The 54,934-nt window shown below is 67.5% G+C and carries 55 protein-coding genes (1 of these 55 cut by a window edge); 34 read left to right on the top strand and 21 right to left on the bottom strand.

The features are described from left to right. Window positions 1-611, bottom strand: the 5' portion of a protein-coding gene (gene lptG / locus Q8K49_RS04775; RefSeq protein ID WP_305304463.1) for an LPS export ABC transporter permease LptG. It extends 520 nt beyond the left edge of the window; only the first 611 of its 1,131 coding nucleotides appear in the window; the start codon lies at window positions 609-611; its stop codon lies off the left edge, out of view. Next, the gene (locus Q8K49_RS04770) at window positions 608-1,741 is read right to left on the bottom strand and encodes an LptF/LptG family permease (protein ID WP_305304462.1); all 1,134 of its coding nucleotides are present in this window, start codon (window positions 1,739-1,741) and stop codon (window positions 608-610) included. The genes lptG and Q8K49_RS04770 overlap by 4 nt, the downstream gene beginning before the upstream one ends. A 134-nt stretch (window positions 1,742-1,875) precedes the next feature. Between Q8K49_RS04770 and Q8K49_RS04765 the strand changes: the two genes are divergently transcribed. From Q8K49_RS04765 to Q8K49_RS04740, 6 genes are all read left to right on the top strand, one after another. Further along, on the top strand, window positions 1,876-3,351 hold the full coding sequence (locus tag Q8K49_RS04765; RefSeq protein ID WP_305304460.1) for a leucyl aminopeptidase: 1,476 nt from the start codon (window positions 1,876-1,878) through the stop codon (window positions 3,349-3,351). Window positions 3,352-3,373: 22 nt separating this feature from the next. Next, complete coding sequence (locus Q8K49_RS04760) at window positions 3,374-3,835, top strand: DNA polymerase III subunit chi (RefSeq protein WP_305304458.1); 462 nt, start codon at window positions 3,374-3,376, stop codon at window positions 3,833-3,835. Window positions 3,836-3,840: 5 nt separating this feature from the next. Then, window positions 3,841-4,146: a hypothetical protein gene (locus Q8K49_RS04755; RefSeq protein ID WP_305304456.1), complete on the top strand. Its 306-nt coding sequence runs from the start codon at window positions 3,841-3,843 to the stop codon at window positions 4,144-4,146. Window positions 4,147-4,170: 24 nt separating this feature from the next. After that, on the top strand, window positions 4,171-4,530 hold the full coding sequence (locus Q8K49_RS04750; protein ID WP_305304454.1) for a peptidase inhibitor I78: 360 nt from the start codon (window positions 4,171-4,173) through the stop codon (window positions 4,528-4,530). Continuing rightward, complete coding sequence (locus tag Q8K49_RS04745) at window positions 4,527-4,799, top strand: hypothetical protein (protein WP_305304452.1); 273 nt, start codon at window positions 4,527-4,529, stop codon at window positions 4,797-4,799. The genes Q8K49_RS04750 and Q8K49_RS04745 overlap by 4 nt, the downstream gene beginning before the upstream one ends. Window positions 4,800-4,976: 177 nt before the next feature. Beyond that, window positions 4,977-6,674, top strand: a complete 1,698-nt coding sequence (locus tag Q8K49_RS04740) for a hypothetical protein (RefSeq protein ID WP_305304450.1) — start codon at window positions 4,977-4,979, stop codon at window positions 6,672-6,674. A 7-nt stretch (window positions 6,675-6,681) separates the two neighbouring features. Here the strand turns inward: Q8K49_RS04740 and panC are convergent, their stop codons facing one another. Further along, window positions 6,682-7,554: a pantoate--beta-alanine ligase gene (panC, locus tag Q8K49_RS04735; protein WP_305304448.1), complete on the bottom strand. Its 873-nt coding sequence runs from the start codon at window positions 7,552-7,554 to the stop codon at window positions 6,682-6,684. Window positions 7,555-7,629: 75 nt separating this feature from the next. Between panC and Q8K49_RS04730 the strand changes: the two genes are divergently transcribed. The 3 genes from Q8K49_RS04730 to Q8K49_RS04720 all read left to right on the top strand — a co-directional run bounded on the left by Q8K49_RS04730 (window position 7,630) and on the right by Q8K49_RS04720 (window position 9,658). After that, complete coding sequence (locus Q8K49_RS04730; RefSeq protein ID WP_305304447.1) at window positions 7,630-8,280, top strand: SPOR domain-containing protein; 651 nt, start codon at window positions 7,630-7,632, stop codon at window positions 8,278-8,280. A 114-nt stretch (window positions 8,281-8,394) separates the two neighbouring features. Further along, window positions 8,395-9,234: a division plane positioning ATPase MipZ gene (locus Q8K49_RS04725; protein ID WP_305304445.1), complete on the top strand. Its 840-nt coding sequence runs from the start codon at window positions 8,395-8,397 to the stop codon at window positions 9,232-9,234. Window positions 9,235-9,238: 4 nt separating this feature from the next. After that, entirely contained in the window at window positions 9,239-9,658 is a 420-nt protein-coding gene (locus tag Q8K49_RS04720; RefSeq protein WP_305304444.1) for a molecular chaperone DnaJ, read from the top strand. A 29-nt stretch (window positions 9,659-9,687) separates the two neighbouring features. Here Q8K49_RS04720 and topA read toward each other — a convergent pair whose 3' ends face one another. The 7 genes from topA to ruvX form a co-directional block, all read right to left on the bottom strand. Beyond that, window positions 9,688-12,285, bottom strand: a complete 2,598-nt coding sequence (topA, locus tag Q8K49_RS04715) for a type I DNA topoisomerase (protein WP_305304442.1) — start codon at window positions 12,283-12,285, stop codon at window positions 9,688-9,690. An 81-nt stretch (window positions 12,286-12,366) separates the two neighbouring features. Beyond that, window positions 12,367-13,458, bottom strand: a complete 1,092-nt coding sequence (dprA, locus tag Q8K49_RS04710; RefSeq protein ID WP_305304441.1) for a DNA-processing protein DprA — start codon at window positions 13,456-13,458, stop codon at window positions 12,367-12,369. Then, on the bottom strand, window positions 13,455-14,096 hold the full coding sequence (gene plsY, locus Q8K49_RS04705; protein ID WP_305304440.1) for a glycerol-3-phosphate 1-O-acyltransferase PlsY: 642 nt from the start codon (window positions 14,094-14,096) through the stop codon (window positions 13,455-13,457). Before plsY ends, dprA begins: the two co-directional genes overlap by 4 nt. A 15-nt stretch (window positions 14,097-14,111) precedes the next feature. Beyond that, on the bottom strand, window positions 14,112-15,413 hold the full coding sequence (gene pyrC, locus Q8K49_RS04700) for a dihydroorotase (RefSeq protein ID WP_305304439.1): 1,302 nt from the start codon (window positions 15,411-15,413) through the stop codon (window positions 14,112-14,114). Beyond that, entirely contained in the window at window positions 15,410-16,393 is a 984-nt protein-coding gene (locus Q8K49_RS04695; RefSeq protein ID WP_305304438.1) for an aspartate carbamoyltransferase catalytic subunit, read from the bottom strand. Before Q8K49_RS04695 ends, pyrC begins: the two co-directional genes overlap by 4 nt. 62 nt (window positions 16,394-16,455) lie before the next feature. Further along, the gene (locus Q8K49_RS04690) at window positions 16,456-17,376 is read right to left on the bottom strand and encodes an AEC family transporter (protein ID WP_305304437.1); all 921 of its coding nucleotides are present in this window, start codon (window positions 17,374-17,376) and stop codon (window positions 16,456-16,458) included. After that, complete coding sequence (gene ruvX / locus Q8K49_RS04685) at window positions 17,373-17,837, bottom strand: Holliday junction resolvase RuvX (RefSeq protein WP_305304435.1); 465 nt, start codon at window positions 17,835-17,837, stop codon at window positions 17,373-17,375. The genes Q8K49_RS04690 and ruvX overlap by 4 nt, the downstream gene beginning before the upstream one ends. Before the next feature lie 73 nt (window positions 17,838-17,910). Between ruvX and Q8K49_RS04680 the strand changes: the two genes are divergently transcribed. The 5 genes from Q8K49_RS04680 (at window position 17,911) to gatB (ending at window position 22,533) form a co-directional block, all read left to right on the top strand. Beyond that, a complete protein-coding gene (locus Q8K49_RS04680) occupies window positions 17,911-18,426 on the top strand; it encodes a hypothetical protein (protein ID WP_305304433.1) in 516 nt (171 codons plus the stop codon). An 81-nt stretch (window positions 18,427-18,507) separates the two neighbouring features. Further along, window positions 18,508-18,795 carry an Asp-tRNA(Asn)/Glu-tRNA(Gln) amidotransferase subunit GatC gene (gatC, locus tag Q8K49_RS04675; RefSeq protein WP_305304431.1) on the top strand — a complete coding sequence of 96 codons (288 nt, stop codon included), beginning with the start codon at window positions 18,508-18,510 and terminating at the stop codon, window positions 18,793-18,795. Between the two features lies 1 nt (window position 18,796). After that, a complete protein-coding gene (gene gatA / locus Q8K49_RS04670; protein WP_305304429.1) occupies window positions 18,797-20,275 on the top strand; it encodes an Asp-tRNA(Asn)/Glu-tRNA(Gln) amidotransferase subunit GatA in 1,479 nt (492 codons plus the stop codon). A 324-nt stretch (window positions 20,276-20,599) separates the two neighbouring features. Next, the gene (locus Q8K49_RS04665) at window positions 20,600-20,986 is read left to right on the top strand and encodes an endonuclease domain-containing protein (RefSeq protein WP_305304428.1); all 387 of its coding nucleotides are present in this window, start codon (window positions 20,600-20,602) and stop codon (window positions 20,984-20,986) included. A gap of 44 nt (window positions 20,987-21,030) precedes the next feature. Further along, a complete protein-coding gene (gene gatB / locus Q8K49_RS04660) occupies window positions 21,031-22,533 on the top strand; it encodes an Asp-tRNA(Asn)/Glu-tRNA(Gln) amidotransferase subunit GatB (RefSeq protein WP_305304427.1) in 1,503 nt (500 codons plus the stop codon). Between the two features lie 142 nt (window positions 22,534-22,675). Here the strand turns inward: gatB and Q8K49_RS04655 are convergent, their stop codons facing one another. Next, on the bottom strand, window positions 22,676-23,359 hold the full coding sequence (locus Q8K49_RS04655) for a chromosomal replication initiator DnaA (RefSeq protein ID WP_305304426.1): 684 nt from the start codon (window positions 23,357-23,359) through the stop codon (window positions 22,676-22,678). A 389-nt stretch (window positions 23,360-23,748) separates the two neighbouring features. On the opposite strand from Q8K49_RS04655, the gene aspS reads away from it, so the two are divergent. Then, entirely contained in the window at window positions 23,749-25,530 is a 1,782-nt protein-coding gene (aspS, locus tag Q8K49_RS04650; protein ID WP_305304424.1) for an aspartate--tRNA ligase, read from the top strand. 9 nt (window positions 25,531-25,539) lie between these two features. Here the strand turns inward: aspS and Q8K49_RS04645 are convergent, their stop codons facing one another. The 3 genes from Q8K49_RS04645 to Q8K49_RS04635 form a co-directional block, all read right to left on the bottom strand. Beyond that, complete coding sequence (locus Q8K49_RS04645; protein ID WP_305304423.1) at window positions 25,540-26,457, bottom strand: pentapeptide repeat-containing protein; 918 nt, start codon at window positions 26,455-26,457, stop codon at window positions 25,540-25,542. 63 nt (window positions 26,458-26,520) lie between these two features. Beyond that, the gene (locus Q8K49_RS04640) at window positions 26,521-27,012 is read right to left on the bottom strand and encodes a pentapeptide repeat-containing protein (RefSeq protein WP_305304422.1); all 492 of its coding nucleotides are present in this window, start codon (window positions 27,010-27,012) and stop codon (window positions 26,521-26,523) included. A 64-nt stretch (window positions 27,013-27,076) separates the two neighbouring features. Then, on the bottom strand, window positions 27,077-29,482 hold the full coding sequence (locus tag Q8K49_RS04635) for a TSCPD domain-containing protein (RefSeq protein ID WP_305304420.1): 2,406 nt from the start codon (window positions 29,480-29,482) through the stop codon (window positions 27,077-27,079). Window positions 29,483-29,687: 205 nt separating this feature from the next. On the opposite strand from Q8K49_RS04635, the gene Q8K49_RS04630 reads away from it, so the two are divergent. Both Q8K49_RS04630 and Q8K49_RS04625 read left to right on the top strand, forming a co-directional pair. Further along, entirely contained in the window at window positions 29,688-30,080 is a 393-nt protein-coding gene (locus Q8K49_RS04630) for an NADH:ubiquinone oxidoreductase subunit NDUFA12 (RefSeq protein WP_305304614.1), read from the top strand. Then, window positions 30,077-30,727, top strand: a complete 651-nt coding sequence (locus tag Q8K49_RS04625) for a DUF2155 domain-containing protein (protein WP_305304419.1) — start codon at window positions 30,077-30,079, stop codon at window positions 30,725-30,727. Before Q8K49_RS04630 ends, Q8K49_RS04625 begins: the two co-directional genes overlap by 4 nt. Here the strand turns inward: Q8K49_RS04625 and aat are convergent. From aat to Q8K49_RS04605, 4 genes are read right to left on the bottom strand one after another with little or no spacing between them, the layout of a single operon-like run. Then, on the bottom strand, window positions 30,694-31,389 hold the full coding sequence (gene aat, locus Q8K49_RS04620) for a leucyl/phenylalanyl-tRNA--protein transferase (RefSeq protein ID WP_305304613.1): 696 nt from the start codon (window positions 31,387-31,389) through the stop codon (window positions 30,694-30,696). The two genes, Q8K49_RS04625 and aat, sit on opposite strands and share 34 nt — an antisense overlap. Then, window positions 31,386-32,738: an acetyl-CoA carboxylase biotin carboxylase subunit gene (gene accC, locus Q8K49_RS04615; RefSeq protein ID WP_305304418.1), complete on the bottom strand. Its 1,353-nt coding sequence runs from the start codon at window positions 32,736-32,738 to the stop codon at window positions 31,386-31,388. The genes aat and accC overlap by 4 nt, the downstream gene beginning before the upstream one ends. 3 nt (window positions 32,739-32,741) lie before the next feature. Next, window positions 32,742-33,251: an acetyl-CoA carboxylase biotin carboxyl carrier protein gene (gene accB / locus Q8K49_RS04610; RefSeq protein WP_305304417.1), complete on the bottom strand. Its 510-nt coding sequence runs from the start codon at window positions 33,249-33,251 to the stop codon at window positions 32,742-32,744. A gap of 5 nt (window positions 33,252-33,256) precedes the next feature. Beyond that, window positions 33,257-33,745, bottom strand: coding sequence for a type II 3-dehydroquinate dehydratase (locus Q8K49_RS04605; RefSeq protein ID WP_305304416.1), 489 nt, complete (start codon window positions 33,743-33,745; stop codon window positions 33,257-33,259). A gap of 100 nt (window positions 33,746-33,845) precedes the next feature. Here Q8K49_RS04605 and thiS point away from each other — a divergent pair, with 100 nt between their 5' ends. The 14 genes from thiS to Q8K49_RS04535 all read left to right on the top strand — a co-directional run bounded on the left by thiS (window position 33,846) and on the right by Q8K49_RS04535 (window position 46,492). After that, window positions 33,846-34,043, top strand: coding sequence for a sulfur carrier protein ThiS (thiS, locus tag Q8K49_RS04600; RefSeq protein WP_305304415.1), 198 nt, complete (start codon window positions 33,846-33,848; stop codon window positions 34,041-34,043). A gap of 59 nt (window positions 34,044-34,102) precedes the next feature. Further along, a complete protein-coding gene (locus Q8K49_RS04595; RefSeq protein ID WP_305304414.1) occupies window positions 34,103-34,324 on the top strand; it encodes a hypothetical protein in 222 nt (73 codons plus the stop codon). Between the two features lie 32 nt (window positions 34,325-34,356). Beyond that, window positions 34,357-35,394: an SPFH domain-containing protein gene (locus Q8K49_RS04590; protein WP_305304413.1), complete on the top strand. Its 1,038-nt coding sequence runs from the start codon at window positions 34,357-34,359 to the stop codon at window positions 35,392-35,394. A 48-nt stretch (window positions 35,395-35,442) separates the two neighbouring features. Further along, window positions 35,443-36,222, top strand: a complete 780-nt coding sequence (locus Q8K49_RS04585; protein WP_305304412.1) for a thiazole synthase — start codon at window positions 35,443-35,445, stop codon at window positions 36,220-36,222. Window positions 36,223-36,715: 493 nt separating this feature from the next. After that, entirely contained in the window at window positions 36,716-38,227 is a 1,512-nt protein-coding gene (gene serS / locus Q8K49_RS04580) for a serine--tRNA ligase (RefSeq protein WP_305304411.1), read from the top strand. Between the two features lie 168 nt (window positions 38,228-38,395). Next, window positions 38,396-39,184: a 5'/3'-nucleotidase SurE gene (gene surE, locus Q8K49_RS04575; RefSeq protein WP_305304409.1), complete on the top strand. Its 789-nt coding sequence runs from the start codon at window positions 38,396-38,398 to the stop codon at window positions 39,182-39,184. A gap of 121 nt (window positions 39,185-39,305) precedes the next feature. Further along, window positions 39,306-39,950 carry a protein-L-isoaspartate(D-aspartate) O-methyltransferase gene (locus Q8K49_RS04570; protein ID WP_305304612.1) on the top strand — a complete coding sequence of 215 codons (645 nt, stop codon included), beginning with the start codon at window positions 39,306-39,308 and terminating at the stop codon, window positions 39,948-39,950. A gap of 249 nt (window positions 39,951-40,199) precedes the next feature. After that, the gene (locus tag Q8K49_RS04565) at window positions 40,200-41,276 is read left to right on the top strand and encodes a peptidoglycan DD-metalloendopeptidase family protein (RefSeq protein WP_305304407.1); all 1,077 of its coding nucleotides are present in this window, start codon (window positions 40,200-40,202) and stop codon (window positions 41,274-41,276) included. A gap of 258 nt (window positions 41,277-41,534) precedes the next feature. After that, window positions 41,535-41,840, top strand: coding sequence for a preprotein translocase subunit YajC (gene yajC, locus Q8K49_RS04560; RefSeq protein WP_305304611.1), 306 nt, complete (start codon window positions 41,535-41,537; stop codon window positions 41,838-41,840). Window positions 41,841-41,870: 30 nt separating this feature from the next. Beyond that, entirely contained in the window at window positions 41,871-43,469 is a 1,599-nt protein-coding gene (secD, locus tag Q8K49_RS04555; protein ID WP_305304405.1) for a protein translocase subunit SecD, read from the top strand. Continuing rightward, on the top strand, window positions 43,469-44,440 hold the full coding sequence (gene secF, locus Q8K49_RS04550) for a protein translocase subunit SecF (protein WP_305304404.1): 972 nt from the start codon (window positions 43,469-43,471) through the stop codon (window positions 44,438-44,440). Before secD ends, secF begins: the two co-directional genes overlap by 1 nt. A 199-nt stretch (window positions 44,441-44,639) precedes the next feature. Then, complete coding sequence (locus Q8K49_RS04545) at window positions 44,640-45,260, top strand: hypothetical protein (RefSeq protein ID WP_305304403.1); 621 nt, start codon at window positions 44,640-44,642, stop codon at window positions 45,258-45,260. Further along, window positions 45,253-45,903: a squalene/phytoene synthase family protein gene (locus Q8K49_RS04540; protein WP_305304402.1), complete on the top strand. Its 651-nt coding sequence runs from the start codon at window positions 45,253-45,255 to the stop codon at window positions 45,901-45,903. Before Q8K49_RS04545 ends, Q8K49_RS04540 begins: the two co-directional genes overlap by 8 nt. Before the next feature lie 76 nt (window positions 45,904-45,979). Beyond that, a complete protein-coding gene (locus Q8K49_RS04535) occupies window positions 45,980-46,492 on the top strand; it encodes a nuclear transport factor 2 family protein (protein ID WP_305304400.1) in 513 nt (170 codons plus the stop codon). A 3-nt stretch (window positions 46,493-46,495) separates the two neighbouring features. On the opposite strand, the gene Q8K49_RS04530 is transcribed toward Q8K49_RS04535, so the two are convergent. Together Q8K49_RS04530 and trmFO are read right to left on the bottom strand one after the other, a co-directional pair. After that, complete coding sequence (locus Q8K49_RS04530; protein ID WP_305304399.1) at window positions 46,496-47,374, bottom strand: oxygenase MpaB family protein; 879 nt, start codon at window positions 47,372-47,374, stop codon at window positions 46,496-46,498. Then, window positions 47,371-48,786, bottom strand: a complete 1,416-nt coding sequence (trmFO, locus tag Q8K49_RS04525) for a methylenetetrahydrofolate--tRNA-(uracil(54)-C(5))-methyltransferase (FADH(2)-oxidizing) TrmFO (RefSeq protein WP_305304397.1) — start codon at window positions 48,784-48,786, stop codon at window positions 47,371-47,373. The genes Q8K49_RS04530 and trmFO overlap by 4 nt, the downstream gene beginning before the upstream one ends. A 63-nt stretch (window positions 48,787-48,849) precedes the next feature. Here trmFO and Q8K49_RS04520 point away from each other — a divergent pair, with 63 nt between their 5' ends. The 3 genes from Q8K49_RS04520 to Q8K49_RS04510 all read left to right on the top strand — a co-directional run bounded on the left by Q8K49_RS04520 (window position 48,850) and on the right by Q8K49_RS04510 (window position 51,885). After that, a complete protein-coding gene (locus Q8K49_RS04520) occupies window positions 48,850-49,812 on the top strand; it encodes a hypothetical protein (protein ID WP_305304395.1) in 963 nt (320 codons plus the stop codon). Window positions 49,813-49,844: 32 nt separating this feature from the next. Beyond that, the gene (locus Q8K49_RS04515; protein WP_305304393.1) at window positions 49,845-50,777 is read left to right on the top strand and encodes a hypothetical protein; all 933 of its coding nucleotides are present in this window, start codon (window positions 49,845-49,847) and stop codon (window positions 50,775-50,777) included. A gap of 169 nt (window positions 50,778-50,946) precedes the next feature. After that, on the top strand, window positions 50,947-51,885 hold the full coding sequence (locus Q8K49_RS04510; RefSeq protein WP_305304391.1) for a CPBP family intramembrane glutamic endopeptidase: 939 nt from the start codon (window positions 50,947-50,949) through the stop codon (window positions 51,883-51,885). A 4-nt stretch (window positions 51,886-51,889) separates the two neighbouring features. Here Q8K49_RS04510 and uvrA read toward each other — a convergent pair whose 3' ends face one another. After that, entirely contained in the window at window positions 51,890-54,787 is a 2,898-nt protein-coding gene (uvrA, locus tag Q8K49_RS04505) for an excinuclease ABC subunit UvrA (RefSeq protein ID WP_305304389.1), read from the bottom strand. Between the last annotated feature and the right edge of the window lie 147 nt (window positions 54,788-54,934).

Genomic DNA, 54,934 nt, shown 5'->3' with positions numbered 1-54,934 from the left:
CGCATGCCGTCGGCGTTGTTGGTGTAGATAAAGAAGGTGACGTCGAGCAGCCGCGCGCTCGAGCGGTCCTGCCGCTCGGCGCGGACCACCATCTGGCGCGTGTCGTCGCCTTCGCGGATCCACACCGTCGGGCTGGCCTCGGCTCCGGCCGCCGATCCCGACAGGCGCGCGCGCTCGCGCTGGAACAGGCCGTCCGCCGAAGCCGCCATCGGTCCCAGGGCGGCGACGGTGACGACGCCGAACATCAGGGCCGCGCCCGCGGCCGGCAGCACGAACCGCCAGGCCGAGACGCCCGCCGCCCGCATGGCGATCAGCTCACTGCGGCGGTTCAGGCCCACAAACGCCGCCAGGGTTCCGAACAGGAAGACGAACGGCAGCAGCTGGATGATCACCTGCGGCGACTTCAGCAGCATCAGGCCGAGAATGCGCACGCCGGACAGATCGACGTCGGAGCCGACCCCCCGGGACACCTCCACGAAGTCGATCAGCATAATCAGGGCGGCGATGACGCCGAGGGCAATCCCCAACGACCGCGCCTGCTGGACCAGCACATAGCGTTCGATTCGGCCGAGCCTCAGCCACGGCACGGGCAAGGAGGTGCGACTGATCATGCGAAGCGCGCCTTGAGCCGCTCAAAGCTGGGCCAGACTGGACGTCGGCGGGGTTTCAGCGCCCGGAACAGTAGCCTCAGGGCGACGGCGGTCGCCACGATCGGCAGCAGATACTGGAACATGTTCAGCCAGCCATTCCAGGCGCTGGCCGAGATCACGCCATAGCCGGCGATGCGGACGATCAGGAACAGGCCCGCGGCCTTGGCGATTCGCAGGCTGTAGCCGGTCCGGCTGAACTGCCCACCCATGATCGCTGTCAGCGCCATAGCCATGGCCATCAGCGCATAGAGGGGCGCCGACAGCCGCGAGTGGCCCTCGGCCCTCAGCTCACCCGCCGACCCGACCCGCTCGAGGTCCTGCGGCGACGGATTGAACAGCTGCGTCAGATACAGGTCCGACGGCTTGTAGCGCACCCGCTCGGTCACCTCGGAATACTGGCCGAGGGCGACGTCCTGGCGACCGAACGACAGATACTCCAGCACCCCACGCGACGAGTATCGCTGCCACGACCCGTTGATCAGCGTCAGAACGGGCTGCCCGTCGACCCGGCTGAACCGGGCTTCGGCGGCGTCCCAAGTGGTGACCTTGTCGCCTTCTTCCAGATAGACGAACAGGTTCTTCAACAGGCCGTTCTGCTCGATCTGCTGGACGTAGACGGTCAAACCGTTTGCTCCCTCTACGAACTGTCCCTCCTCGACCAGCAGGGCCGCCAGGTCGGTGCGGACAGCGAAGGCCTCGGCCCGCGCCTGCCGCTGCGCCCAGGGCTGGCCGACGGTGGTGACCATCAGCGTCAGCAGGGCCGCGATAGCGGCAACCCTCACGGCCGGGCGAATCGCCGACCAGCGCGTGACGCCCGAGGCGAACACCGCCGTCAGCTCCTGTTCGCGCTGCAGCCGCGTCAAGGCGATCAGGGCGCCGACGAACAGACCGATTGGAATGATTACGGCGAGGAGTTGCGGCACGGCCAGCAGCGTCAGCTTGACCATGACCCAGACGCTCTGGCCGCGCTCGACGATGACTTCCAGTTGGTCGAGGCTCTGGCTCAGAATGCCGATTCCGGCCAAGGCGGCGCACGCGCCCACGACAGGGCGGGCGATTTGCCGGAAAAGATAGCCTTGGATCAGGGTCATATGCGGCAGAAAATCGCCGGTTGCAGGCGGCGGGGAGGGAGAGCATCTAATACACACACGAACGCGTCGGTGGAACCGCGCGCGCTTGCACCATCGACACAGAGCCGGGGCGTATCGCCCGGCGGGAGTAGTAAATGAAGATCGAGTTCGTCACGTCCGCGGGCGCTGCTGAGGTTCTGGCCGTTCTGGTCCACGAAGGCCGGGTTCTCTACGGCATGGGTCCCCAACTCGACACGGCGACTTCCGGCGCCCTGACGAAGGCGATGAGCGCCAGTCGTTTCACCGGTGGCTCCAACAGTACCCTGGTCGTCGCCGCCCCGGCCGGGGTCGACGCCGGGATTATCCTGCTCAGCGGCGCGGGCGACGCGGGCAAGTTCGACGACCTGGCGCTGGAGGCCGCCGCCGGCGCCGCCTATCACGCCGTCAAGCTGTCGGGCGCGGCGGCCCTGACCATAGACGCCCAGGCGCTGACCGCCGACCAGGCCGCGCGCGCCGCCTTCGCCGCCCGTCTGGCCGCCTACCGTTTCCTCAAATACCGCACCACGCTGAAGCCCGAGAAGACGCCGTCGATCGAGACCATCCGCGTGGTTGCCGCCGATGTTAAGGCTGCCGACGCCGCCTACGCGGCCTATTCCGCGGTGGCCACGGCGGTCGAGTTCGCGCGCGACCTCGTCGCCGAACCGGCCAACGTCCTCTACCCGGAAGAGTACGCGAAGCGGGTGAAGGCCCTCGAGAAGCTGGGCCTCGAGGTTGAGGTTCTGGGCGAGAAGGAGCTCGAGAAGCTCGGCTTCCGCACCCTTCTGGCCGTCGGTCAGGGCAGCGTCCGCGACAGCCAGGTCGTCATCATGAAGTGGAACGGCGGCAAGAAGGGGGACCAGCCCATCGCGTTCGTCGGCAAGGGCGTGACCTTCGACACCGGCGGCATCTCGATCAAGCCCGCCGACGGCATGGAAGACATGAAGTGGGACATGGGCGGCTCGGCCGCCGTGGTCGGCCTGATGCACGCGCTCGCCGGCCGCAAGGCCAAGGTCAATGTGATCGGCGTCATAGGCCTTGTCGAAAACATGCCCGACGGCGCGGCCCAGCGTCCCGGCGATGTGGTCATGTCGCTGTCTGGCCAGTCGGTCGAAATTTTGAACACCGATGCCGAAGGTCGCCTCGTCCTGGCCGATTGCCTTTGGTACACCCAGGAGCGGTTCAAGCCGAAATTCATGCTCGACCTGGCTACCCTGACGGGCGCCATGATCGTGGCGCTCGGGCTTGAGTACGCCGGGGTGTTCTCGAACTCTGACGAACTGGCGAACAACTTCCTCGCGGCCGGTCCAAAGGTCGGGGAGAACGCCTGGCGGATGCCGATCCCGGCCTTCTACGAACGCCACATCGACACCCCGATCGCCGATGTGAAGAACACCGGCAACGGCCGCGCCGGCGGCTCGATCACCGCCGCCCTGTTCCTGCAGCGCTTCACCAACGGCACGCCCTGGGCCCACATCGACATCGCCCCGACCGCCTGGGTCAAGGACAGTCGCAATCCGACCGTTCCTGACGGCGCCGTCGGCTGGGGCGTGCGCACGCTCGATCGGATGGTGGCTGATAACTACGAGTCGTAAGTCTCTGAGAAGGCAGGGTCGGGTGTCTGACGCCAAACCGGAAATCTGGTTCTACCATCTCGAGCGGTCGACCCTGGAACAGGTGCTGCCCGGCCTGATGGAGAAGACGCGCGAGCGCGGGTGGCGGGCGCTGGTGCGCGCGTCCGACGCCCGTTTGCTCGACGATATCGACGAGCGGCTGTGGACGTATCGCGATGACAGCTTCCTGGCGCATGGTCGCGCGACCGGTCCGGGTGCCGCTCGCCAGCCCATCCTGCTGACAGAATCACATGAGAACCCGAACGCGGCTCAGGCGCTGTTCATTGTGGACGGCTCTGAACTGGGCGACACGAAAGGCTTTGAACGATGCTTCATCATCTTCGACGGACGGGACGAGGCGGCGTTGACGGGTGCGCGGGTCCGGTGGAAGGCGCTCAAGGACGAGGGCGCGGCGCTGGCCTATTGGAAACAGTCTCCAGAAGGGGGCTGGGAAAAGGCGGCCTGATCGTAGTGCTGGCCTTGGCCGCCTGTGCGACGCCCGCATCGGATGCCTCTGCCCCGCGGGCGATCGAGGAAGCACAGATCAATCAGCCGACCGGTTCGCGCCCCTCCAATCCCACCGCCGATATGTGCCGGGCGGGCGAGCTTCAATGGCTCGTCGGGAAACCGAAAACGGACATCCCCGTTCCGGTCGATGTCGTGAACCGGCGCGTCACCTGCACGACCTGTCCGATCACCGAGGAATATTCACCCCACCGTCTGAACATCTTTTTCGACGAACAGACCGAAATAGTCGAACAGGTCCGCTGCGGCTGAAGCCATTGAAGGGAGACCCCGCCGATGAAGACCCTGATCCTCGCCTTCGCCGCCGCCGGCCTGATGACCGCCTGCGCGCCTGCGCCTGTGGAGGAAAACGCGTCTCCGCGGACGACCCCGAGCCGCAATCCGACGACGCCTGCGGTCAGCCGCGATAACGCCCCCCGGGCAGCTCCTCCGCTGGACGGACCTGAGCAGTGCAGGGCTGACCAATTCCAGCGCTATATCGGCCGCAACCGCTCTGAACTGCCGCCCAGACCGACCAATGAGATTTGGCGCGTGACCTGCACCACCTGTCCGGTGACGATGGACTACAGCCCCTCGCGGCTGAACATCCTGTTCGACGAAACCACCGGTGTGATCCGCGAGGTCAAATGCGGATGAAGGCGATCACTTTGCTCTCCGGTCTGGCGCTGGCTGCTTGCGCGCCGGTCGATCCGGCGCCGGACCAGACGCCGGTCCCGCAGCAGTGCAGCGCTGGGGCCGCCCGATCGCTGATCGGCAGCCATGTCGGCGCCGTGTCCTTTCCGCAGGGCGCCAATGTCCGCATCGTCTGCACCACCTGTCCGACCACCAAGGATCTGCGGCCTGACCGTCTGAACGTGCGGTTCAATGAGGCCACCGGGATCATCGAGAGCGTGGACTGCGGCTGATCCCGCCTTGGCGAACGTCGGCTTTCGCGACAAGGTGGCGGCTGGATCATTTTTGCTTCAGGTCGACTCGACCTGAATCCAAAAAATGGTCCAGCATCATACTGGAGCGAAATCTGCGCCTTGGCGGACTGCGTCCACCAAGACCGATTTCGCTCCGGGGCAGGGGAGGCCCCGACCATGCGCACCTTTCTGATGGCCGGGGTCGCCTTGACCGTTTCGCTGATCGGACCCGTGGCCGTCGCCGACGCGACCGCCGAGCGCGCCGCTCTGGACCGGATCGAACGGCCCCAGGTCTGCGGCCCCGCGGTCTCGGCCAATACGGGTACGCCCGTCGCCGACATGGTCATGGTCGAGGGTTTCGGAACCGGCGGCTTCACTGTCGATACGGCTGTCCCCGAAGCCCAGGCCTGGTTCAACCACGGCGTCCGGCTGCGCTGGGCGTTCGAGCACAAGGAATCGGTGCGGGCCTTCCGCAAGGCGCGGCTGCTCGACCCGACCTGCGGCATGTGCGCCTGGGGCGAGGCCTGGGCCCTGGGCCCCAATCTGAACGGCGGCGGCAATGACGACGACAGCCAGTCCGCCGCCCTGAAGGCCGCGCGCGCGGCCCGCCGGCTGGCGCGCCGGGCCACACCGATGCAGCGCCAGATGATCGACGCCCTGGTCCAGCGGTATTCGGGCTTAAAGGGATCGCGCGATCGGCGCTTCGCACTGGCCATGGACCGGATCGCACGCGGCAATCCGTCGGACATCACCGTCGCCGCCATCACCGCCGACGCCTGGATGCTGAAGGCCGATGAATGGTGGGATGATGACGGCAAGGCCAAGGACCCCGGCATCACCCGCGCCATGGGAATTCTGGAACAGGCGCTGGCGGCGGCGCCCGACGATCCGGGGACCATCCATCTCTACATCCACCTGACGGAATGGTCTGACGATCCGCACAAGGCCATCCCCTACGGCGAACGGCTGGCGTCGCTGGCCCCCGGGGCCAGCCATCTCGTGCACATGCCGTCGCACACCTTCTATCGCGTCGGCCGCTATCGGGACGCCATGATGTCCAACGTCAACGCCGTGGCGCTGGACCGGCAATACGACAGCCTCGCGCGGCCGCCGGGCGGCGTGCCCGGCATGCCGTTGCACGGTCACAACATCCATTTCGGCATGGGCGGCGCCCTGATGGCGGGCGGGGCCGAGGAGGGGCTGAAGCTCGCCGAATGGTTCCTGGCCACATATCCGGACATTCCCGCTGACAACATGTGGCGCCAGATGGTCGCCAACAACGCCTATGCCAACTACGGCCGGTTCGGTTCGACGGAACAGGTCGCGGGTCTGCGGGAGCCGGCCGCCACCCATCCGATGCTGCGCGTCAGCTGGCGTTACGCGCGGGGCGAGGCGGCGGCGCGCGCGGGAGACGCTGCGGGCGTGCGCGCCGAAGCTGAAGCCATCAAAACGCTCCGCACAGATCCGTCCTTCGCCTCGGGGCCGATGGCCGGCGAGCGGCGTGATTTCACCGAACTGTCCCAGCGCGTCCTCGAAGGCCGCGCGGCGATGATCGCGGGCGACGCAGACGCGGCGATCGCCGCCTTCACGCGCGCGGCGGCGATTCAGGGTCAGGGCGAGGAGGGGGGCGATCCGCCGATCGTCTGGTATCCCACCCGCCGCAGCCTCGCCGCCGCCCTGCTGCTCAAGGGCGACGCCGCCGGCGCCCGGGCCAAGGTTCTGGAGCTGATCGAGGACTGGCCGAACGATCCGTACAGCTATTTCGTGCTGGCCGAGGCTGAGGCCGCCCTGGGCGACGTCGCCGCCGCCGCCGAGGCCCGGCGCCGGTCACGCATCGAATGGATCGGCGGCGCCATGGACCTGAAACTGGCCTGATGCTGCATCAGGACGGCTTGGCGACCGCCATATTGTCGATCAGCCGCGTGCGCCCCAGCCAGGCCGCCGCCAAAATACGCGCCGGCGCCTCGGCTACTTCGGCCGGGAAGACGGCCAGATCGTCTGCCCGACGGACGGCGACATAGTCGACGTGGCTGAAGCCCGCCCGCAGCAGGGCCTCGCAGGCGTCCCGCTCGACAGTATCCAGCGAAGCCCCGGATGCCGCCGCCGCTCCCGCCTCGGCCAGAACGCCGTTCAGCTGCCGGGCGATTTCAAGCTCCGCCGCTGTCAGGTAGGCGTTGCGCGAGGACAGGGCCAGGCCGTGACCGTCCCGCATCGTCGGTGACCCAATGATCTCGGTCGGAATGTCGAGGTCGCGGACCAACCGGCGCACGACCATCAACTGCTGCCAATCCTTCTCGCCAAACACCGCCACATCCGCCCGGACCTGGTTCAGCAGCTTGGCGACCACGAGGGCGACGCCGCCGAACATCTGCGGCCGGAAGTCACCTTCCAGTCCCCCGGCCAGCCCGCCGACGTTGATCGTGGTCGTCGCGCCCGCCGGATACATTTCCTCAACCGACGGCGCGAACAGCAGGTTGCAGCCGGCCTCCGCCAGCAGTTCGGCGTCCCGCGCCTCCTGTCGGGGATAGGTTCCGAGATCTTCGTGGGCGGCGAACTGGGTCGGATTGACGAAGACGCTCGCTATGACCCGGTCCGCCCTTTGGCCAGCTTCCCGCACCAGCGTCAGATGGCCTTCGTGCAGCGCGCCCATGGTCGGCACGAAGCCGACGGTGAACCCTTGCCGCCGCCAACCGCTTACGGTGTCTCGCAGCGCCGCGACGCTGCGGACCACGGGAAGGGGGTCAGTCTCGGCCATGATGAACGGATTAACCCTTCGCCTTAAGCGTGCTTGTGAACCGGGCGGCAAATCCTGCCGTGCCAGTGTGGGCTTATGACGCCCAGCCGCATCCTTCGTCCAGTCGTTGTGCTCGTCGCGGCCGCCGGCCTGAACGCCTGCGGCATGATCGACAGCGATCCGCATCGCTTTGAGAACCTGGCCGAGTCCGTCGCCGCCATCGATGTAAATGGCAAGCGCGCTGCAGCCGCCCCGCCCCGCACCGCCGCTGACGCGGGCCTGCGTCCGGCGCTCCGGGTCGAGGTCATGGACCCCCACGCGCTCTGGGACGCCCGTGACGGGCTGGACGGCGCCGTCGAACGCGCCGCCCCACGGCTGGTCGCCGCTGCCGCGCCCGCGGTGGCTGACGCCGTGGTGCAGCAGGTCTCCGCCCGCATCGACGCCGTCTCGTCGCGGGCTGACCTGCGCCCCGCCCTGGCGCCCTCCCGCCCGGTCGCGCCCCGCGCCAATCGGGGTCTGGTTCAGCTCGGCGCCTATTCCAGCGAGGCCGCTGCCCGTTCGGCCTGGTCCCGGCTCAGGTCCGGCGAGGCCGCCTGGGCCCTGAAGGGTCTGTCGCCGGTCTACGAGGGCGTCGAGGTCGGGGGGCGTCGCTTGACCCGGCTGAAGGTCACAGCCCCCGCCGCCGGAGCCGCCGCCGTCTGCGCCGCTGCGGGCATCGACGATCCCTGGTGCGATCGGGTCGCCTGACCCCGCATCCACAGCCGCCGCCCATCCTTGCGTTGACGTCCGCGCCTGCGGACGCGATTTTGTGACCCTGCGGCCGCGCGTCTGAGTCGGCGGTCGTCAAAGGGCGGAACATCCATGGCTGACCCTGCGGTCATCGTCGTCGGTAACGAAAAGGGCGGAGCGGGCAAGTCCACGCTCGCGATCCACATCGTCTGCGGTCTGCTGCACGCGGGTCGGCGCGTCGCCATCATCGATCTGGACCTGCGCCAGCGGTCGATGGCCAAATTCTTCGCCAATCGGGCCGCCTGGATGGCTGGCAACAATCAGATTCTGCCGATGCCGGTCGAGCCTGACATGGGCGACGGCAAGGCGCTGGCCAAGGCTGACGAGCAGGTGCAACTCGCCCGTTTCGACGCCGCCATGGTCCAGGCCCGGGCCGAGGCCGACGTCATACTGATCGACACCCCCGGCGGCGACACCCTGCTGTCGCGCACCGCTCACGGCCTTGCCGACCAGATCGTCACCCCGATGAACGACAGCTTCGTCGACTTCGATCTTCTGGGTCAGATCGATCCGGTCACCCTCGAGCTGCTCAAGCCTTCGATCTATTCCGAGAGCGTCTGGGAGGCCCGCAAGCACCGGGCGATCACCGAGGGGCGCAATGCGACGATCGACTGGATCGTCGTGGTCAACCGCATGGCAGTGGCCGCCGCCCGCAATCGTCAGCGGCTTGAGGAACGGACGGAGAAGCTGGCGCGCCGGGTCGGCTTCCGCATCGGCCCCGGCCTGCGCGACCGGGTTATCTATCGCGAACTTTTCCCGTTTGGCCTGACCGTCGCCGACCTGTCCAATGACGTCCGACCGGTCGCCGTGTCCCTGGCTCATGTCGCGGCGCGGCAGGAGATGCGCAATCTGATGCTGGCTCTCGGGCTGGACGGCGGAGCCCTCGACGCCCCGCTGGATTCCGCAGCGTGATCCGTTGAATCTCGCCTGGCTGGTCCTGGCGGCGATCGCAATCTGGGCCCTGATCCGTCTGGGCCGTCACAGCGAACGTCGCGGCCGGGCCCAGTGGCGGGTCGCCGCCACCCTGTTCAGCGCGGTGCTGATGGGCGCCGGCGCGCTCGTGGCCTTCCGGGCGGCCTGGTTGCCGGCGGCCGGTCTCATCGGCGCCGGCCTGTGGCTGACCATCGCTTCCCGTCAGCGCGTCTTGCCCCCGCGGTCAGAGGCCATGAGCGAGACCGAGGCCCGGTCGCTGCTCGGGGTCGCCGCCGCCGCCACGCCGCAGGAAATCAATGCCGCCTGGAAACGATTGATGGGCCGCGCCCACCCCGATCAGGGCGGCACGGAAGGCCTCGCCTCCCGCCTCAATGCCGCGCGTGACCGGTTGTTGAAACCTTGATCCCTCTCCCAGAGGGAGAGCAACCATGTTCAGGTTGTCGCCTTCTTCTTCTTCTTCGCCGCAGGCTTTTTGGCCGCCGCCTTCGGAGCCGCCTTCTTCGCCGCCGGCGCCTTCTTGCCCTTGGCGGGCGCGGCCGCCGCACGGGCGGCCAGCAAAGGCAGAGCCGCCTCCATCGTCAGATCCTCGGGCGCCGTCCCCTTGGGCAGCGTCGCGTTGATTTTGCCCGACTTCACATAGGGGCCGAAGCGGCCCGCCATGACGTGCACCGGCTCGCCCGTCTCCGGATGGGCGCCGAGGTCTTTCAGCGGCGCCGTCGCCGCCCCGCGCCCCGCGAACTTGCCTGCCCGCTTCTCGGCCAGCAGCACCACCGCGCGGTTCAGGCCGATGTCGAACACCTCGTCGATGTCGGCGACATTGGCGTAGGTGCCGGCGTGCAGCACGAACGGTCCGTAGCGGCCGAGGCCCGCCGTGATCGGCTTGCCGTCCTCCGGATGGATTCCGACCTCGCGCGGCAGGGCCAGCAGGCGCAGGGCCTGCTCCAGCGCCAGGGTCGCCGGCGACCAGCCCTTGGGCAGGGACGACCGTTTCGGCTTCTCCTCGCCGGGGACGGTGGTCTCCACATAGGGCCCGAACCGCCCGATCTTCAGCGCCACCGGCGCGCCGGTCGCCGGATCGACACCGAGGTCGCGATCGCCACCGTCCTCGACGCCCGTCGCAGCGCCGAAGCCGCGCGTGTAGCGGCATTCGGGATAGTTGGAGCAGCCGATGAAGGACGACTTCATCTTGAAGCTGGCCTTCAGGTGCAGTCGCCCTGTCTTGCACAGCGGGCACAGCCGCGCGTCGGCGCCGTCGCCCTTGTCGGGGAACAGGAAGGGCCCGATCGCCGTGTCCAGCTCATCGATCACGCCTTGGCGGGCCGTGACCGCGTCCGTCGCCGGCTTCAGCTGGCTCCAGAAGTCGCGCAGCACGACCTTCCAGTCCAGATCCCCCGCGGAAACCTCGTCCAGCCTGGTCTCGAGCGCGGCGGTGAAGTCGTATTCGACCCATTGGGCGAAGAACTGCTCAAGGAAGGCCGTGACCAGCCGCCCGTTGTCCTCCGGGATGAACCGGTTCTTGTCCATGCGGACATATTCGCGGTCGCGCAGGGTGGTCAGGATGGAAGCGTAGGTCGAAGGCCGACCGATGCCCAGCTCTTCCAGCTTCTTGACCAGGGTCGCTTCCGAAAAGCGCGGTGGCGGCTCGGTGAAATGCTGGTCCGTTCGGATCGCCTCCACCTTGGCTGTGGCGCCTTCCTTCAGCGCGGGCAGGCGGGTGGTGTCATCCTCGTCATCGACGCCGTCTTTCGGCTTGTCGTCGCGACCCTCTTCATAGACCGCGATGAAGCCGTCGAAGGCGACGACCTGACCGGTGGCGCGCAGCCCGGTCTGGCCGTCCGGCGTCTCGACGTCGACAGTCGTCCGGTCCAGCCGGGCCGATTCCATCTGGCTGGCGATCATCCGCTTCCAGATCAGTTCGTACAGCCGTGACAGGTCGCCCTCGAGCCGTAAACTGTCCGGATGGCGGGTCAGGTTGGTCGGCCGGATCGCCTCGTGCGCCTCCTGGGCATTCTTGACCTTGGTCTTGTAATATCGCGGTTGTTCCGGAACGTAGGCCGGACCGAACCGGTCGGCGATGACCTCGCGCGTCTGGGCGATGCCCTCGGGGCTGACCGACAGGCCGTCGGTCCGCATATAGGTGATCAGGCCACCCGTATCGTCGACGCCCTCATACAGTTTCTGCGCCGCCTGCATGGTCCGCTGGGCGGTGAAGCCCAGCTTGCGCGCCGCCTCCTGTTGCAGGGTCGAGGTGGTGAAGGGTGGAGACGGGCTGCGTTTGACCGGCTTCTTCTCGATCGACCGGATGGTGAAGCTGCCCGCCTTGATGGCGTCGCGCGCGGCGTTGGCCATGGCCTCGGAGGTGATGTCCAGCCGCTGCACCCGCTTGCCGGCATGCTTGACCAGCCGGGTCGTGAAGGGTGGGCTGTCGGCGGCCAGGTCGGCTTCGACCGACCAATATTCCTGGGCCCGGAAGGCCTCGATCTCCAGTTCGCGATCGACGACGATGCGCAAGGCCACCGATTGCACCCGACCCGCCGAACGGGCGCCGGGCAGTTTGCGCCACAGCACGGGCGAGAGCGTGAAGCCCACCAGATAGTCCAGCGCGCGCCGGGCCAGATAGGCCTCGACCAGCTCCATATCCAGCTGGCGCGGATTGGCCATGGCCTCCAGCACAGCGGACTTGGTAATGGCGTTGAAGGTGACCCGTTCGACTGCGGTGTCCTTCAGCGCCTTCTTCCTGGTCAGGATCTCCAGCACGTGCCAGCTGATCGCCTCGCCCTCGCGGTCGGGGTCGGTGGCGAGGATGACCCGGTCGGCCTTCTTCGCCGCTTCGGCGATCTCCGACATCCGCTTCGACGCCCGGGCGTCGACTTCCCAGCTCATGGCGAAATCGTCATCCGGCAGGACCGAGCCGTCCTTCGACGGCAGGTCGCGCACGTGGCCATAGGACGCCAGGACGGTGAAGTCCGCGCCCAGGTATTTATTGATGGTCTTGGCCTTTGCGGGGCTCTCGACAACGACGAGGTTCATGCGGGGAGGGGGCCTTGCGCGGGCTCGGAAAGGGGGCGGAACGTGGTTGGCGCGAGCGCCGCTGTCAATCGGGGCTGGAAATCAGGGCGATCGGGCGGCGGCCAGGCCGCCCGGCAGAAGCTCGGCGCGCCCCATCAGATTGAGCTCCAGCAGCGCGGCCGCCACCGTCCCGATCGGCAGGCCCAGCGCCCGGGCCAGTTCGTCGCGCGGCGTCGGCGTGGGCGACAGCAGGGCCGCGACCCGCTCGATCAGCACGGCCTCGATCTCGTCCGGCGCGCCGTCGAAGGGATTGTCCGGTCCGGGTTCGCACAGCGTCCGCAGGGTGGAGAAGGCCCGCTCCACATCCTCCAGACCCTCGCACAGAATGGCGCCCTGCCGCAGCAGTTCGTTGGGGCCCCGCGACCGGGGGTCCAGCGGCGAGCCCGGCACGGCGAAGACGTCGCGGCCCTGTTCGCCCGCCAGCCGGGCCGTGATCAGCGAGCCGGAGCGCAGTTCCGCCTCGACCACGATCACTCCGCGCGACAGGCCCGAGATGATGCGGTTGCGTCGCGGGAAATCCTTCGCCTGCGCCCGGGCGCCCACCGGGCTCTCTGAGACCACACAGCCCTGTTCAGCGATCTGGGCGTATAGGTCGGCGTTGTCGGGTGGGTAAATGTCATCCACCCCGCCGCCCAGCACCGCCACGGTTCCGGTCGGCAGCGCGCCGGTATGGGCCGCGCCGTCGATGCCGCGCGCCAGTCCCGACACCACGACATGGCCGGCCTCGCCCAACTGCTGCGACAGACCGCGCGCGATCCTCTGGCCGCCCGCTGAGGCGATCCGCGCGCCGACCACGGCGATACAGGGCCGCGCCATCAGGGCGGCGTCGCCCAAGGTCCACAGCAGCGGCGGGGGCGGATCGACGGCCGCCAACATGTCGGGATAGGCGGCGTCGCCCAGAACCATCAGCCGGGCTCCGGCGCGCTCGCCCGCCTCCATCTCGGCCTCGATCCGATCGACCGGGGGCAGGACATGGCCGTGGTCTCCACCGCGCCGGATGAGGTCGGGCAGAGCCTCGAGCGCCCGCTCCGCCGAGCCGAATCGCTCCAGCAACTGTCGAAACGTCACGGGCCCGACCTTGTCGGTCCGCGCCAGACGCAGGCGCGCAAAACGCTCTGCGTGGGAAGGGGTCACCCCTTCTTCGCGCCGATCCGGGGCTCGGTCCCCTTCAGGATGCGGGCGACATTCTCATGGTGCCGGATCCAGATGAGGACCGCCGTCGCCAGCGCGAGCGCCAGCACCGGTCCCGAGGTGGGCAGGCCCATCAGCGGCAGGGGCAGAAGGGCGAATAGCGGGGCCATGATTGCCGCGACCAGCGCGGCCAGTGACGACATGCGGAACAGGGTCGCGACGATCAGCCAGGACGCTCCGGCCATGAGGCCCAGCGGCCAGGCGGCGGCCAGCAGCAGGCCGAAGAAGGTCGCTACGCCCTTGCCGCCCTTGAAGCCGAGCCAGACCGGGAACAGGTGACCGAGGAAGGCCGCGCCGCCCGCGACGGCGGCGATGGCCGGTACGCCGGGGAACAGCGCCTGCGCGACCAGGAAAGCCGCCGCGCCCTTGCCGGCGTCCAGTATCAGGGTGGCGAAGGCCAGATCCTTGCGTCCGGTCCTCAGGACGTTGGTCGCGCCGATATTGCCCGAGCCGATGCTGCGCACATCCTCGCCCGTCACCAGTCGGGTCAGGATCACTCCGAACGGGATGGAGCCCAGCAGGTATCCGCCCACTGCCGCGAGCGCGACCGTCCCCAAAGCCGGGCCGACCAGATCCTGCAAGTGATTCGCTCCCTCTTAGCGTGTGTCGTGTACGATGCGGCCGTTGACGACAGTGAGCAAGACCCTGCCCTGCAATCGTCGCCCGTCGAACGGCGAGTTCTTGGACTTGGACTTCAGGGCGTCGGCGTTGATCACCACAGGCGCGCCCGGATCGAACAGGATCAGGTCCCCTGGCGCCCCGGTCGCCAGAACGCCGGCGTCCAGTCCCAGCAAGGTCGCCGGCCCCTGGGTCAAGGGCCGCAGGATGTCGAGCAGCTCCAGCCCGTCCTCGTGATGCAGGGTCAGGGCGGCGGGCAACAGGGTCTCCAGCCCGACGGCGCCCGGCGTCGCCTCGGCGAACGGTCGGCGCTTGTCCTCGGCGGGCGCCGGGGCATGGGCCGATGTGATCGCGTCGATCAGCCCGTCGCGCACCGCCTCGATCAGGGCCTGCCGATCGCTCTCGGGCCGCAGCGGCGGGTCCAGCCGGTAGAAGGTGCGGTAGTCCCCGATGTCGATCTCGTTGAAGCACAGGTGGTTGATCGACACCGAGGCAGCGACCTCCAGCCCCCGAGCCCGGGCCCGCGCCAAGGTCTCCAGCGCGCCCTCGGTCGAGATCTGATCCACAAGAAAGCGCGCGCCGGTCTGTTCGACCAGCGCCAGATCACGCTCCAGCTGGATGCGTTCGGCGATGGCCGGAGCCGACGCCAGCCCCAGCCGGGTCGCCAGCTCGCCGCTCGTCGCCACCGCGCCTTCGCTGAGCCAGGGGTCCGCGGGGCGGCACGAGATCAGGGCGTTGAAGGCGGCGGCGTAGCTCATCACCCGTTGCAGGGTGCGGGTGTTGGCGATCACCTTGTCGACGTCGGTGAAATACAGCGCCCCGGCCTCGTCCATCAGGCCGATCTCGGCCATGCGAACGCCGTCCCGGGCCTTGGTCGCCGCGCCCGCCGCCCGCACATTGACCAGACCCAGCGCCGCGCCGCGCCTCAGGATGAAGTCGATCATCGCGGGATCGTCGATGGCTGGGTCGGTGTCCGGCTGGATGACGATGGTCGTCACCCCGCCCGCCGCCGCCGACAGGCTGGCCGACTTCAGCGTCTCCTTGGGCTCCGCCCCCGGCTCGCCGGTCTTGACCCGGATGTCGATCAGTCCGGGCGACAGGCACAGGCCGCCGGCGTCGATGACTGTCACCCCCGCCGGAGCGACCGCGCCGCTACCGTGGACGACCTCGGTGATCCGGCCGTCCTCGACCAGCACCGCGCCGGGGCCGTCGTAGTCCGAGGCCGGGTCCAGCAGCCGGGCGTTGAGGATAGCCAGGGTATTGGAAGGGGTCGCGCTCATGACGCCGCTCCATCCAGCCGCGCCGACAACGCCGCCAGCACCGCCATCCGCGCCGCGACTCCCATCTCGACCTGGTCCTGGATCAGCGACACGGTCAGATCGTCGGCCACGTCGGAGTCGATCTCGACGCCGCGGTTCATCGGCCCCGGGTGCATCACCTTGGCCCCCGGACTGGCCCAGGACAGCTTCTCGCGGTCCAGACCCCAGAAACGGAAATATTCGCGGGTCGAGGGCACCAGCGCCCCCTCCATTCGCTCCAGCTGAAGCCGCAGCATCATCACGACGTCGCAGCCTTTCAGGCCCTCGCGCATGTCGTGGAACACCTCGCAGCCCCAGCGGTCGGCGTCGCCGGGCACCAGCGTCGGCGGCCCGATCAGCCGCACCCGCGCCCCCATCATCGACAGCATCGACACATTCGACCGCGCGACCCGGCTGTGGGCGATGTCGCCGCAGATGGCGACGGTCAGCCCGCCTACGTCCCCGAAGGCCCGGCGCAGGCTCAACAAATCCAGCAACGCCTGGGTCGGATGCTCGTGCCGTCCGTCGCCGGCGTTGACCACGGCGCATCCGACTTTCTGGGCCAGCAGGGCCGCCGCGCCCGAGGCCCCGTGGCGCACGACCAGCACGTCAGGCTTCATGGCGTTCAGCGTCGCCGCCGTATCAATCAGCGTCTCGCCCTTGGCGGTGGATGACGTGCGCGGCGACAGCGCCGTCACATCGGCGCCCAGCCGTTTGGCCGCGATCTCGAATGAGGCGCTGGTCCGGGTCGAATTCTCGAAGAACAGGTTCATGACCGTGCGCCCGCGCATCAGGTCCAGTGATTTCGACGATTGGCGATTGAAGTCGACGAAGGCGTCGGCCAGATCGAGCAACGGCGGCGTGGTCGCGGCGTTCAGATCGCCGGCGGACAGGAAATGGCTGTGCGGAAACGGCGTCAGCCGTTCGAGAATCAGATCGGTGAGTGCGGCGGGCTGGCTCATCGAGGCCCGCCTATAGGGCCGTGCGCGCGGGAACGGAAGCCGCCCATGTTCACATCCTGTGTTCAGATATAGCCGAACAGCGCCAGCAGGATCGGGATGGTGAAGGCGCTGACTACGGTGGTCAGGGCCACGACGCCGGCCATCAGGGGCGCATCCCCGCCCATCTGCCGCGCCATGACATAGGAGGCCGCCGCCCCCGGCGAGGCTCCGGCCAGCAGCGCCAGCCCTTGGGCCATCCGGTCTCCGACCAGCACCCCGGTCAGCCAGTACATGCCCACCGGCAGGACGATCAGCTTGATCGCCGTCACCGTCAGCATCAGCACCGGCCGCGACGCCGCATAGCGGAAGCTCAGCCCCGCCCCCGCCGTGATCAGCCCCAGCGCGATCGCGCCCGGTCCCATGAGGTCGAACACCCCCATGACCAGATCGGGCTTGGGCACGCCCGTCAGATTGAGCGCCGCCCCGATCCCGCAGGCCCAGATGATCGGATTCCTCGCCAGCGATGACAGCGCCAGCCGCCAGCCGCCGCCCTGACCCGCGCCCCAGCGCGCCAGCACCAGCACACAGACCACGTTCAACGCCGGCGCCAGCACCCCGAACGCCACCGCCGCCACGCCCAGCCCGGCTTCCCCGAAGACCGCCCCGGCGACCGGCAGAAAGACGAAGCCGTTCCACCGGATCACGCCCTGGAAGACGCTGGTGAAGGCCGGGTCGCTGATCCTCAGCATCGGCTTGGCCAGCACCGTCAGCAGCGCCACCGTCAGGGCCACCGCCACAGTGGCCATGGCCACCGGACCGGCCGCGCCGCCCGCAAAGTCTGCGCGCCACACCGCCGGGATCAGGAAGGCGGGATAAAAGGCGAAATAGGCCAGCCGTTCGACCGCCCGCCAGCCGTCGTCATCCAGAAACGCCCGCCACTTCAGCCCCCAGCCGAGGGCAATCATGGCGAAGACCGGCACGACGCCGGTAAGCAGGGCGCTCACGCCCGCAACCGGTCCAGCGCGCCCTGCAATATCCAGGCGGCGGCGGTGCGGTCGATCACATTGGCGCGTCGCTTGCGGTTCAGATCCAGCTCCTCGATCAGGAACCGCTCGACGGCGCTGGTCGATAGCCGCTCGTCCTGAAAGGCGCAGGGCACGGCGCGGATGCGCTGCAGATTGCGCGCGAAGGCGCGGCACGACTGCGCCCGCGGCCCTTCCGACCCGTCCATGTTCAGCGGCAGGCCGATCACCAGCCCCGAGGCCTTGCGCCCGTCCATCAGCTTGAGCACCGCATGGGCGTCGTCGGTGAATTTCGTCTTGCGGACCAGCGACAGCGGACTGGCGATCATCCGGGTGACGTCGGACACGGCCACGCCGATGGTCTTCTCGCCCAGATCCAGCCCCAGCCACGGCGTGCCCGGGGGGGTGGAGGCGGCGAGGTCTTCGAGGGATAGAACTGTCACGGCTTGGCGGTAGGACTGGCGAGCCGCCCTGTCAAAGTGCAAGCTGCGGCCGCCGTTGATGGGAGAGCCTCCGATGAAGCCTGTCACCTTCCTCGCCGTCTTGCTCGGACTGGCCGCCTGCGACGCCCAGGTCGAGAGCCGCAAGGCAGCCGTTCCCGCCGAACAGGCCGCGCCCGCCGCTGCGCCCCTGACCGCCGCCGGCCCCGCCGCCACCGTCCAGCCTGACGCCGGCGAGGGCCAGCAGTGGGCCGCCGGGGTGGTCGAACTGACCCAGCTGACGCATCAGGGCGACCGCACCGTCAAACTGTTCGGCACGGCCGGCGGCGATCCGGCCATGAACGGCCTCTACACCCACGTCGCCTTCTTCGATTCGCCGGCCGAGGGCTGGCGCGTCTTCCGCATTGGCGACTTCCTCGACTACCGCGTCCTGTCCGAGGCGCCGGGCCGGGTCGATCTGGAGATCGACGAGAGCACCATGGACGAGGCCTCGGGCAATATCGGCAGCCGCACCCGGCGCGTCATCATCGGCTGGGCGCTGGCGACGGACGGCTCCGCCCCGGCCACCGTGACGGTCACGCCGGCGCAGTGACGCCAGCCGTGTCAGAATCCTTGTGAATTCGGGGCCGGGCGGCTAATCCCGCCGGTTCTGGTTTCGCATTTGGAGGGCCGCATGGCCATCGACGCCGCGACCGTGCGCCGGGTGGCGCACCTCGCCCGCATCAAGACCCCGGAAGACCGGCTGGAGCCGCTCGCCGCGGAGCTGAACGGCATTCTTGCCTGGATCGAACAGCTCAATGAGGTCGACGTCACGGGCGTTGAGCCGATGACGTCCAACGTCGCCCAGCCCCTGCGCCTGCGCGACGACGTGGTCAGCGACGGCGGCAAGGTCGAAGCCGTCCTCGGCAATGCGCCGAAATCCGCCGATGGCTTCTTCGTCGTGCCCAAAGTGGTCGAATAGAATGTCCGACCTGACGAAACTGACTCTCAAGGCCGCGCTCGTCGGCCTCAAGGCCCGCGACTTCTCCTCGGAGGAACTCACAAAGGCCTTCGTCGCCAATATCGACGCCGCCAACCCGCGTCTGAACGCCTTCGTGGTCCAGACCACGGACAAGGCCATCGCCATGGCCCGCGCTTCCGACGCCAAACTGGCCAGGGGGGAGGGCGGCGCCCTCGAAGGCGCGCCGCTGGGCATCAAGGACCTGTTCTGCACCGACGGCGTCCAGACCACAGCCGGCTCCAACATGCTGCGCGGCTTCGTCCCGCCCTATGAGTCGACTGTCACCGCCAACCTGTGGCGCGACGGCGCGGTCATGCTGGGCAAGCTCAACATGGACGAGTTCGCGATGGGCTCGTCCAACGAGACCAGCGCCTTCGGTCCGGTCGTGAACCCTTGGAAATCCACAACTTCCAACGCTGATCTGACTCCCGGCGGCAGCTCGGGCGGCTCGGCCTCGGCCGTCGCCGGCGACCTCTGCCTGGCCGCCACCGCTTCGGACACCGGCGGCTCCATCCGCCAGCCGGCGGCCTTCACCGGCACCGTCGGCATGAAGCCCACCTACGGCCGCGCCAGCCGCTTCGGCATGGTCGCCTTCGCCAGTTCGCTGGATCAGGCCGGGCCCATCACGAAGACGGTCGAGGACGCCGCCATCCTGCTGCGCTCGATGTGCTCCTTCGACTCGAAGGACTCCACCAGCCTCGACGTCGAAACCCCCGACTGGACCCAATCACTCGGCAAGTCCGTCAAGGGCCTGCGCATCGGCGTGCCCAGGGAATACGTCGTCGACGGCATGCCGGCCGAGATTCAGGCGCTGTGGGACCAGGGCATCGAATGGCTCAAGGCCGCCGGCTGCGAGATCGTACCCATCAGCCTGCCGCACACGAAGTACGCCCTGCCGGCCTATTACATCATCGCCCCGGCCGAGGCCTCGTCCAACCTGGCCCGATACGACGGTATGCGCTTCGGCCACCGCGCCGAGGGCACGACCAGCCTGACCGACCTCTATGAGACCAGCCGCGCCGAGGGTTTCGGCAAGGAGGTCCAGCGCCGCCTGACCATCGGGGCCTATGTGCTTTCGGCCGGCTTCTACGACGCCTACTACGTCCGCGCCCTCAAGGTCCGCCGCCGCATCGCCATGGATTTCGACGCCGTCTGGGACAAGGTCGACGCCATCCTGACCCCGTCCACCCCGTCGGCCGCCTTCGCCCTCGGCGACAAGCAGATCGATCCGCTGCAGATGTATCTGAACGACATCTTCACCGTGACCGCCAACCTCGCCGGCCTGCCGGGCATCTCCGTGCCCGCCGGCCTCGACAAGGGCGGCCTGCCGCTGGGCCTTCAGGTCATCGGCAAGGCGCTGGACGAGGCGACGGTCTTCCAGGTGGCGAGCGCGCTGGAGGATGCGGCGGGGTTTGCGGCCAGGCCGGACAAGTGGTGGTGAGACGACTCGGAGCACCCGAGCGGACGATTTACTTCTTCCTCGGACTGCTCCCAGGGTTGATCAGCGTTGCCGGCTTGGTGCTTTGGGTAGGCGGCGCCTACGTTCTAACGAGGTACGGCGCTCCCTATTCCAATGAGAAGATGGTCTGGGACCTTGGTGGGTTTGCGTGGTTTTTCGGCGGACTGATATTTTTCGGTGCGATCGGCTGGGGCGCTTTTTGGGCACTTCGGCAAGCGTTCACCGGCGTACCTGACCCCTCTCCCAAAGGGAGAGGGAGGGACCCACGCCGCGACAGCGGCGTGGGAGGGTGAGGGGTTACGGTGCATGGAGCGCGAGACTCGAACCGAACGGTCGCGTGACCTGCGCCAACGCCAGACCTATGCCGAGAACAAGTTGTGGCAGGCTATCCGCGGCGGCCGCCTCGACGACCTGAAGTTTCGCCGCCAGCATCCGATCAGCCGCTACTTCGCCGATTTCGCCTGCGAGAAGGCGCGACTGGTCATCGAACTGGACGGCGGCATCCATGAAGACGACGACCAGGCCAGCTACGACCTCGTCCGCCAGCGCGCGATCGAGGCTCTCGGCTGGTTCGTCCTCCGGTTCCTGAACGACGAGGTCGTGCATGAACTTCCGAAAGTGCTCGATGCCGTGAAAGCCCAGGCCCGATTGGCCAGCACCGTAACCCCTCACCCTCCCACTCAACTTCGTTGAGCGGGTCCCTCCCTCTCCCGATGGGAGAGGGGTAAGAGAAGACCATGACCGACACCGCTACGAATTCGAAACTCATCCCCGGCCGCACCGGCCCGTGGGAAATCGTCATGGGGCTGGAGATCCACGCCCAGGTGGCGTCGAAGGCCAAGCTGTTCTCGGGCGCAGCCGTCGGCTTCGGTGCGGGGGCGAACGAGCAGGTGTCGCTGGTCGACGCCGGCTTTCCCGGCATGTTGCCGACGCTCAACAAATTCTGCGTCGAACAGGCGGTCCGCACCGGCCTCGGCCTCAACGCCCGGATCAACCGGCGCAGCCAGTTCGACCGGAAGAACTATTTCTACCCCGACCTGCCCACCGGCTATCAGATCAGCCAGCTCTACTTCCCCATCGTCGGCGAAGGCGTCGTCGAGGTGGAGGCCGAGGACGGCTCCTTCTTCAACGTCGGCATCGAACGCCTGCATCTGGAGCAGGACGCGGGCAAGCTGATCCACGACCTGTCCCCGACCGAGAGCTATGTCGACCTGAACCGCGCGGGCACCGCCCTGATGGAGATCGTGTCGCGTCCCGACATTCGTTCCCCAGAAGAAGCCGTGGCTTACGTCAAGAAGATCAGAACCATTCTGATCTATCTGGGCACCTGCGACGGCGACATGGAGAAGGGCAATCTGCGCGCCGACGTCAACGTCTCGGTGTGCCGCGAGGGCCAGTACGCCAAATACAAGGCGACCGGCGACTTCAGCCATCTGGGCACGCGCTGCGAGATCAAGAACGTCAACTCGTTCCGTTTCATCTCCCAGGCCATCAACCATGAGGCCCGGCGCCAGATCGAAATCCTCGAGGACGGTGGCAAGATCAGTCAGGAGACCCGCCTCTACGATCCGACGGCCGGCGAGACCCGATCGATGCGCTCCAAGGAAGAGGCGATGGACTACCGCTACTTCCCCGACCCCGACCTGCTTCCGCTCGAGCTGGAACAGGCCTGGATCGACGCCATCAAGGCGTCGTTGCCCGAACTGCCGGATGCAAAGCGCCGCCGGCTGATGGCCGACTACGGCCTGTCGCAATACGACGCCGTGGTCCTGATCTCGGAACAGGCCAAGGCCGACTATTTCGAAGCCGCCGCCGTAGGACGGGACGCCAAACTGGTGTCCAACTGGGTGACCAACGAGGTCTCCGCGCGCCTGGCCGCCGATGGCAAGGACTTCTCGGACAACACCCTGCCTGCCGCCCACGTCGCCCAGCTGGTCGAGCTGATCGAGACCGACGTCATCTCGTCGAAGATCGCCAAGGAAGTCTTCGACCATGTCTGGAACGGCGAAGGTTCGCCCGCCGAGGTGGTCGAGAAACACGGTCTCAAACAGGTCACCGACACCGGCGCGATCGAGAAAGCCATCGACGACATCATCGCCGCCAACCCCGACAAGGCGGCCGCCGTCGCCGAAAAGCCGCAGGCCCTCGGCTGGTTCGTCGGTCAGGTCATGAAGGCCACCGGCGGCAAGGCCAACCCGTCCGCGGTCAACGACATCCTGAAGGCCAGGCTGGGCCTTTAGATTCAGCTCCGAGGGCCCCCTCCGTCTCGCCGGCTACGCCGACGATCCACCTCCCCCGGCGGGGGAGGACTGTGACGTTCGCATTCCTCCCCCAACGGGGGAGGGGGACCACGCGAAGCGTGGTGGAGGGGGCTCACGCCGCCTACTCAAACAACTCCCCGCTCGCCTCCGCCCCCTCCACCGCCTCCCGCGCCAGCGCCCGTGTCACCGGCTTGTGCAGGGCGTCCAGCCGTTCGACGACATCCGCCGCCGCCGCCGCCGACCGGTCGATGCGGCGCAGCAGCCAGGGGATGACGTCCTTCTGCGGACGGATGCCCCGTTCGGCGAACCGGGCCTCCAGCATGGCCGACAGAACCGCGTCGTCAGGCGCCTCGACAGCGTAGGTCCGGATGGCGTCCAGCCGCGAGCGCAGGTCCGGCAGGGCGGCCTCCCAGCCCGAGGGCGCTGACCGCGCCACCAGCAGCAGGGCGCCGCCCGGCGCCTGGGCCAGGTTGATCAGGTGGAACAGGGTCTCGTCGTCGACCTCCCGGGCCGGGTCCAGCAGCACCGGCCGTCCGTCCAGCTCCAGCGGATCGATCAGCGCCGCCTCGGCCCCGTGAATGGCCACCGCCCCGACCCGCTCGGCCCAGACCTGCGCCAGCCGGCTCTTGCCGCTGCCCGCCGGCCCCGAGATGGCCACCACCCCGCCGATCAGATTGGGCCAGTCCAACAGCGCCTCGACAGCGGTGCGGTTACAGTCCGACACGACGAAGCCCTCGGCCCCCTCGGGCAGGTCGCGTTGCAACGGCAGTCGCATCTGGTCGGCGGGCGAGGGGCGGGCGGTCATTGCGTTCATCATAGCAGACCCGGGACGCGGTTCCTTCCCCCGCCGTGGACAAGCGCAGTCGCCTGTGGATGCGCAGGCTTCCTTGTCGCCCCCGATCTTCCGGCCCCCGCCCGACCCCCAAACCTGCATTCCCGCCCCTCAAACCGTTCCGGCCTCGGCCGGACTCCCGCCTGCGTCCATTCCTGACGCAGGGTTCCGCTAGCCTGAGCCGATCAACAGCCTGCAGGAGGGGCGAATGTATCGACAAGACAGCTTTTCGGCATTTTCGGGCGGGTCGCGCCTTTTGACCCCTGTGAGGCCCGTAAACCTTGACTTTCCGGGGCGATGATGCGCCCTTCCGCCCTCCCGAATTGCGCCCTTTGCGGCCTGTAATCCAAGACGAACCGACCATGCACGCCTACCGCTCCCACACCTGCGGCGCTCTCCGTTTGACCGATGCGGGCTCCAATGTCCGCCTGTCCGGCTGGGTGCATCGCAAGCGCGACCACGGCGGCCTGCTGTTCATCGACCTGCGCGATCACTACGGCCTGACCCAGCTGGTGCTGCACCCCGAGACGCCGGGCTTCGAGGCCGTCGAACGCCTGCGCGCCGAGAGCGTCATCCGCGTGGACGGCGAGGTCGTGGCCCGCTCCGCCGAGACGAAGAACGCCAACCTTCCGACCGGCGAGATCGAGATCCGCGTCAAGGCCGTCGAGGTCCTGTCCGAGGCCGCTGAACTGCCGCTGCCGGTCTTCGGCGAGCCCGAATACCCCGAGGAAATCCGCCTCAAGCACCGCTACCTCGACCTGCGCCGCGAGACGCTGCACAAGAACATCGTGCTGCGCTCTCGCGTGATCTCCTCGATCCGCCAGCGCATGGTCGGTCAAGGCTTTCTCGAGTACCAGACGCCGATCCTGACGGCCTCCAGCCCCGAAGGCGCACGCGACTTCCTCGTTCCGTCGCGGCTGCACCCGGGCAAATTCTACGCCCTGCCGCAGGCCCCGCAGCAGTTCAAACAGCTGCTGATGGTCTCGGGCTTCGACCGCTATTTCCAGATCGCGCCCTGTTTCCGCGACGAAGACCTGCGCGCCGACCGCTCGCTGGAATTCTACCAGCTCGACGTCGAGATGAGCTTCGTCACGCAAGAGGACGTCTTCGCCGCCATCGAGCCCGTCATGCACGGCGTGTTCGAGGAGTTCGCCGACGGCAAGACGGTCGATCCCTATCCGTTTGTGCGCATCCCCTACCGGGACAGCATTTCAAAATACGGCACCGACAAGCCCGACCTGCGCAACCCGATCGAGATGCAGGACGTGTCACAGCATTTCCGCGACGGTGGTTTCGGCCTGTTCAACAAGATTCTCGCCGGCGACGCTAAGAACGCCGTCTGGGCCATCCCCGCGCCAAAGGGGGGCAGCCGCGCCTTCTGCGACCGCATGAACTCCTGGGCCCAGGGCGAGGGCCAACCGGGCCTCGGCTACATCTTCTGGTCCGAGGACCAGGGGGCCTGGGGCGGCCCGATCGCCAAAAACCTCGGCGCCGAGCCGACCGACGCCCTGATGAAGGCGCTGGGCATGGGGCAGGGCGACGCCGCCTTCTTCGCCGCCGGCGACCCGGCCGTCTTCCACAAGTTCGCTGGAAACGCCCGCACCAAGCTGGGCCAGGACCTCAACCTGATCTCTGACGACGAATTCCGCTTCTGCTGGATCGTTGACTTCCCGATGTTCGAGTGGAGTGAGGAAGAGAAGAAGGTCGATTTCTCGCACAACCCCTTCTCGATGCCGCAGGGCGAGATGGAGGCCCTGACCAGCAAGGACCCGCTCGATATTCTCGCCTACCAGTATGACATCGTCTGCAACGGCTATGAGCTGTGCTCCGGCGCGATCCGGAACCACAAGGCCGACATCATGCTCAAGGCCTTCGAGATCGCCGGCTATGACGCCTCGGTGGTCGAGGACCAGTTCGGCGGCATGCTCAACGCCTTCCGCTACGGCGCCCCGCCCCACGGCGGTCTGGCCCCCGGCATCGACCGGATCGTCATGCTGCTGGCCAATCAGGTCGCGATCCGTGAGGTCATCGCCTTCCCGCTGAACCAGCAGGGTCAGGATCTGCTGATGAGCGCGCCGTCGGATGCGGCCGAGCGTCAGTACAAGGAACTGCACATCCGTGCGGCGCTGCCGATCAAGGTCTGACGGCGGGGATCAGCGGTCGGCGCTGGCGACGAGGAAGTTCCGCGAGCGCGGCGGGACCGGCGGCGCAGGGGGAGCGGGAGGCGCGATCCGCATCACGCTGACGCCGCGGCAGACGCGGACGTTCAGTCGGGCGGGCAGACGGGTGGCGGCGTCTCCGCAGGCCCGGCTTATCTGGGACTGGCTAAGGCCGCGGACGCCCGACAGGTCCGCGCCGCGGATGTCCGTGCGGTTCATGGATGCGCCGTCGAAATCGGCGCCGCCGAACCGGCCACCCGTCAGACGCGCGCCGTTCAGGGTCGCGTCGCTGAAGTCGGCGGAGCGGAAGTCGCCGTTCGACAGGTTCGACATGGCGATCTCCGCATCGGAGAAGTCCGCTGATCGGGCGTTGACATTGGCCAGGGTGGCCGCGTTCAGTTCCGCCGCGCTCAAGTCCGCTCCGGTCAGGATCGCGGTGTTCATATTGGCCCCGTTCAGTGCGGCGCCCGTGAGATCGGCCCCCGCCAGACGCACCCGCACCAGGGTCGCGCCCATGGCCTCGACGCCCGACAGGTCCGCACCTGAGAAATTGGAGCCGGTGAAGTCAGCGCCGACCATCTCGGCGCCCGACAGGTCGGCGCGGCTGAAGTCGCTGCCCGAGAAGTTCGAGCCGACCAGTTCCGCGCCCCGCAGATTGGCGCCGACGAGGGTGGCGTTGATGAAGACCGCGCCGGTAAAGGCCGCCCCGGTCAGATCCCGGCCGGACAGTTCGCAGCGATTGCAGGTTCCGCCCAGCGAGACCATTCGGGCGACGTCGCGATCCTGGTACTGGAACTGCAGCTGGATTTCGGCGCTGGCCGAACCGGCCGCAGCGAGGACCGCGATCGCGGCGCCGAGCGCGAGGCCATCGGTCGAGAGGCGACGGAACAGGGGAGCAGCAATCTGTTTCACGCCCCTTTCATGACTTCAAACATCGGCAAACCCTACTTAATTCGCCGTAAGGTCCGAGGCCGTCTAGCAGCGGGGAAGGGTCAGGCCGCCGGGCAGTTGCGTCGCCTCATCGCCGCAGGCCTGGTTCAGCCGGCCTTGGGTCAGGCCCGTCGCGCGCCGCATCGAAGCGCCCGAGAAGTTGACCCCGCTCAGGGTCGCTCCCGAAAAATTCGCCCCGTCCAGATAGGCGCCGACGAAGCTGGCGTTGGTCATGTTAGCGCCCGAGAAGTTCGAACCCGAGAAGACGCCGCCGTAGGCTTCCACGTCGCGGAGATCGGCGTTGGAGAAGCGGGTACGGCTCATTGCCGTAAGGCTCAGATCGGCCTGACGCAGTCTCGCGCCGGACAGGTTCAGGCCGCGCGCCTCGAGCCCCGACAGGGCTGCCTGGAACAGGTTGCAGCCGGCGCAACTCGCGCCGCCGCGCACCCGGGCGATCTGGCCGGCGTTCTGGGCGACGGCGGGCAGGGCGACAGCCACAAGTGCGGCGACGACGGTTGCGGTCAGGATCGGCTTCATGGCGGGCTCCGGTCTCGGCCTTGGGCGTGGCTCGACGAGGAGCATCATGGCGCCAAATCGTTGATCAACCCTGCATCGACGGCGCTGCCCCGCAAGTGTCGCAGATCCATCCCGCGCCGCGCTGCTGCAAAGAGAAGTCGCCGCAGGCGGGACAGGCTACTGCCTCGGTGGGCATATAGGGCGTGACCGGCGTCTCCCGCTTCTGGCCGAACGGCAGGACGACCAGATTGTCCGGCGCCGTGCCGCGGGCGAAGCCCTTGGAGATGAACCGGGCGGCCGGGACGGTTTCCGGCGCGTCGTCGTCGCCCGCCAGCGTGCCCAAGCCGTTGCTGCTCAACGGATCGGGCTCGGCGTTGGCAAGTTCGTGCCGGTCCAGATAGGACACCCCCAGCTCACGGAAGATGTAGTCGAGAATCGAAGTCGCGGACTTGATCGAGTCATTGCCCGTCACGGCTCCGGCGGGCTCGAACCGGGTGAAGATGAAGGCGTCGACGAATTCTTCCAGCGGCACGCCGTACTGGAGCCCGATCGAGATCGCGATGGCGAAATTGTTCATCAGCGAGCGGAAGGCGGCGCCTTCCTTGTGCATGTCGATGAAGATTTCGCCGAGTTCGCCGTCCTCGTATTCGCCGGTGTGGATGTAGACCTTGTGCCCGCCGACGGCGGCCTTCTGGATATAGCCCTTGCGGCGGTCCGGGAGTTTGCGACGGGTACGCTCGCGCTCTACAACCTTTTCCACCACCCGCTCGACGGCCTTGGCCTCCGGCTCCCAGCGGCGTGGACGCGGCGCCGGCTCGGACTCAACCAGGTCGAGCAGGGGGCCTGCTGGCGGCGTCGCCCGCATCAGTCGGATAGCGCAGCGCCCGTCCCGCGCGGCTTCGGCCAGCAGACGCGCGGCTTGCGCCGGCGTGGTGCGCCAGTCGATCAGCGTCGGGGCCGTGTCGGGGATCGCGCTAACTGCGTCCAGCTCGGCCCGAAGCGCGGCTTCGAAGGCCGCCGGGTCCGACAGGACAGCCTGAATGCCCTCAGGAGAGCCGTCCCAGTCCAGCAGATCGCCATGACCGAAAACCCCGGCCTCGGCGAGGGCGATGTCATCAGCAGAGAAGCCGAGGTGCGGCAACAGATCGCCCACGGCGCCCTCGAAGCCCAGCACGTCCCGCAGAAAGCCTGCGTCCAGCACCGGCGATCGGAAGGCGTCGTTGAGGTTGTCGACCTGTGTGAGAGCCTGCTCCAGCCCTTCAAGCTCCACATCTGTAAAGCCTCGTGCCCGCAAAGCCGTATGGTCGACGCGCGGCGCATCGACGAGGGTTCGTCGCCCGAACAGGTGGCGTTCGGCGGCGTCGACGTCGCCGCCGTGCCGCTTGATCGCAGCGGCCAGGGACGGTCGCAAGCGCCGCGCTACGCCGCCGTCCGCGGTCTGCCAGGCCTCGCAGGCGGACAGCCGCGACAGGCCCAGCCGCAGCTCGGCCTCAAGGTCGTTGACGAAGAGAGCTGTAGAAGCGTCGCCCGCCGCCGCCCGGACCAGCTTCGCCAGTTGGTCCGGGCGGGATACATTGGCGGGGGACGCGCTGTTGAGCACGAGATCGGCCAGTCCGCCCAGTCCGACGGTCACGACCGTGGCGCCGTCGGCCGTGAGGGCTGTCGTCCAGAGGCGCACGAGATCCCCGAGCGCGGGTTCAAATCCCTTTCCGGCGACCGTCTCCAGCGCGGTCAGGGACAGAAGGACCGCCGGCGCCCGCCTGGCCTCCGACACAGCCCAGGCTGTGTCGGAATCGAAGGTCAGGATCAGATCCCCGTCCAGCGCGGCTTCAGCCGCCGCAAGTGCTTCCGGAGCGCCGGAGGCGATCATGGCGCGGTCAGCGAGAGCCAGCATGGGCGGCGGCGACACACGGGGCGGGAGAGCGATGTCGAACCGCTCGCCCTGTATGGCGCGCAGGATGTCGGCGTCGGCAGCCCCCGTCCGACGCGCGGCGAGCGCCGCGCGCGCGAGGGCGGGATTTCGCACGGGGTCAGCGCAGTCGGCGCGCGGACCCTCGCAGCGGGACACCGCCTCGGCCACGCGTTCCAGCGCCGCTGCTGCGGCTTCGATGGCACCAGCCGCCAGTCGATTGGCCCATCGCAGAGCGGATTCCGCCTGTAGTCGGCGTGCGGCCCCAGGTTGGGACAGATCGGTCAGACCCGCGGCGAATGTCGATGTCCGGGCGGGCGAGGCAAGCCCCAGCAACACGGTCGCCGACAGCTCCTCGGCCCTGTCGGGACAAAGACGCAGGCTCCAGGCGACGGCCGCCTCTTGCAGCGGATCGTCGCCGTCCGTCGTGAGGCCTTCGGCATCGGCCCAGTCCAGCCAAGCCTCGATCTGGACGTCGGTCCAGCCCTCGGGCGCGCGCACAGCGATGATCCCGTCCGCACGTTCGATCTCGCGGGCAGGTCGGTGCATCGCGGCGGCGAGGGAGGCGAAGGGAAAGCGCATGCGGCGGACTCGACGTGGCCTTTCGGCCAGATTAGCGGCGAGGTGGGATCCCGGCAATAAATCTGGCGTGTCCGCAGGCGGTTACCCCCAAGATGTTGAGGTGCGAGGCGCGCGCGCGGTGCTGGACGCCGGCCTCGCCACTTTCTATGATGCGGCCAGTGTCACCGGCCTCCGCCGGGCGACCGAGCGTGAGTGGATTCCCGACGTGCTAGGCAGGATCTTCGGCTGGACCAGCGGCGCCACCATCGGCACCTTCTTCACCATCGCCAAGCGCGGCGAGCATGTGGGGACCGACGAGTTCGGCAACCGCTACTACCTGTCCCGAGACAACTCGAGCTATGATGGCCGCCGTCGCCGTTGGGTGACCTACAACGGCTATGCCGACGCCTCAAAGGTGCCGCCGGACTGGCACGGCTGGCTGCACTATACCTTTGATGAATTGCCGACCGACCAGCCGCTGGCGCGCCGCGCCTGGGAAGAAGATCATCTGCCCAATCTGACCGGCACCCCGATGGCCTGGAGGCCGAAAGGCTCGCTCGCCGCTGATGGCGTGCGACCGCCGGCGACTGGTGACTACGAAGCCTGGCGGCCGGAATGACGCTCCGGGGGTCGATCCTGGCTGGCGTGACCGCGGCAGCACTTCTGGCGTCAGGCGCGGTTCTGGCCTCGGCTCTCAATGACCTGCCCCAGGACGCGGTTCCGATCCAGGATCCGACGGCCGCTTTGAATAGCCAGACTCCGGTCCAGGCGCCACCGATAGAGCCCGCGCCGGAAGCCGCGCCGGCGCCAGCCTCGCCGATCGCCGTGACCCCGGTCACGCCGCCGATCGTGATCGCCGAGGCCGAAGGGAAGCAAGATGAGGAAGAGAAGGCGGACGACGCGCCGGTGAAGCGCGTTGAAACCCCGGCCGCCCCCGCCCGTCGCCAGCGTCGTCGCGTGGCCATTGTCGAAGCCATCGACAAGATTACCGCCGAATCGATGCGGTTCGAGGTCGAGGTGGGGGGTCGCCCCGTCCGGTTCCAGCGCACGCTGATCTTCACTGCCCGGGCCTGTGAGGTCTCGGCGCCCGACGAACAGGTGTCCGACGCTGTCGCCTACCTTGAAGTCAGCCTGCAGCCGCGGGGCGTCATTCAGGTCAATGAACCGCGCCAGATCTTCCGCGGCTGGATGTTCGCCTCTTCGCCCGCCGTCAGCGGGCTGCAGCATCCGATCTATGACGCCTGGATCGTCGGCTGCAAGGCGTAGAAAAGCGCCTCTGACCCGCTCATGGGATCGAACAGCGAACGGGTGTTGGGCCTCAGCCGACGGGCCGCTCGCAGAAGTTTGAGATAGGCCGCCTGCGAGGTCTCGACCGCGCCGAACTGGCTGAGGTGGCCAGTCAGGAACTGGGTGTCGAGCAAGCGCCAGCCGCCGCGCTTCAACCGCGCAACCAGATGCACCAGGGCGATCTTGGACGCGTCGCGCTCGCGGCTGAACATGCTTTCGCCGAAGAAGGCGCCACCGAGGGTGACGCCGTAAAGGCCGCCGACCAGGGTTTCGCCGCGCCAGCATTCGATGCTGTGCGCATGGCCGCGGGCGTTCAGTTCGCCGTAGAGGCGACGGATCGGGGCGTTGATCCAGCTGTCGTCGCGGCCGGGACCCGAGGCGGCGCAGGCATCCAGCACGGCGTCGAAGGCCGTATCGACCCGGATCGTGTGGCCGTCGGCGCGGACGGTGCGCTTCAGGCGGGACGGGATGTGGAAGCCGTCCAGCGGGATCAGGCCGCGCTGTTCCGGCTCGACCAGGAAGATGCGCGGATCGTCGCGGGCCTCGCCCATGGGGAAGACGCCGGTGGCGTAGCAGTTCAGCAGTTCATCGGGGCCGAAGCCGCCGAACGGCCCGCCGGCGGTGAAGGCGGAGTCGCTCAGGCCTCGACCTTCTGGCGTTTGGCCCAGTTTTCCAGCCAGTGGATGTCGTAGTCGCCGGACAGGATGTCCGGTTCCAGCAACAGCTTCTGGAACAGGGGTATGGTGGTGTCGATGCCGGTGATGACCATTTCGTTGAGGCTGCGTTTCAGGCGCGCGATACACTCCTCGCGATCACGGCCGTGGACGATCAGCTTGCCGATCAGACTGTCGTAGTAGGGCGGGATCGAATAGCCGGCGTAGATGGCGCTATCCAGCCTGACGCCAAGGCCGCCGGGCGCGTGGAAGGCCGCGATCGTGCCGGGCGAGGGCGTGAAGGTTTCAGCGTTCTCAGCGTTGATCCGGCATTCGATGGCGTGGCCGGTGAAGGTCACGTCGGCCTGGGTGAACGACAGGGGCAGGCCGGCGGCGATGCGGATTTGTTCGCGCACCAGATCGACGCCGGTGATCATTTCGGTCACCGGATGCTCGACTTGCAACCGCGTGTTCATCTCGATGAAAAAGAACTCGCCGTCTTCCCAGAGGAATTCGATGGTGCCGACGCCGAGGTAGCCGATGGCGGCGATGGCCTTGTTGACGGTCTCGCCGATGGCGACGCGCTCGGTGGCCGACAGGGCGGGCGAGGGAGCTTCCTCGAGGATCTTCTGATGGCGGCGTTGCAGGGAGCAGTCGCGTTCGCCCAGATGGACGACGTTGCCGTGGCTGTCGGCAATGACCTGAAGCTCGATGTGGCGCGGCTTCTGGAGGTAGCGCTCCATATAGACGGCGCCGTTGCCGAAGGCGGCGGTGGCCTCGGACTGGGCGGTCTGAACGGCCTCGACCAGGTCGTCGGCGGTCAGGGCGACCTTCATGCCGCGTCCGCCGCCGCCGGCGGCGGCCTTGACGATCAGAGGGAAGCCGATCGATTTCGAGGCCTCGATGGCGTCCTCGATGGTCTCGACCTCCCCGGCCGAGCCGGGAACGCAGGGGATGCCGGCCTCGAGCACCGTCTGTTTGGCGGTGATCTTGTCGCCCATGACCCGGATGTGTTCGGGCCTGGGTCCGATGAAGGTCATGCCGTGGGCTTCGACGATCTCGGCGAAGCGGGCGTTCTCGGACAGGAAACCGTAGCCGGGGTGGATCGCCTGGGCGCCGGTGATCTCGGCGGCGGCGATGATCGACGGGATGTTGAGGTAGCTCTTGGCCGCCGGCGCCGGGCCGATGCAGACGCTCTCGTCGGCCAGCCGTACCCACATGGCGCCGCGGTCGGCTTCGGAGTGCACGGCGACGGTGGAGATGCCCATCTCCTTGCAGGCGCGATGAATGCGCAGGGCGATTTCGCCGCGGTTGGCGATGAGGACTTTCGTAAACATGGCTTACGCCTCGAGCAGGACGAGGGGCTCGCCGAACTCGACCGGCTGGGCGTCGCCGACCAGGATTTCCTTGACGACGCCGTCGCGAGGAGACTGGATCGGGTTCATCGTCTTCATGGCCTCGACGATCAGCAGGGTCTGGCCCTTCTTGACCTTGTCGCCGGCCTGGGCGAACGGCGGCGCTTCCGGCGAGGCCTGCAGATAGACGGTGCCGACCATGGGAGACTTCACCTCTTCGCCGGATTTGGCGACGATGGTGGCGGGGTCCGACGGCATGGATGCCGGGGAGGCCGCGGCGACAGGAGCGGGCACATGGGCGGGCGGAGCGGCGGAATATTGCATGACCGGGGCGGCCACGACTTCGCGGGCCACCCGGATGCGCAACTCGCCCTGCTCGACCTCGATCTCCGTCAGGGAGGTGTCGTTCAGGATATCGGCCAGCTGGCGCACCAGGGTGGTGTCGATCCCCGACTCGTTCTTGAGCTCGGGCGCGGGGGTCTTGGGATCGGCCATGGGTGTTAGAGCCTCTTCTTGTCGTCTTGAACCGAACGGCCCGCGGGCTGGCTGCGTTCCTGCGCCAGCTTGAGGGCGGCCTTGACGGCCAGTTCGTAGCTGAATGAGCCGAAGCCCGAAACCACGCCGGCCGCGACCGACGAGACATGGGAGCGATGGCGGAAGCGCTCGCGCGCCGCCGGATTGGAGAGGTGGCATTCGACGATCGGGATCGTCAGCGTCTTCAGCGCATCCAGCAGGGCCACCGAGGTGTGACCGTAGCCGGCGGGATTGATCACCAGCGCCGCCGCCTTTGTGCGGGCTTCCTGGACCCAGTCGATCAGTTCGCCTTCGTGGTTGGTCTGGCGGAAGACGACGCTGGCGCCGGAGGCGGCGGTTTCGCAGAGAGCCTGAATGTCGCCGAGGGTCTCACGTCCGTAGATGTCGGGCTCGCGCACCCCAAGCAGGTTGAGGTTAGGGCCGTTCAGGACGTAGAGGACGGGTTGATCGGGCATGAGCTCGTGGAACTACGGGTTCCGACCGGAATCGGACGGGCCTTTTAGCTGAGGCGTGGCGGTTATCAAAACGTCGCGCGGAACAGAGTGACGTAACGGCATGCGCATTCAGGTCAACGGTGAACTTCGCGAGGTTGAGGCGGCGACCATTCTGGCCCTCGTGGAGGAGCTGGGTCTGGACGTTCGCAAGGTGGCGGTCGAGCGGAATCTGGAGATCGTGCCGCGGTCGCTGCACGCGGCGACGGCGCTGGCCGAGGGGGACCGGATCGAACTGGTGCAGTTCGTCGGCGGGGGTTGAAGCCGAAAGCCTTTGCGCGAAACCTCTCCGTGCGCTCTGATAGAACCGGAGGGGGAGCCATGGACCGAGAGATCAAGACCGCTCTGGGCGTGGCCGCCGGGATCGCCGGGCTGGTGATCGCCTTCATATTCCTGATCCGTTACGCCGTGCCGGCGGTGCTGGAAGCCCATTTCGCGGGCAGTCTGATCACGGCGTCGGTGCTGGGGATCGCGGGCATTCTGGTGCTGGTCTGGGCCGCGACCCGGCTGTGGGCCTGGGCCGTCAAGTCACTGAAGCGTTGAGGGGCGGATAGATGTCGAACTTTGGAACGGGCTTGTCCGGAATCAAGCTGCCTCGCGGCGGCGGGTCCGTGGGGCGCACCATCAGCCTGGTGGCCCTGATCGGCCTGCTGATCCTGATTTCGACGGTGGCGGTGTCCTCGTGCAGCGTGACCGTCGAGAGCGGCTACATGGGCATCAAGACTACGAAATTCGGGCCCAACCCCGGGGTGCAGCGCGCCGAACTGGGGCCCGGCTTTCACTGGGAAGGCATCGGCGAGAAAATCCGCACCTACCAGACGCTACAGCGCACCTACAGCTATACGCGGGAGACCAACGCCGACGGGGGCGAGAACGAGGAGATCACCTTCTCGGACGTGCTGGGCCTGCCAATGACGGCGGACGTAGCCCTGACCTTCCGCATCCGCGAGGACAAGGCGGCGGATCTGTATGCGACCTGGCGGCAGGAGTTCGACGCCTTCATCGACGGGCCGCTGCGGACCTCGGTGCGCGCCGCCATCGCGCGGGAGACCGAGAAGCTGCCGGTGGCCTGCAACGCCCAGCAGTCGGCCCGTCCGGAGGTCCAGCCGATCGCGCCGGCCGCGACCGTGGCCGGGGTCGCCCTGGTCGCGCCCGGCACGCCCGACGCGGATAACTGCCCTGGCCAGCTGATTGGGCCTGGACGCCAGATCGTGCTGCAGCGCGCCATGCAGGCCCTGCAACGCGAATGGGGCCCGCAGGGGCTGGAGATCATCCGCATGGAGTGGGTCGGGTCGATCCGCTACCCGGAGACGGTGCTGGCGGCGATCCAGTCGCGCACCACGGCCGAGCAGAACACCCGCGCCGCGCTGGAGAGGGTCAATCTGGAGCGGGCCAACGCCGAGGCGCGGATCGCCCAGGCGCGGGGACAGGCCGAGGCTAACCGGCTACTGGCCGAATCGATCCGCTCAAACCCCGAGGTCGTGCGGCTGCGCGAGATCGAGCGGACGCTGGGCATCTGTCCGTTGAGCGCCGACACCTGCGTGGTCGGATCGGACATCAATGTCTCGGCCCTGATCGCGGCGCGGGACGGGCGGGCGACGGCGGGTCAATAAGTCCGCGAGGACTTCGACTCGGGCCGCGGACGGGCTAAACCCGCGACCATGACCTTTCCTCAAGACACTTGGACCGTCGCCGGACGGACCTTTTCGAGCCGGCTGATCGTCGGCACCGGCAAGTACAAGACCTATCAGGAGAACGCCGACGCGGCCGAGGCGGCGGGCGCCGAGATCGTCACCGTGGCCGTGCGGCGGGTGAATCTGAGCGATCCGTCGCAGCCGATGCTGGTGGACTACGTCAGGCCGGACCGTTTCACCTTCCTGCCCAACACCGCCGGCTGTTTCACCGGCGAGGCCGCGGTGCGGACGTTGCGGCTGGCACGCGAGGCCGGCGGCTGGGATCTGGTCAAGCTGGAGGTGCTGTCGGACACGGCGCACCTGTATCCGGACATGATCGAGACGCTGCGGGCGCTGGAGCTGCTGATCAGGGAGGGCTTCCAGGTCATGGTCTATTGCACCGACGACGTGGTGATGGCGAAGCGGCTGGAGGACGCCGGGGCGGCGGCCATCATGCCGGCGGCGAGCCCGATCGGCTCGGGGCTGGGCATCCAGAACCGGGTCAACATCCGGCTGATCGTCGAGGGGGCCGGGGTGCCGGTGTTGGTGGACGCGGGCGTGGGCACGGCGTCTGACGCGACCATCGCCATGGAACTGGGCTGCGACGCGGTGATCGCCAATACGGCCATCGCCGCGGCCAAGGACCCGATCCTGATGGCCTCGGCGATGAAGCACGCGGTGATCGCGGGGCGCGAGGCCTATCTGGCCGGGCGGATGCCGAAGCGGATGTACGCGAGTGCGAGCTCGCCGCTGGGCGGGTTGATCTGAGAGTCTTCAGTCGACCCGAAAAAATGGGTCTGAGCGGTCTGAAATTTGTACCTGGTTGGGTCGGGGCGCTGCGTCCTGGGGCGGGCGGAGCGATGGATCAAGACTGTCAAAGACCGGCCCCGTGGGGGTCTGGGCATTAAGGCATGCGGCTGCGTCAGATTCGGACGCAGGGTGGGACTCCGCTCGCGGGGAGGGGCGAGAAGACACTGTTGGGGGTCGAAAGGGGCGAGAAGACACGGCAAGGGAAGGGAGGGTCCAGGTGGCCCAACCCGCTATCGTCATTCCGGCGAAGGCCGGAACCCAGCGGCGCCGAAGGCGAAATGGTTGGCCGGCTGCGCTCCCGACAGGTTCGCGCGGGCGCGCGCCGCTGGGTTCCGGGTCTGCGAGCCGCTGCGCGCCTCTCCGCCCGGAATGACGATAGCGGGTGGGGTTGGCGGGTTGGCGGAATCCGCGCCGCCCGCTAGAGCATCGCTTCCTCTCCACGAGACCGACCATGCACGACATCCGCGCCATTCGAGACAATCCCGCCGCCTTCGTGAGCGGCTGGTCGTCGCGTGGGGTCGATCAAGAGACGGCGGAGGACGACGTCGATATCTTGCTCGAGATCGATACCAACCTTCGCGAAGCTCAGACAAAGGGACAAGAAGCGCTAGCTCGACGCAACGACCTGTCGCGCGCAGTCGGTGCCGCGATGAAAGTTGGCGATGTCGATCAAGCATCAAAGCTAAAGGTGCAGGTGGAGCGACTGAAGGCATTCATCAGCGAATGTGACGACGCTGAGAGCCGCCTGTCAGCAGCCCTTCGGAGCCTCTTGGCCGAACTTCCCAATGTCCCTGCGGGTGATGTGCCCGCCGGCGAGGACGAGTCGGAAAACAAAGAAATCTCGCATTGGGGCACTCCCAACTCTGGTGGGATGACCGTGGACCACGCCGACCTCGGAGAGGCATTGGGCCTCTTGGATTTCGAGGCCGCAGCGAAGATGTCAGGGTCGCGTTTCGCCGTCCTTAAAGGCGGGCTGGCCCGGCTCGAAAGGGCCATTGGCCAATTCATGCTAGATGTGCAGACGGGCGAGCACGGCTACTTGGAGGTCAATCCGCCTTACCTTGTTCGTGATGAGGCGATGTTCGGCACCGCGCAGTTGCCAAAGTTCGGCTCCGATTTGTTCAGAGCGTTAAGCACCGACTGGGAAAGCATCAGAGAGCGTTCAAAGAAGCAGTCGCTTGAAGCGACGGCAGATCTCAGACGAGAACTCGACGCCATTTCGCTTGAGGTGAGTGCGGGGGAGTACGGCCGAGCAGGACGAATTCCCGATATCATGGAGCAGATTCAGGCCAAAGATTTGTTCGCTGGGATCGACCTTTTCGTTCTTGGAGACCGTTCTCAGTTTAGCACCGAGCACTGGCTCATCCCCACCGCCGAAGTTTCCCTGACCAATCTCGTCCGCGAACAGATCCTGTCGGAGGACGAGCTGGCCACGCCGATCCGCTACACCGCCCTGACGCCCTGTTTCCGGGCCGAGGCGGGGTCGGCGGGGCGGGATACGCGCGGGCTGATCCGGCAGCACCAGTTCCACAAGGTGGAGATGGTTTCGATCACGCGGCCGGAGGATTCTGAGGCCGAGCACGAGCGGATGGTGCGCTGCGCCGAGGCGGTGCTGGAGAAGCTGAACCTGCCGTATCGCCGGATGCTGCTGTGCAAGGGCGACATGGGCTTTTCGGCGAAGAAGACCTTCGATCTGGAGGTCTGGCTGCCGTCGCAGGGGACCTATCGCGAGATCAGCTCCTGCTCGAACTGCGGGGACTTCCAGGCGCGGCGGATGGAGGCGCGGTTCAAGCGGGCCGGGGAGAAGAAAACCGAGTTCGTGCACACGCTGAACGGCTCGGGCCTGGCGGTTGGGCGGACGCTGGTGGCGGTGATGGAGAACTATCAGGAGGCGGACGGGCGGATCGCGGTTCCGGATGCGTTGGTTCCCTATATGGGCGGGGTGACCCATGTGGGTGGGTGAGCATCGGTTCCCTTCCCCCCTCGCGGGGGAAGGTGGGCGGCGCAGCCGCTCGGATGGGGGGGCTGGCTCCATTCGCTCTTTTTCGGCTGTGGGCGTCCCGGGCCGGCAGCCCCCCCATCCGTCCCGCTCCGCGAGCCACCTTCCCCCGCGAGGGGGGAAGGAGCGTTGATGCGCATCCTCCTCACCAACGACGACGGCATCGAGGCCGAGGGACTGGAGTGTCTGGAGCGGATCGCGCGGGTGCTGTCGGATGACATCTGGGTGGTGGCGCCGCAGACCGAACAGTCGGGCAAGGGGCGGGGCATCACCCTGACCGAGCCGCTGCGGGTCAATCAGGTTTCGGAGAAGCGGTTCGCCGTGACCGGGACGCCGACAGACTGCGTCGTGCTGGCGGTCAACGATCTGATGCCCGAACGGCCTGATCTGGTGCTCTCGGGCGTCAATCGCGGGCATAATGTCGGTGAGGACTGCTCCTATTCAGGGACGGTGGCGGGGGCGTTGCAAGGGATGGCCTTCGGCATCCGCTCCATCGCCCTCAGCCAGTCGCTGGAGCGGTTTCACGACGAGGTGCGGGCGCATTGGGAGACAGCGGAGGCCTATGCCCCGGCCATCATCTCGCGCCTCCTGGCCCAGCCGTGGCAGGATGGGGTGGTGATGAACCTGAACTTTCCCAACCGCGCGCCGGAGGACGTGACCGAGGTCGAGGTGACGCGGCAGGGCTTCCGCGACATCGGCGAGATGCATGCCGTCAAACGCACCGACCTGAGGGGGCGGGACTATTACTGGATGAGCTTCCGCGGCTCGAAACAGGACCATGCGCCGGGCACCGACCTGCGGGCCATGGACGAGGGGAAGATTTCGGTCACGCCGCTGCACATCGACCTGACCCATGCGCCCAGCATCCACGATCTGAAGGGCGTGCTGGGCGGGGCGCCGCCGAAGGGGATGGTGAGATGAAAATCCTCCCCCAAAGGGGGAGGGGGACCGCGAAGCGGTGGAGGGGCGTTTGCTCCGCGTACGTTTCAAAACCCCTCCACCATCCTTCGGATGGTCCCCCTCCCCCGATGGGGGAGGAATGATGAGTTTGAACGACGACCGCGCCGGGCGTCTGATCCTTGGCCTCCGCCAGCAGGGGGTGATGGACGCCCGCGTGCTGGCGGCGATGGAGTCGATCGACCGGGCGTTGTTCGTGCACGAGAAATTCCTCGATCAGGCGTGGGAGGATCAGGCCCTGCCGATCGACTGCGCCCAGACGATTTCGCAGCCCTATATCGTCGGCCTGATGACCCAGGCGCTGGACGTGCAGCCGCGCCAACGGGTGCTGGAGATCGGCACCGGCAGCGGCTACCAGGCCGCGGTGCTGAGCCGGCTGGCGCGCTATGTCTATTCGATCGAACGCTACCGCAGCCTGCTGAACGAGGCCGAGAACCGGTTGAAGGAATTGAAGATCGACAATGTCATCACCCGCCACGGCGACGGCGGCCTGGGCTGGCCCGAGCAGGCGCCGTTCGACCGGATCATGGTCACGGCGGCCTCGCCCGGAGAGCCGACCGAACTGCTGCACCAACTGAAGCCGGGCGGCATTCTGGTGTGTCCGGTGGGGCGCTCGTCGGTGCAGCGGCTGCACCGCTACGTCGGCCAGCCTGACGGCAGCTTCCAGCGCGAAAGCCTGGCCGAGGTGCGGTTCGTGCCGCTGGTCGAGGGGATGGCGAAGGAGGGGTGAGGGCTGGGGTATGGGGTGTGGGGGATGGGGTGTGGGGTGTAATACGAAGCTGTGAGAGCGGGGACGTGGGTGTTCTGCTTCCGCATCGTTTCCACCTCCAAACCCCACACCCCATACCCCACACCCCATCCCCCACACCCCGTTAACCTTCGCGCCCAACTTTGGCGCCCTTTGACGGGTTGGCTTGGGGCGACGGTCGGGGCACACAGGCGAGGCGTTTGGGGCGGCGACCGAGCGGCGGGAGACGGCATGACGATTCGATTCGCGATCAGGGCTCTGATGGTGCTGGCCGGAGCGGCCACCCTGACGGCCTGCGCCAGCTATCCGACCGAGCCGCGCTACGGGATCTACGCCGGCGACGCACCGCCGCCGTCGCGGGCGCCGGCTTATCCAACCGCGCCGATCCCCAGCGGCGAAGGCGTGCGCGGTCCGACCGATCCCGCCCGTGAGGCGCCGCCGCCCATCACCGCCCCCGTGGCCGAGATCGAGGGCGGGGCTCTCGGTTCGCCGATGAACACCGGCCCCCGCTATGCGCCCGCTGAAACGCCGGCGGCCGGTCCGGCCTCTGACGGATTCGAGGCCCCGCCGCCGCCCGCACGTTCGGGTGGAGCCATCGCGGCGGGCGCCGCCTATCAGATTCAGCCTGGGGATACGATCTCGGGCATCGGCCGGCGTTTCCAGACGCCGGTGCAGACGTTGATCGACCTCAACGCCCTCGGCCCCCGCGCGGCGATCACTCCGGGCCAGAGGATCATCCTGCCGTCGAGCGCGGTCGACATCGGCGGCGATCCCTACGCCACCGGGCCGTCGCCGAGCGGGGTGTATGTGCCCGAAGAGGGGACGCCCCCTCCGCCGCCGCCCCCGCCGCCCTCAGGCAATGTCGCCAGCCCGCCGCCGCCGCGCGGACCCGTGGACACCGCGGCGCCGGTCGCCACCTCGGCCGGACTCGACTGGCCGGTGCGTGGCGACATCCTGCGCCGGTTCGGGCCGGTCGGGCTGGGCGAACGCAACAACGGCGTCAACATCGGCGCGGCGGCCGGGTCGGACGTCCGCGCCGCGGCGGCCGGGCGGGTCGGCTATGTCGGCGACGATCTGGCGGGGCAGGGGCTGACGGTGCTGATCGTCCACCGCGACGGCTGGCGCTCGGTCTATGGCCATCTGGGCACGGCCGTGGTGCGGGACGGCGACGACATCCGCGCCGGCCAGCAGATCGGCACGGTGGGAAATACCGCGGGCGACGGACGGCCCTCGATCCATTTCGAGACCTGGCGGATGCGCGGCGACCAGCCGGTGGCCGTCGATCCCCTGACCGTGTTGCCGCGCTGACGTGTCCCTCCCCCGAAGTGGGGAGGGACGGCGGAGCGAAGCGCAGCCCGGGTGGGGAAGTGCGAACCTGCCGCGGTCCGCGTTTGTCGCTCCAATTCCCCACCCGGTCGCTTCGCGACCACCCTCCCCATGAAGGGGAGGGAGATTCCGTCTTGTCTCGTTGCAATGTGACGCTGCGCACCCTAGTTTCCGCGCCTCATTTTCAAGGGCCGCCTGCCGCGGTCCCAGACGGCTGCGGAGACTATCGTGACGGAACTTATGGCGGGGCCTTTCGGCACCCTGATCTTCTTCGTCCCCGTGATCATCCTGTTCTACTTCATGCTGATCCGTCCGCAGCAGAAGCAGATGAAGGCCCATCAGGCGCTGGTCGCCGGCCTGAAGCGCGGCGACACCGTGGTTCTGTCGAGCGGCATGATCGGCAAGGTCACCCGCGTCGAGACTGACCAGGCCATGGTCGAGATCGCCCAGGGCGTGAACGTCGCGGTGGTCAAGCAGATGATCACCCAGGTGCGTGACCGCACCGCGGTGGCCGCCAACGACACCAAGACCATCGCCAAGTCCTGACGCCGTTCTGAAAAGGTCGGGGACGCCCGCATGATCCATCTGTCGCGCTGGAAGGTCGTCCTTCTTGTCCTGTCGCTGCTGTTCGGCCTGCTGTTCAGCTATCCGAACCTGCTGACCGCCGATCAGCGCGCGGCGCTGCCCGGCTGGCTGCCCAGGAGCGGCCTGAACCTCGGGCTCGACCTGCAGGGCGGGTCCTATCTGCTGCTGGAAGTCGATGTTCCGGCCATGCGCGAGAAGCGGCTGGGCAACCTGGGCGAGGACGCCCGCACGGTGCTGGCCGAGGCTCGCGTCGGGGTGCTGAGCATCGCCCGCGATCCGTCCGGCGTGGTCGTGACGCTTGCCGATCCGTCGCAGATGGAACTGGCGATGCAGTCGATGCGCGCCCTGATCGGCGCCAGCACCAGCGGCGTCGTGGACCGGTCGGTGCAGCGGCAGGGCGCGGACCGCATCCGCTATGCGTTCACGGAACAGGCTCTTGCCTCAATGGGGGCCGACGCCGTGACCCAGTCGATCGAGGTGGTGCGCCGCCGGATCGACAATCTCGGCACGCGCGAGCCGTCGATCACCCGTCAAGGCGCCGACCGCATCGTGGTCCAGGCGCCGGGCGAGAGCGATCCGGCCCAGCTGGAACGGGTTATCGGTCAGACGGCGCAGCTGACCTTCCAGTTGGTCGATGTCGAGAACTCCGTCGAGGAGGCCATGGCCGGCGCGATCCCTCCCGATTCCGAACTGATCCCCGGCGCGCCGGATTCCGGTCAGGCCTTCTATCTGGTCAAGCGCCGGGTGCTGGTGTCGGGCGAGAACCTGACCAAGGCCGAGGTGACCTCGGACCAGAACAACCAAACCGCCATCGGCTTCCGCTTTGACGGGGCCGGCGCGCGCCGGTTCGGCGAGGCGACCGCCGCCAATATCGGCCGGCCCTTCGCCATCATCCTCGATGGCAAGGTGATCTCGGCCCCGCGGATCAACGGCGCCATCACCGGCGGCTCGGGCATCATCGAGGGCAGCTTCACCATCGAACAGGCCTCGGAAATGGTGAACCTGCTGAACGGCGGCGCCCTGCCGGCCCCGCTGAAGGTCGAGGAGCGCCGCACCGTGACCGCCGAGCTCGGGGCCGACGCCGTGGCGGCGGGCAAGCTGTCGACCATGATCGGCTTCGCCATCATCGTGGTGTTTATGTTCCTGGCCTACGGCTTCCTGTTCGGTGGGATTTCGGTGATCGGCCTGCTGCTGAACGGCCTGCTGATCATCGCCGCCATGTCCTTTACAGGGGCGACGCTGACCCTGCCGGGCATCGCCGGTCTGATCCTGACCTTCGCCGTGGCCGTGGACGCCAATGTGCTGATCTATGAGCGGATGCGCGACGAGGCGCGGGCCGGACGATCGGTCATCGCCTCGCTCGACGCGGGCTTCAACAAGGCCATGGGCACGATCATTGACGCCAACCTGACCACACTGGTCGCGGCGCTGATCATGTTCGTCTTCGGCGCGGGCCCTGTGCGCGGCTTCGCCTGGACCCTGACCATCGGCGTCTTCACCTCTATGTTGTCGGCCGTTCTGGTTTCGCAGGTGGGTCTGGCCTGGTGGCTGAAGATCGCCAAACCCAAAAAACTGCCGATCGCGGAGTGATGGCGATGCGTGGATGGCCTCTCATCAAAGTCCTGCCGATCAAGACGGACCTGAAGTTCGTTTCGTTCGCCAAATACGCCGCGATCCTGTCGGCCGTGCTGGTGATCGCCTCGCTGGTCGGCGTGTTCAAGCCCGGTTTGAACCTCGGCATCGACTTCCGCGGCGGCGCGGTCATGGAGCTGACCAAGCCCGCCGGCCAGACCCTCGACCTCGAGGCCGTGCGCGTGGCGGTCGACGGGCTGGGCCTCGGCGACGTCAATGTGCAGGGCATCGACAATGACGCCAGCGCCATGGTCAAATTCCAGGTGCCCGAGGGCGAGCCCCAGGCCCAGGTGGTCGAGCGGGTGCAGACGGCCATCACCGGCGCGGTCGGGGAGGTCGCCTATTCCGGCGTCAGCGTGGTGGGCTCCAAGGTCTCGGGAGAACTGTTCACCTCGGGACTACTGGCGCTGGGGGCGGCGATCCTGCTGATGTTCGCCTACATCTGGTTCCGGTTCGAGCCCCAGTTCGGGCTCGGGGCCGTCGCGGGCCTGCTGCACGACGTCATCCTGGTGTTCGGCCTGATCGTGCTGATGCGGCTGGAGTTCAGCCTCAACATGGTCGCCGCCATTCTGACGGTCATCGGTTATTCGATGAACGACACCGTCGTCGTGTTCGACCGCCTGCGAGAAAATCTGCGCAAATACAAGCAGATGCCTCTGCGCGAGGTCATCGACCTGACCATCAACGAAATCCTGACCCGGACAATCATCACCGGCTTTACGGCGGTTATGGTGCTGGCGGCCTTGGCCTACTGGGGCGGACCGGCCCTGTTCGGCTTCTCGATCGCCCTGATGTTCGGCATCGTCTGCGGCACCTATTCCTCGATCTACGTCGGCGCGCCGATCATCCTGCTGTGGGGCGTCAAGCGCGGCGAGCGCGACAAGGACCAGGCCAAGCCGATCAAACTGGGCATGGCGAGCCGGCCATAGAGGTCGTGTTTCCCTCCCCCGAAGTGGGGAGGGGTGTCGGCGCGTCAGCGACGACAGGGTGGGGAGGTGAGAACCTTCCGCGGTCCGGGTTTGTCGCTGCAATTCCCCACCCGGATCGCTGCGCGATCGTCCCTCCCCATGAAGGGGAGGGAGAGGTATTGTCTCATTTGAACGAATCACGCCCGGGGAGGGGCGGACCATGGGCAAGCTGCTGTCGAATTTTCGCACTACCTTCCTGCTCAGCCTCGTGCTCGCAGGCGTGATGATCCTCTCGTTCGGGCGCATCGCTCCCGGCGGCTTCGACCAGAGCTTCTGGCAAGCGGCGCTGCGCTGGGTGCACGTCGTAGCCGGGATCCTGTGGATCGGCCTGTTGTACTATTTCAACTTCGTCCAGATCCGGGTCATGCCGTCGATCCCGGCCGAGCTGAAGCCCGCCATCGGCAAACATATCGCCCCCGAGGCCCTGTTCTGGTTCCGCTGGTCGGCGCTGGTGACGGTGCTGGCGGGACTGGGGGTCATGCTGACCCGCGGCCACGCCTATGCCGCCGAAGTCATGACCTTCGGTCTGGCGCAGGGGCTGACCGAGGACCAGAAGGGCTTCACCCTGATGGGGATCGGCATCTGGCTGGCGATCATCATGTTCCTCAACGTGTGGGGCGTCATCTGGCCGAACCAGAAGCGGGCGCTGGGCATCGTTCCGGCCGAGGATGACGTGAAGGCCAGGTCGGCCCGGATCGCCATGCTGGCCAGCCGCACCAATCTGTTGCTGTCGCTGCCTATGCTGACCTCGATGGCGATGTACCAGACCCTGTTTGGCTGATCCGGCTTCCGATCTTCCGGGCGCCAGCCTCGACGCCCGGGTTCGCGCCGCCGATATCGACCGGTGGCTGTCCAGCCGGTTCGTGGCCGACGCGCGGCTGCGCGCGGACCTGATCGCCCTCTATGCTTTCGAGGCCGAGTTGATGGCCATCCCGACGCGGGTGACCCAGCCGCTGCTGGCCGAGATGCGTTATGTCTGGTGGCGCGAACAGATGGACGGGGTGTTTGCCGGGATCGCGCGCAAGGGCCATCCGGTGCTGGAGGCCCTGACCGAGGTGGTGGCGCGGCACGGGCTGGAGCGCGCGCCGTTCGACGCCCTGATCGAGGCCCATATCGGCCGGGTGCACGGCGAGCCACACGATCTGGACGCCTTCTATGTCGGGCCGATGCAGGCGGCGATAAGTGTGCTGGCCGGGCGGGGGTTAGACGAAAGGGTTGTCGAGGCCGGTCGGGTCCGTGGGCTGGCGCAGTCCGGACGGGCGGATGAGGCGAGAGCCTTGATAGCCGCGGCCAACCGGGCGCTCGCCGGTCTGCCGGTGCAGGCCTTTCCCGCCGTGGCGGCGGCGGCGTTGACGCGGCCGGACGCGCCGGAGTTCAGCAAGCGGATCAAGCTCACCATCGCCTCGGCGCGCGGCCGGATTTGAGGGCCCGAAAACCATCGACCCTCGTCGGGAAATGGTGCAGGTTCCGTCGATCACTGGTTGGCGAAGGCGGAACCCTATGACTTTGCGTACTGTCCTGATGGCGGCTCTGATCGCCGCGAGCGCCGTGGGCGCGCCGATGGCCGCCTCGGCCGCCACGCCGCCGACGGTCCGGTCCGATGCGGCCAGCGACGCCGCCAACCAGGCCGTGGTGGAGAGCCTGTACCGGGCCTTCGCCGCCGGCGACGGGGCCACGATCGGCGGCTTGCTGGCCACCGATCTGGTCTGGATCGAGGCCGAGAGCGGTCCCTATGCCGACCGCAATCCGTACAACGGACCCGCCGCGGTGTTCGAAGGGATTTTCGGGCGCGTCGGCGCGGAGTTCCAGGGCTTCGCAGCCACGCCGCAGACATTTCTGCCCAGCGGCGACCGGGTGGCGGTGCTGGGACGCTACACCGGGACCAACAGGGCCACCGGAGAGGCGCTGGACGCACAGTTCGTCCACGTCTTCACCGTCACGGGCGGCAAGATCACCCATTTCCAGCAGTACACCGACACCGCCCAGTGGGTGGATGTGATGACGCCGGACTGACGTTCAGGCGCGCGGCCAGACCGTGACCTCGGCGGGCCAGACCTCATGGTTCGGCGAGCCGTCGTAGGCCCAGCCGAGGGTGCGGGCCAAGGTGCGGGCGCCGGCGCGGACGACGGCGACCGGCGGGGTGGTCAGGCCATGCATCTCTCGCGCCCAGTCCGGCAGCAGATCCACGCCCGCTCGCATGATGACGCCCGAGGCCGCATCGGTCAGCGCCGCGCCGACCGACTGGTTGAGCACCAGCCGCGCCACCTCGCGGGTCCGGTCTTCGGCGCGCAGGGCCGGGCGCAGGGATTCGATCAGGGCCTCGGCCGAGGCGCGGTCGCGGGGGACGAGGTCTGCCCCGAGCCGGTCGGCGATGCCCGCCATCTCGGCGAAATATTGGTCCTGATCAGTGATCGGCATTTCGGGTTCTGCGTAGCGGATCCAGGCGTTGAGGAAGCTGATCGCCTCGGTGACATGGACCCAGGCCAGCAGGGCGGGGTCGCTGACCCGGTAGGGAGTTCCGTCGGGCAGGACGCCGCCGATCCGGTCGTGAATGCCTCGCACCCGGTCGATGGCGGCGATTCCGTTTTCGGCGTGGTCATAGGTGGTGACGGCGATGAACTTGGCTGTACGCCGCAGCCGACCGTGCATGTCCGAACGGAAGTCGGAATGGTCCCAGACCCCGGCCAGCACCGCCGGATGCAGCATCTGCAACAACAGGCCCGAGACGCCGCCGATCATCATGGTGACGATATCGCCGTTCACTCGCCAGGCGACGGAGTCGGGGGCGAACAGGGCGTCGGCGCGTCGGAGGGCCGGGCGCTCGCCCCTGGAAGCGTCGTTGAAGAGGTCTGTGATCCGGCGGCGGATGGCGACCTTTGCGGGTTCGAGGATCACGCCGTGTCCCGCCACGCCTTCAGCGCCTCCAGCGCCCGGACGCTCATCAGCCGCTTCTTGGCCCGGCCGCGTTCCTTGAGCGGGATCTTGACCCCGGCATCATCGACCTTGGGCGCTTCCAACGGCGGCAGCAGGCCGTAGTTGATGTTCATCGGCTGGAATTTGGAGATGCCGCCGGGGCCGTCGAGGTGGCCGCCGGTGATGTGTTCGACCAGGGCGCCCATGGCGGTGTGGACAGGCGGGGCTTCCAGCGGCCGACCCAGCCGTTCGGCGGCGGCGAGGCGACCGGTCAGCAGGCCCATGGCGGCGCTCTCGACATAGCCCTCGACGCCGGTGACCTGGCCGGCGAAGCGCAGGCGCGGCATGGCCTTGAGGCGCAGCTGGCGGTCCAGCAGCTTGGGCGAGTTCAGGAAGGTGTTGCGGTGCAGGCCGCCGAGGCGAGCGAACCGGGCCTCCTGCAGGCCGGGGATCATGCGGAAGACCTCGGCCTGGGCGCCGTGCTTCAACTTGGTCTGGAAGCCGACCATGTTGAACAGGGTGCCGAGCGCATTGTCCTGACGCAGCTGGACAATGGCATACGCCTTGACCTGCGGGTCGCGCGGATTGGTCAGGCCGACGGGCTTCATCGGGCCGTGGCGCAGGGTCTCGCGACCGCGGTCGGCCATGACCTCGATGGGCAGGCAGCCGTCGAAATAGGGGACGTTCTCCCAGTCCTTGAACTCAGCCTTGGGGCCGTCCAGCAGGGCGTCGATGAAGGCCTCGTACTGGGCCTTGTCCATCGGACAGTTGACGTAGGCGGCGGCGTCGCCGCCCGGGCCTTCCTTGTCGTAGCGCGACTGGCGCCAGGCGATGTCGAAATCGATGGTCTCGGCGTGGACGATGGGAGCGATGGCGTCGAAGAAGCTGAGCGCGTCCTCGCCGGTCAGGTCGAGGATGGCGGCGGCGAGGGCCGGGGAGGTCAGGGGGCCGGTGGCGACGATGACATTGTCCCATCCGTTCGTCCCATTGGCTTCCGGCGGCAGGCCGGCGATCTCCTCGCGGACGATGGTGACGAGGGGGTGGGCCGCCAGCTTCGCCGTGACCGCCTGCGAGAAGCCGTCGCGGTCGACGGCGAGGGCGCCTCCGGCGGGGACCTGATGGGCGTCGCCGCAGGACATGATGATCGAGTCGAGGGCCCGCATCTCGGTGTGGAGCAGGCCGACGGCGTTGTGCTCCCAGTCATCGGAGCGAAAGGAGTTGGAGCAGACCAGCTCGGCCAGGCCGTCGGTATGATGGGCGTCGGTCTTCACGCCCGGCACGCCACGCATCTCGTGCAGGACCACGGGCACGCCCGCCGAGGCGATCTGCCAGGCGGCTTCCGAGCCGGCGAGGCCGCCGCCGATGACGTGGATGGGTTGGCAGGTTTCCGTCATGGGCGGCTTCTAGCGGGGCCGAAGGAAAGGGGCTAGCTTGGCCGTGAGCTTGGGGAGGCTGGAATGGCGGGATTTTCAATCGGGACGGCGATCGCAGAGGCGTTCGGCTTGATCGGGCGGCGACCGTTGGCGGTCTTCGCGTGGGGCCTGCTGATGGTGGCGCCCATTTTTGGCGCGCTCGGTCTGATGTTCCCGGCGATGGGGGAAATCTTCGCCAACATGCCGGACCCCGACGCGGGGACTGCGGGCGATTCTGCGTTTTCCGAAGGCATGGTCGCCCAGATGATGCAGTTCCAGATGGCGTCGCTACTGGCCAATCTTGGGCAGTATGTGGGGTTGGCGATTGTCTACACGGCCATTTTCCGCGCCGTACTTCGCCCGACCGAGCGCTCGTTCTTCTCCCTGCGGGTGGGCATGGATGAGCTGCGCGTCGCCGTGGCGGGGCTCGCGATCGGCATCGGCGTCTACATTGTGATGATCTTCGCCGTTCTCTTGTGTGTCGCGCTAGGCTTCGGGCTCTGGGCCCAAGGCGAGGCTGTGGCGCTGTGGACGTGCGGGATCGTGGGTCTGGCCATGTTTGTGGCGTTGCTGTGGGGGCTGGCTCGGGTCAGCCTGATCGCGCCCGCCAGCGTGCTTTACCGGGACTTCGCCTTCGCCGAGGGCTGGAAGCTGGCCGCGGGCAAGGGCTGGCCGCTGCTGGGCATGCTGCTGCTGCTATATCTGATGGTCGTGGTCATATACGTCGTGGTGATCATCATCGTCGCCGTCGCCGCCGGGGGGGGCATCGCGGCCACCGGGTCAGCCTGGGAGGGCGCGGGCCATGATGGAAACCCCTTCGGGGGGATGAGCGCGTGGATGGCGGTCAACTGGCCATGGCTGGTCGTTGGCGGTCTGGTTCTCTCGTGGGTGTACGGGGCGTTCATGACGCTGATGGTCGCGCCCTTCGCTTCGGCTTGCCGGCAACTCGCGGAGAGCTCGGAGCCGCTGCCTGCGGTTGACAACGCATCGCCGGAACCGGCCGTTTAGATTAAACACGATCCCGTAGAAGGAACGACTCAATGGCGTTTTCCGCGACTGATGCGGCGTTCGAAGGCTTTCGCCTCGTGCGTCGGAACCCGATGGCGATCGTCGTCTGGTCGGTGCTGTATTTCGTGCTGAGTCTGGCCAGTCTGTTCGCCTCGGCCCAGAGCATGAGGGGCATGGCAGCCCTGACCGAGTTGTTGGAAGGGATGGAATCCGCACCGCCCGCCAGCTTTCAGGACATAGTGCCGATATTTGAGGCTTATGGCCAAGCCATGAGCCATATGGCCTGGCTGATGCCGGTGTCGCTTGTGGTCGGTTCGATCATCTACGCGGCCATTGCGCGGGGGGTGCTGACGCCACAAGCCAAGGGCCTCGGCTATGTCAAGTTTGGCATGGACGAGGTCCGCGTTCTGGTCGTCAGTATCGTGATCAGCCTCGCCGCGATCATCATCTATTGCCTCGCCCTGGTGGGCGTGTTCGCCCTCGGAGCCATTGCGATTGCGACCGGGCAGGGCTGGATGTGGTTGCTTGTCGTTCTCGGCTTCATGGCCGCCATCGGCCTGATGATCTGGCTGGCGGTGCGTTGGAGTCTGGCGATCCCGATCGTGGTTGCGGAGAAGCGCTTCGCCTTCTTCGACTCCTTCGGGATGACCCAGGGCCGGTTCTGGCCGCTGTTCGGCATGGCGATCATCTCAGGCCTCCTGTCAGTCGTGATCTGGTTCCTGTCGATGGTCGTCGCCATGCCGGTGTCGATGATGTCGGGGGTGAGCATGATGGGAGCCATGGGCGCGTCGACTGATCCCGCAGCCATGCTGGAGGCATTCGACCCCACCAATCCGTGGATGATCGCAACAGCCGTGGTCAACGCTGTCGTCTATGCGCTGATGGTTGGCGTGGTCTATGCCCCCTTCGCAGTCGCCTATCGCGATATCACGGGCTCGACGCCGAGCGCGGCGGTGTCCGACTAGGTCTGTAACCACCGGGCGGGGACCGAAGCCGACCTTCGCCCGGTCGTGATTTCTGGGCGTTACGAGACATAAGCGCGAGAAATCTGCAGGCCGGTGCATCCATCATCCGCGTTCGCCGCCTCATGCGGAGGTGGATCTCTGTCCGCTGAAGCATCACAAGGGGCGCCGCATGGCCGGTATCGAACTCTACGCCGAGCGCAGGCGGATCCATCGCCGGACCTGGACGATCGCGGCCGTCGTGCTGGGCGCGATCTTTATGGTCGGTGGGCAGGTGGGCGCGTACTTCCCGGCCATTGCAGCGGGTTTCATCACTCCCGGCGGCGGGTCGGACGGCTGGCCCCAACTGGCCTATGAGCTGGCGGCGGCCTTCGGCCTGGGTTCGGTCCTGGTGCTGCTCTGGGCCTGGCTGTTCGAGCGGCGTGGGCCGGCGACACTGGGCCTCAATGCGAAGGGGCCGCAGCGGTTCGTGCGGGGCTACCTGCTGGGTCTGGCCTTCCTGACGGCCGTGGTCGGCGTGATCTGGGCCGCGGGCGGCTATGTGGTCGAGGGGACAGGGGCGTTCGGTTCCGCCGCCGTCGGCGCGGCCCTGCTGCCCATCGGCGTGTTGATGCTGGGGTTCATCATCCAGGGGTCGTCTGAGGAGCTGCTGTTCCGGGGCTGGCTGATGCAGTTGATCGCCTCGCGCCACGGGATCTGGATCGCCGTCGTCGCCAACTCGGCCCTGTTCGCCTTGGCCCATGCGGGGAATATCGAGCCGTCGAACGAGCTGTATGTGGGCCTTGCCAACATCGTCCTGTTCGGCCTGTTCATCAGCCTCTACGCCGTGCGCGAGGGCTCGCTGTGGGGCGTATGCGGCTGGCACGCGGCGTGGAACTGGCTGCTGGGCCTCGGCTTCGGGCTGGAGGTGTCCGGGATGAAGATCGACAGCCTGCCTCTGATCACCGACCTGACGGCGGCGCCGGGTGCGGCCTGGTGGCTGACCGGCGGCGCGTTCGGACCGGAGGCCAGTCTGGTCACCACGGCGGTGCTGCTGACCGGCACGGTCGTGCTGATGCTGCGCGGCCGGACCCGGGACCATGGCGTGGAAGCGGCCCCGGTCGCGGCCTGATCGGTCAGGCGCTCCTTCTTAGCGCCGCCACCCGCGCCTTGCGGCGGGTTTCGTGGCGGTCGAGGACCTCCTTGAGGTATTTACCGGTCCAGCTGGCCGGGTTGGCGGCGACCTGTTCGGGGGTGCCGACTGCGACGATCTCGCCGCCGCCGTCGCCGCCCTCGGGACCGAAGTCGAGCAGCCAGTCGGCGACCTTGATGACGTCGAGATTGTGCTCGATCACCACGATGGTGTTGCCGTTGTCGACCAGTTCCTGAAGCACCTCCAGCAGCTTGCGGATGTCTTCGAAATGCAGGCCCGTGGTCGGCTCGTCGAGGATGTAGAGGGTTTTGCCCGTCGCCCGCTTCGACAACTCCTTGGACAGTTTGACCCGCTGGGCCTCGCCGCCCGAGAGCGTCGTCGCGGACTGGCCGACCTTGACGTAGCCGAGGCCGACGCGGTTCAGGGTCAGCATCTTGTCGCGGATCGAGGGCACGGCCTTGAAGAAGGACCCGGCCTCCTCGACGGTCATGTCGAGCACGTCGGAAATGCTCTTGCCCTTGAAGACGATCTCCATGGTCTCGCGGTTGTAGCGTTTGCCCTTGCAGACGTCGCAGGTGACATAGACGTCGGGCAGGAAATGCATCTCGATCTTGATCAGGCCGTCGCCCTGACAGGCCTCGCAGCGGCCGCCCTTGACGTTGAACGAGAAGCGGCCGGGTCCGTAACCGCGGGCTTTTGACTCGGGCAGGCCGGCGTACCAGTCACGGATCGGACCGAAGGCGCCGGTGTAGGTGGCCGGGTTCGAGCGCGGGGTGCGGCCGATGGGCGACTGGTCGATATCGATGACCTTGTCGAACAACTCCAGCCCCTCGATGCGGTCGAAGGGGGCCGGAGCGTCCGAGGCGTTATGCAGGCGCCGGGCGGCGGCCTTGTAGAGGGTCTCGATGGTGAAGGTCGACTTGCCGCCGCCGGACACGCCGGTGATGCAGGTGAAGACGCCGCCGGGAATCTCGCCGGTGACGTTTTTCAGATTGTTGCCGGTCGCGCCGCTGACCCTCAGCATCCGCTTGCGATCGATGGGACGGCGGCCGTCGGCGGGCAGTTCGATCTCGCGCTCGCCGGTAAGGTATTTGGCGGTCAGGGAGTTCGGATTGGCCATGACCTCGGCCGGCGTACCCTCGGCGCAGACCTCGCCGCCGTGGATGCCGGCGGCCGGACCCATGTCGATGACATGGTCGGCGGTCAGGATCGCCTCCTCGTCATGCTCGACGACGAGGACGGAATTGCCGAGGTCGCGGAGGCCGCGCAGGCTTTCGAGCAGGCGGGAGTTGTCGCGCTGGTGCAGGCCGATCGACGGTTCGTCGAGCACGTAGAGCACGCCGGTCAGGCCCGAGCCGATCTGCGACGCCAGACGGATGCGCTGGCTCTCGCCGCCGGACAGGGTGCCCGAGGCGCGCGACAGGCTGAGGTAGTCGAGGCCGACATTGTTGAGGAAGCGCAGCCGGTCGCCGATTTCCTTGAGAATGCGGCGGCCGATCTCCAGCTGTTTGTCAGTCAGGCGCCCGGACAGGGTCGAGACCCACTGATAGGCCTTGGCGATCGACAGGAAGTTGATGTCGGAGATGTCCGAGCCGTCGATCCGCACGGCCAGGGCCTCGGGTTTCAGCCGTTTGCCGCCGCAGGCTTCGCACGGGGTCTCGGACTGGAACCGGCCCAGTTCCTCGCGCACCCATGAGGAGTCGGTCTCGCGCCAGCGGCGTTCGAGGTTCGGCAGCACGCCCTCGAAGGCCTTGGAGACCTCATATTTGCGGGCATTGTCGTCATAGGTGAATTTGATCTTTTCCGACCCGGTCCCGCGCAGGATCACGGTCTGCGCCTGTTCCGGCAGTTCGCGCCACGGCACATCCATCGAGAAGCCGTAGTGACGGCTCAGCGACTGCAGGGTCTGGGTGTAGAGCGGCGAGGGGCCGCGGGACCACGGGGCCACGGCGCCCTTGTGCAGGGTCCTGTCGCGATCGGGGATAACCAGATCGGCGTCGAAGGCCAGCTTGACGCCAAGGCCGTCGCAGGTCGGGCAGGCCCCGAACGGATTGTTGAACGAGAACAGCCGCGGCTCGATCTCCGAGATGGTGAAGCCCGAGACCGGGCAGGCGAATTTCTCGGAGAAGGTCAGGCGGCGCGGCGTGGTCTCGCCCTCGGCGACCTGGGCCCATTCGGCCACGGCGATGCCGTCGGCGAGGCCCAGGGCGGTCTGCAGGCTGTCGGCGTAGCGGCTGTCCAGCCCCGGCTTGGTGACGATCCGGTCCACGACGATATCGATGTCGTGCTTGAACTTCTTGTCCAGCGTCGGGGCGTCCTCGATGGCGTAGAATTCACCGTCGATCTTGAGGCGCTGGAAGCCGGCGCGCTGCCACTCGGCCATCTCCTTGCGGTATTCGCCCTTGCGGCCGCGCACCACGGGGGCCAGCAGCAGCAGCCGTTCGCCCTCGGGCAGGGCGTTCAGCTTGTCGACCATCATGGAGATGGTCTGGCTCTCGATCGGCAGGCCGGTGGCGGGCGAATAGGGCACGCCGACCCGCGCCCACAGCAGGCGCATATAGTCGTGGATCTCGGTCACCGTGCCGACGGTCGAGCGCGGATTCTTTGACGTTGTCTTCTGTTCGATCGAGATGGCGGGTGACAAACCCTCGATCAGGTCAACGTCGGGCTTGCCCATCAGCTCCAGGAACTGGCGGGCGTAGGCGCTCAGGCTCTCGACATAGCGGCGCTGGCCCTCGGCGTAGATGGTGTCGAAGGCGAGCGAGGACTTGCCGGAGCCGCTGAGGCCGGTGATGACCGTCAGCGTATTGCGGGGGATCTCCACGCTGATGTTCTTCAGATTGTGCATCCGCGCCCCGTGCACGGTGATGTGCTTGATCATGCCGACGCGCTATGCCATGTGTTTGCGCTTTTGCTCCTCGTACTTCAGCTTGGCCCAATCCACCAGCCGCCGCAGCGGCGGGAAGTACTCCGCAAGAATCACCAGCCCGGGAATGAGAAAGACCCATCCCGGCATGATGGGCAAAAT

Source organism: Brevundimonas sp., from assembly GCF_030682035.1.
Classification (GTDB): Bacteria; Pseudomonadota; Alphaproteobacteria; order Caulobacterales; family Caulobacteraceae; genus Brevundimonas.
The sequence above is the reverse complement of the archived record's forward strand: the minus strand, read 5'-3'. Positions and strand labels throughout refer to the sequence as shown.

What these genes read in the sequence shown, in the direction of transcription:
- Q8K49_RS04765 (WP_305304460.1), top strand. Translation starts at nt 1,876, where the DNA reads ATGAAGATCGAGTTCGTCACGTCCGCGGGCGCTGCTGAGGTTCTGGCC.
- Q8K49_RS04770 (WP_305304462.1), bottom strand. Translation starts at nt 1,741, where the DNA reads ATGACCCTGATCCAAGGCTATCTTTTCCGGCAAATCGCCCGCCCTGTC.
- Q8K49_RS04730 (WP_305304447.1), top strand. Translation starts at nt 7,630, where the DNA reads ATGACGCCCAGCCGCATCCTTCGTCCAGTCGTTGTGCTCGTCGCGGCC.
- Q8K49_RS04655 (WP_305304426.1), bottom strand. Translation starts at nt 23,359, where the DNA reads ATGACCGCCCGCCCCTCGCCCGCCGACCAGATGCGACTGCCGTTGCAA.
- Q8K49_RS04680 (WP_305304433.1), top strand. Translation starts at nt 17,911, where the DNA reads ATGAAGCCTGTCACCTTCCTCGCCGTCTTGCTCGGACTGGCCGCCTGC.
- gatA (WP_305304429.1), top strand. Translation starts at nt 18,797, where the DNA reads ATGTCCGACCTGACGAAACTGACTCTCAAGGCCGCGCTCGTCGGCCTC.
- Q8K49_RS04625 (WP_305304419.1), top strand. Translation starts at nt 30,077, where the DNA reads ATGACGCTCCGGGGGTCGATCCTGGCTGGCGTGACCGCGGCAGCACTT.
- secF (WP_305304404.1), top strand. Translation starts at nt 43,469, where the DNA reads ATGGCGATGCGTGGATGGCCTCTCATCAAAGTCCTGCCGATCAAGACG.
- pyrC (WP_305304439.1), bottom strand. Translation starts at nt 15,413, where the DNA reads ATGAGCGCGACCCCTTCCAATACCCTGGCTATCCTCAACGCCCGGCTG.
- Q8K49_RS04605 (WP_305304416.1), bottom strand. Translation starts at nt 33,745, where the DNA reads ATGCCCGATCAACCCGTCCTCTACGTCCTGAACGGCCCTAACCTCAAC.
- surE (WP_305304409.1), top strand. Translation starts at nt 38,396, where the DNA reads ATGCGCATCCTCCTCACCAACGACGACGGCATCGAGGCCGAGGGACTG.
- Q8K49_RS04665 (WP_305304428.1), top strand. Translation starts at nt 20,600, where the DNA reads ATGGAGCGCGAGACTCGAACCGAACGGTCGCGTGACCTGCGCCAACGC.
- thiS (WP_305304415.1), top strand. Translation starts at nt 33,846, where the DNA reads ATGCGCATTCAGGTCAACGGTGAACTTCGCGAGGTTGAGGCGGCGACC.
- accC (WP_305304418.1), bottom strand. Translation starts at nt 32,738, where the DNA reads ATGTTTACGAAAGTCCTCATCGCCAACCGCGGCGAAATCGCCCTGCGC.
- gatB (WP_305304427.1), top strand. Translation starts at nt 21,031, where the DNA reads ATGACCGACACCGCTACGAATTCGAAACTCATCCCCGGCCGCACCGGC.
- Q8K49_RS04535 (WP_305304400.1), top strand. Translation starts at nt 45,980, where the DNA reads ATGACTTTGCGTACTGTCCTGATGGCGGCTCTGATCGCCGCGAGCGCC.
- Q8K49_RS04515 (WP_305304393.1), top strand. Translation starts at nt 49,845, where the DNA reads ATGGCGTTTTCCGCGACTGATGCGGCGTTCGAAGGCTTTCGCCTCGTG.
- Q8K49_RS04740 (WP_305304450.1), top strand. Translation starts at nt 4,977, where the DNA reads ATGCGCACCTTTCTGATGGCCGGGGTCGCCTTGACCGTTTCGCTGATC.
- Q8K49_RS04745 (WP_305304452.1), top strand. Translation starts at nt 4,527, where the DNA reads ATGAAGGCGATCACTTTGCTCTCCGGTCTGGCGCTGGCTGCTTGCGCG.
- Q8K49_RS04565 (WP_305304407.1), top strand. Translation starts at nt 40,200, where the DNA reads ATGACGATTCGATTCGCGATCAGGGCTCTGATGGTGCTGGCCGGAGCG.
- secD (WP_305304405.1), top strand. Translation starts at nt 41,871, where the DNA reads ATGATCCATCTGTCGCGCTGGAAGGTCGTCCTTCTTGTCCTGTCGCTG.
- gatC (WP_305304431.1), top strand. Translation starts at nt 18,508, where the DNA reads ATGGCCATCGACGCCGCGACCGTGCGCCGGGTGGCGCACCTCGCCCGC.
- Q8K49_RS04545 (WP_305304403.1), top strand. Translation starts at nt 44,640, where the DNA reads ATGGGCAAGCTGCTGTCGAATTTTCGCACTACCTTCCTGCTCAGCCTC.
- Q8K49_RS04635 (WP_305304420.1), bottom strand. Translation starts at nt 29,482, where the DNA reads ATGCGCTTTCCCTTCGCCTCCCTCGCCGCCGCGATGCACCGACCTGCC.
- yajC (WP_305304611.1), top strand. Translation starts at nt 41,535, where the DNA reads ATGGCGGGGCCTTTCGGCACCCTGATCTTCTTCGTCCCCGTGATCATC.
- Q8K49_RS04695 (WP_305304438.1), bottom strand. Translation starts at nt 16,393, where the DNA reads ATGAGCCAGCCCGCCGCACTCACCGATCTGATTCTCGAACGGCTGACG.
- Q8K49_RS04750 (WP_305304454.1), top strand. Translation starts at nt 4,171, where the DNA reads ATGAAGACCCTGATCCTCGCCTTCGCCGCCGCCGGCCTGATGACCGCC.
- Q8K49_RS04585 (WP_305304412.1), top strand. Translation starts at nt 35,443, where the DNA reads ATGACCTTTCCTCAAGACACTTGGACCGTCGCCGGACGGACCTTTTCG.
- Q8K49_RS04570 (WP_305304612.1), top strand. Translation starts at nt 39,306, where the DNA reads ATGAGTTTGAACGACGACCGCGCCGGGCGTCTGATCCTTGGCCTCCGC.
- topA (WP_305304442.1), bottom strand. Translation starts at nt 12,285, where the DNA reads ATGAACCTCGTCGTTGTCGAGAGCCCCGCAAAGGCCAAGACCATCAAT.
- panC (WP_305304448.1), bottom strand. Translation starts at nt 7,554, where the DNA reads ATGGCCGAGACTGACCCCCTTCCCGTGGTCCGCAGCGTCGCGGCGCTG.
- accB (WP_305304417.1), bottom strand. Translation starts at nt 33,251, where the DNA reads ATGGCCGATCCCAAGACCCCCGCGCCCGAGCTCAAGAACGAGTCGGGG.
- Q8K49_RS04520 (WP_305304395.1), top strand. Translation starts at nt 48,850, where the DNA reads ATGGCGGGATTTTCAATCGGGACGGCGATCGCAGAGGCGTTCGGCTTG.
- Q8K49_RS04640 (WP_305304422.1), bottom strand. Translation starts at nt 27,012, where the DNA reads ATGAAGCCGATCCTGACCGCAACCGTCGTCGCCGCACTTGTGGCTGTC.
- Q8K49_RS04510 (WP_305304391.1), top strand. Translation starts at nt 50,947, where the DNA reads ATGGCCGGTATCGAACTCTACGCCGAGCGCAGGCGGATCCATCGCCGG.
- uvrA (WP_305304389.1), bottom strand. Translation starts at nt 54,787, where the DNA reads ATGATCAAGCACATCACCGTGCACGGGGCGCGGATGCACAATCTGAAG.
- serS (WP_305304411.1), top strand. Translation starts at nt 36,716, where the DNA reads ATGCACGACATCCGCGCCATTCGAGACAATCCCGCCGCCTTCGTGAGC.
- Q8K49_RS04595 (WP_305304414.1), top strand. Translation starts at nt 34,103, where the DNA reads ATGGACCGAGAGATCAAGACCGCTCTGGGCGTGGCCGCCGGGATCGCC.
- Q8K49_RS04725 (WP_305304445.1), top strand. Translation starts at nt 8,395, where the DNA reads ATGGCTGACCCTGCGGTCATCGTCGTCGGTAACGAAAAGGGCGGAGCG.
- aspS (WP_305304424.1), top strand. Translation starts at nt 23,749, where the DNA reads ATGCACGCCTACCGCTCCCACACCTGCGGCGCTCTCCGTTTGACCGAT.
- trmFO (WP_305304397.1), bottom strand. Translation starts at nt 48,786, where the DNA reads ATGACGGAAACCTGCCAACCCATCCACGTCATCGGCGGCGGCCTCGCC.